The sequence below is a fragment of the Nocardia sp. NRRL S-836 genome (assembly GCF_001279525.1).
GTDB lineage: Bacteria > Actinomycetota > Actinomycetes > Mycobacteriales > Pseudonocardiaceae > Lentzea.
This window is the reverse complement of sequence record NZ_LGDY01000147.1, coordinates 1-55,535: the sequence shown is the minus strand read 5'-3', so window position 1 is coordinate 55,535 and position 55,535 is coordinate 1. Positions and strand designations below refer to the sequence as shown.

Below are 55,535 nucleotides of genomic sequence, written 5' to 3'. Positions count from 1 at the left end.
GCCGCCCTCGTGGAACTGGTGCGAGGCGTCGACCGGGTTGTACGGCGTCAGCCACGTGCCCGCGACGGTCCGCGGCCGGAAGTGACCGGTCGAGGTGTCCCACAGGTTGCGGTACCACTGGCCGCGGTCGGCGAACAGCCGCGCGTCGGCGCGGTGGCCCAGGCCCTTCGCCATCAACGCCAGCGACGCGTCGGCCGCCGAGTACTCCAGCGTGGCCGAGGCCGGGTGCACGCAGTCGTTGTCGCCGCCCTTGTGCGCGCAGTCCTTGCCCAGCTCCAGGCCGGACGGGATGTAACCGCGGTCGTTGTAGTGCTCGACGCCCGACCGCCCGTTGTACGGGGAGTCCGCCGGGGGCAGGGTCAGCGCGTTCTTGCGCAGCAGCTGGTAGGTCTCCTCCTCGAAGCCCTTCAGCAGCCCCTTGTCCCACGCCTCCACCAGGAACGGCGTCACCGGGTCGCCGGTCATGATGTTGGTCTCCGACGACGCCAGCGCCCAGCGCGGCAGCCAGCCGCCGTCACGGCCACTGGCCACAACGGACAGTGCGACGTCACGGGCCACCTTGGGTTCCAGCATCTGCAGCAGCTGGTTCTGCGGCCGGTAGGTGTCCCACAGCGAGAAGTTCTGGTACGGCGTGTACCCGGAGGCCGTTCTGACCTTGCCGTCGAACCCGGTGTACCTGCCGTCGACGTCGCCGGCGAGGTTCGGGTGCAGCACCGCGTGGTACAGCGCCGTGTAGAACGCGACCTGCCGCTCCCGTGTGCCGCCGGAGATCCGCACGGCGTCGAGCTGCTTCTTCCACACCGCCTTCGCGGCGGCCACCGTGGCGTCGAAGTCGAACGCGGGCGCCTCGGCGGCGAGGTTCTTCCGCGCGCCCTCCAGCCCGGTGTACGACAGGCCGACCTTCAGGACCACGTCCCGGTCGGCCGTGGCGTCGAACGTGACCCACGCGCCGTTGCCACCCGTGCCCGCCGCGTCCCGCACGTTCGGCGTGGGAACGCTCCCCCGCCACGCGCCGTAGGACGCGAACGGCCGGTCGAACGTCGCCGTGAAGTACACGGTGTGCTCGTCCTTGCCCGCGCAGAACCGCCCGTTGCGCACCCGGCCCTCGATGGTCCGGTCGCCGACGACGTGGATCTCCGAGTCGAGCACGGTCTGGTTCGACCTGCCGGTGTTGAACAGGACGTTCGCGGCACCGGAGGCGGGGAAGGTGTAGCGCTGCCAGCCGGTCCGCTGCGTGGCCGTGACCTCGGCGTTCACCCCGTAGCGCGACAGCCCGACCCGGTAGAGACCCGGCTGCGCGACTTCATCCGAATGGCTGAACTCCGACTTGTAGGCGTTGATGTCAACGTTGTCAACGGACCCGACCGTTGGCATGACCGGCAACTCGCCCATGACGCCGCAGCCGACGCCCGACAGGTGCGTCTGGGAGAAGCCGTAGATCGACGTGGCCTTGTAGTCGTAGCCGCCCTGTCCTCCCGTGTCCGGGCTGACCTGCACCATTCCGAAGGGCACCGACGCTCCGGGGAACGTGTTGCCGAAGTTCTGCGTCCCCACGAATGGGTTCACCAATGACGACGGGTCCTCGTCGACCTGCGCCGCTTGCGCAGGAACTGTCAGACCCAGTAACAGCCCGGCTACAACCAGTGTCCGCATGGAAGGCAGTATTGCCTGATCGACGCCGCCCCGACACCCCTCGGACACATCGGGGTGGCGCGGCGAGCAGCCGTGCCGCTCGCCGCGCGTCGCGGCCCGTCGGTGGTCAGCAGCGCTTGCTGGAGTAGCCGGTGTACGTGTCGTACTGGTAGACGTAGATCATCCCGTAGGCGGCCGTGCAGGTGTTCAGGGTGTTCGCGGGCTTGCCCCACAGCTCCTTGAGGCCGTTCGGGGTGCTGTTGCCGCCCTTGTAGTCGTTCGGCGTCGTGTCGCCGGAGCTGCTGTAGGTCGCGATCGCGGTCTGGATGTTCCAGTTCTTGCCCGAGTTGCGGAAGCTCTCCCACACGTAGACGTAGGAGTAGTTGGAGCCGCACCCGGCGAACTGCTTCACCGAGGCGATGGTGTTTCCCTGGAACTTGATGTACCCGGTCGCCCCGATCTGCCCGGCGCCGGCGCACCCCGGCGGCGCCTCGGCGTTGGCCACACCGGGGAACACGAAGCCCAGCAGCACCATGGCGACGGCGATGATCCCTCTCTTCATGCGGGCGATCATCGCCATCGGCGCTGACAACTCCCTGACACCGGAGTAAGCAGGTGTCATGCCGGTACAGCTCAACCACACCATCGTCCACGTCACCGACCAGGAACGCTCCGCGCGCTTCCTCACCGACCTGCTCGGCCTGCCCGACGCGGTCCGCTTCGGGCCGTTCCTCGTCGTGGAGGTCGCCAACGGGGTCTCGCTCGACTACCTGACCGTTCCCGGGCCGATCACCGGGCAGCACTACGCGTTCCTCGTCTCCGAGGAGGAGTTCGACGAGATCTTCACGCGGATCCAGGAGCGCGGCCTCGACCACTGGGCCGACCCGCACCACTCGCAGCCCGGCCGGATCAACCGCAACGACGGCGGGCGCGGGGTCTACTGGGACGACCCGGACGGCCACGCGCTGGAGATCATCACCCGTCCCTACGGCTCCGGCGCATAGGCCAACCGGTTCACCTCGACGAGAGGTATAGACCACCTCTTGTGCTCGGAGTGGTTGCCTGCCACCGTGAGAGCGGTAACACAGTGGGCGCGCAGATGCTCCGAGGAGTTGGTCGCATGTTCTCATCCCGCGCCGCCGCCCTGATCGTCGCGCTGCTCGGCGTCTTCACGCTCGTGCAGCCGGCGACGGCGGCGCCGTTCATCGTCAGCGAGGCGCAGTTCAACCGAATGTTCCCGTCCCGCAACGGTTTCTACACCTACAGCGGCCTGAGGAACGCGATGGGCGCGTTCGGCTCGTTCGCGAACCAGGGCAGTGACACCGTGAAGAAGCAGGAGCTCGCGGCGTTCCTCGCGAACGTGTCGCACGAAACCGGCGGCCTGGTGTACGTCCGCGAGATCAACCAGAGCGGTGACTACTGCGACGAGACCAAACCCTACGGCTGCCCGGCGGGCACCAGGGCGTACTACGGCCGCGGCCCGATCCAGCTGTCGTGGAACTTCAACTACAAGGCCGCCGGCGACTACCTGGGCATCAACCTGCTGAGCAACCCGGACCAGGTCGCCACGAACGCCACCACGTCGTGGAAGACCGCGATCTGGTACTGGATGACGCAGAGCGGCCCCGGCACGATGACGCCGCACAACGCCATGGTCAACTCGCGCGGCTTCGGCCAGACGATCCGCAGCATCAACGGCTCACTGGAGTGCGACGGCCGCAACCCCGCACAGGTCCAGAGCCGCGTCTCGAAGTACCAGCAGTTCACCGGGATCATCGGCGTCGCACAGGGCTCGAACCTGTACTGCTGACACCGGACAGAATAGGTCTAGACCCTTGACTGGTCTGGACCATTAATGCCAGTCTCGGCATCGTTCACATCCTCGACCCCTCGGACGCGCACAGACTCCAGGAGTGGGTGACCTTGCTGAAAAAACGCATCTTGGCGTCTCTCGCCGCGGGTGTGGTGGCGGCTGCTCTGGCCGTCATCACCCCCGCCGCATCCGCACAGGCAGAAGTGTCCGCGCAGGCCTGCACCTTCACGGACTGGGTTCAGGGCCAGTGGTACACCACCGGCTCGATCGTGAGATTCGAAGGCAACTACTACGTCGCGGAGCACGACAACCCGGGCTACAGCCCCACGGTGTCGACCTGGTACTGGGAACCGACCAGCTGTGACGGCGGTGGCGGAGGTGGCGGCGGCGGTACCTGCGCCGGTGCCACCGACTGGGTCGCCGGACGGCAGTACTACACCGGCAACATCGTGCGGTACAACGGTTCCTACTACATCGCCGAGCACGACAACCCCGGCTACGACCCGACGGTCTCCACCTGGTTCTGGGAACCGCACAACTGCGGCGGAGGCGGCGGGGGCGGTGGTGGCGGCTTCGTCGTCACCGAGGCCCAGTTCAACCAGATGTTCCCCGGCCGCAACAGCTTCTACTCCTACCAGGGCTTCGTCGAAGCCGCGCGCACGATCCCGGCGTTCGCCACGACGGGCAGCGACACGGTGAAGAAGCAGGAAGCCGCGGCGTTCCTCGCGAACGCGTCGCACGAGACCGGTGGCCTCGTGTACATCGAAGAGATCAACAAGAACAACGACCTCTGCGATGAGAGCCAGTCGTACGGCTGCCCCGCGGGCACCTACGCCTACTACGGCCGCGGCCCGATCCAGCTGTCGTGGAACTTCAACTACAAGGCCGCGGGCGACTACCTGGGCCTCGACCTGCTGCGCAACCCGTGGCAGGTGGCGCAGAACTCCACGACCGCGTGGCGGACGGCGATCTGGTACTGGATGACGCAGCGCGGGCCGGGCAGCATGACCCCGCACGACGCGATGGTCAACAGCGCCGGCTTCGGCCAGACGATCCGCAGCATCAACGGGTCACTGGAGTGCGACGGCCGCAACCCCGCACAGGTCCAGAGCCGCGTCTCGAAGTACCAGCAGATCACCGGGATCATCGGCGTGACCCCCGGCGGCAACCTCTACTGCTAGCGACTGTTCACGTCCTACGACGAAGCGGCGCGCACGACCGATGAGGTCGTGCGCGCCGCTTCGTCGCATCACCCTGGCGCGGCCGCCGGGAGCTAGCCCGCGAGCTGCTCCTTCACCTGCGCCAGCGACGGGTTCGTGAGCGCCTTGCCGTTCGGGAAGTGGACGGTCGGCACCGTGCGGTTGCCGCCGTTCACGCTCATCACGAACTCGGCGGCGCCGGGCGTCTCCTCGATGTTGATCTCCGCGTACTCGATGCCCTCGCGGTCGAGCGAGCTCTTCAGGATGCGGCAGTAACCGCACCACGAGGTGGAGTAGACGGTCAGCTGGTCGGGAGCCATCAGGCACTCCTCGTCGAGTCGGTGGGCGTCACCAGTGTGAACGCCGCGCGCCGGGTGCGTGATGCCGGGGTGAGGCGCAGCTCACTGCACCACCCGGCCGCACGGGGGCCCCGTCGCTCGAACAGAGCAGCGGTGGGGATCGTCAGACAATCGTCAGGTCAATTCAGCTCCCGGTCGGAGAGCATGGTCCGCGCACCTCTCGAAATTCCGGCAGTGCAATTAGCCGTACTTTTCGAGCCGGATCGCCGAACAATTCAGCCAACCGGGTCCCCGATGTCCTCCGCTGCCGGTACCGCACTCCCAGGAAAGAAAGGCTGGCCATGCTGAAAACGCTGGCGGCTGCCGCTGTCGCGGTGTCCGCGGTTCTCACCGCGCCCACGGCACACGCGGTTCCCGATGTCCCCGACTTCGTCACGATCGACGTGGTCACCGTGAACGGTTCCGGCTGTCCCGCCGGCACCGCCGCCGTCGCGTCGGCCGACGACCGCACGGCGTTCACGGTGACCTACAGCCAGTACCTCGCCCAGGCCGGCCAGGGCTCCGCGCCGACCGACTTCCGGAAGAACTGCCAGCTCAACCTGCGTGTGACGTACCCGCAGGGCTTCACGTTCGGCATCGCCCAGGCGGACTACCGCGGGTTCGCGAGCCTGCAGGCCGGTGCCACCGGGACGGAGAAGGGGAGCTACTACTTCCAGGGCATGTCGCAGACCGCGAGCCGCACCCACACGTTCTCCGGCCCGAAGAGCGACAACTGGCAGGCCACCGACCGGGCCCAGGTCGCGGAAATCGTCTACGCGCCCTGCGGTGAGGTCCGGCACCTGAACATCAACACCGAGCTGCGCGTGAACGCGGGATCGTCGTCGAAGGCCAACAGCTTCATGACGATGGATTCGACCGACAGCAGCGTCAGCACGAAGTACCAGTTCTCCTGGAAGCGCTGCTGACCTCTGTTCCCAATGCCGCCGCCGGTCTTTGTCGAACCCAGTCGGAAAGGTGCCTCATGCTCAACACAGTGGCCGCGGCCGTGCTCGCGATGTCGACGATCATCATCCCGCCCGGAGGCGCACCCGGCACCACGCCCCCGCCGGACCACATCACCATCGACGTCGTGACCATCAACGGCTCTGGCTGCCGGGCCGGCACGGCCGCCGTCGCCGTGTCCCCCGACAACAAGGCCTTCACCGTCACCTACAGCGAGTTCATGGCGCAGGTCGGGCCACAGGCCCTGCCGACCGACTTCCGCAAGAACTGCCAGCTCAACCTGCGCGTCAACGTGCCGTCCGGCTTCACCTACGGCATCGCGTCCACCGACTACCGGGGCTTCGCCCACCTGGAGCGCGGCGCCACCGCCCTGGAGCGGGCCAACTACTACTTCCAGGGCATGTCGCAGACGGAGTTCAAACAGCACAACTACAAGGGCCCGCTCAGCGACGACTGGCAGGCCACCGACACGACCGACGTGGCGGCGATCGTCTACCACCCCTGCGGCGAGAAGCGGAACTTCAACATCAACACGGAGCTGCGGGTCGGCGCGGGCACGTCCGACCCGAAGAAGACGACCAGCTTCATCTCGATGGACTCCACCGACGGGTCGATCGAGACGACCTACCACTTCGCGTGGAAACTCTGCCCCACGAAGCCGTAACACCCGGTCAGGGGGCTCCGGGTCGCGACAGCGCGGCCCGGGGTTCCCGTCAGATCAGGAAGCGGTACGCCGTCGAGCCCGGCTCCACGTGCTGAATCCGCAGCGGGGACTCCTTCATCCGCCCCCACAGCAGGTCGTAGTCCTCGCGGCGGCCCAGCTCGATGCACACCAGCGCGGCACCGGTCTCCCGGTTGTCCCGCTTCACGTACTCGAACTGCACGATGTCGTCGTCCTTGCCGAGCACGTCGTCGAGGAACCGCCGCAGCGCGCCCGGCTCCTGCGGGAACTCGACCAGGAACCAGTGCTTGAGGCCCCGGTGGATCATCGACCGCTCGACGATCTCGGCGTAGCGCGACACGTCGTTGTTGCCGCCCGACAGCAGGCACACGACCGTCGAGTCCGGCGCCACCGAGATCTCCTCCAGCAGCGCGGCCGAGGCCAGCGCACCGGCGGGCTCGGCGATGATGCCGTCGACCTGGTACAGCTCCAGCATCTCCGTGCACACCGCGCCCTCGGCCACGGTCAGCAGCTCGGCACCGGAGTCGCGCACCATCGGGAACGTCACCTCGCCCGCGCGCCGCACCGCCGCGCCGTCGACGAACGTGTCGACCTCGGGCAGCGTGACCGGGTGGCCCGCCTGCATCGCGGCGATCATGCTCGCCGCGCCCGCCGGCTCCACGCCGATGACGCGGGTGCGCGGGAAGCGCTCCCGGAACCAGGTGCCGACGCCGGAGAGCAGGCCACCGCCGCCGACCGGAACGACGACCACGTCCGGCGCGCCGCCCAGCTGCTGCACGATCTCCAGGCCCACCGTGCCCTGGCCGGCGACCGTGCGCGGGTCGTCGAACGCCGGCACGAGCGTGGCACCGGTGTGCTGCGCGTACTCCTTGGCCAGCGCCGCCGCGTCGTCGTAGGTGTCGCCGTCGACGACGAGCTGCACCATGCCCTGGCCCAGCGCCGAGATGCGGTCGCGCTTCTGGCGGGGCGTGGTGCGCGGCACGTGGACGCGGCCCTCGATGCCCAGGCGGCGGCAGGCGTAGGCCATGCCCTGGCCGTGGTTGCCCGCGGAGGCGCAGACGGCGCCACCGAAGGCGAACTCGGTCTGGCAGAGCAGGTTGAACGCGCCGCGCAGCTTGTACGAGCGGCCGACCTGCAGATCCTCGCGTTTGAACCAGACGCGCGCGCCGGTGCGTTCGGACAGCCGCTGGTTCACCTCCAGCGGAGTCGTGCGAGCGACTCCACCGAGGCGGGCTGCGGCCGCGGAAACCTCATCAGCGAAGGACATGACATTACATCTTCCGTGAACGACTCGGGTCTGGCACGCGTACTCCTGGAAGGACAGGGGAGGTGCCGGTTGTGTTTCGCCTTGTGGGCGTGTCAGCGCTGCTCATGATGCTCTCCGCGGTTCCCGCGCACGCCCATGGCGCGCCCACCGACCCCGCGAGCAGGGCTTTCGTCTGCTCACCCGGTCAGCAGACAGCATCATCCTCGCCCTGCCGGACCGCCATCGCAGCGGGGTTGCCGTCCACGGAGTGGGACAACGTCCGGCTGCCGAACGTGGCCGGGCGCGACCGGGCCCGCGTGCCCGACGGCAAGCTGTGCAGTGCCGGGCTGCCGAGGTACGCGGGCCTCGACCAGCCGCGCGCGGACTGGCCGGCGACCCGGCTGCGCGGCACGGCCTTCACCTACCGGGCGACGATCCCGCACCAGGGCTCGTTCCGCTTCTACGTCACCCGCGAGGGGTTCTCCCCCGACCGGCCGCTGCGGTGGGCCGACCTGGAGCAGTTCCTCAGCATGCCCTCTCCCCCGCTCGTCGGCGGCGCGTACGAGTTCGAGGTGCGGCTGCCGAAGCGGACCGGACGGCACGTCATCTACACCGTCTGGCAGAACACGGACACACCGGACACCTACTACTCGTGCACCGACGTCGAGCTCGTGGCCGCCGCCACGGCCGCATCGCCGCCGACCGGTGCGACGACGTCGGCGGCCAAGCCCGTTCCCGTTGCGTCGAGTGCCGGACCACCGCCCTCCGCCGCGACGAGGTTCGGCCTGTCCGCGGCGGTCGGGGCGATCGGCGGCCTCACCGTTCTCGGCGCGTTCCTGTTGTGGCGCAGAAGAATTCTGTGAACGTCCCGGTCCCCGATCGGTCTGGACCACCTTTACGATGATCTTCGGGCGCGCAACCCCGCGAGAGGAAGGTGTGTGCCCGCATGGCTCGAAAACTGCTGGCGTTGCTGGCGATGCTCGCCGCGACACTCGTCCCGGTCGCCGTCCCGGCACCGGCCCAGGCCGCCCCGTTCACGGTGCTGGCGTTCTACAACGGCACGTGGGACGCGGCGCACATCGCGTTCGTGAACGAGGCGAACCCGTGGCTGACCCGTGCCGGTCAGGAGAACGGCTTCACCTACGAGGCGACGCGCGACTGGAACCGCCTCAACACCCTCACCCCCGCCCAGGCGCAGGTCGTGGTCTTCCTCGACGACGCGCCCACGGGTGCCGCGGCCCGCACCGGCTTCCAGCGCTACATGGAGGCCGGCGGCGCGTTCTTCGGCTTCCACGTCAGCGCCTTCACCCAGAACGCGAGCGAGTGGTCGTGGTACCACAACACGTTCCTGGGCAAGGGGAACTTCGTGAGCAACACCTGGGAGCCCACCACCGCGGTGCTCAAGGTCGAGACCCGCAGCCACCCGTCGACCCTGCGCCTGCCGGAGCGCTTCACCTCCTCGGTCAGCGAGTGGTACAGCTGGTCGCGCGACCTGCGCACCAACCCCGACATCCAGGTGCTCGCGAGCGTCGACCCGTCGAGCTTCCCGCTCGGCACCGACCCGAACCAGCAGTGGCGCAGCGGCTACTACCCGATCATGTGGACGAACAAGAACTTCAAGATGATCTACGCCAACTTCGGTCACAACGCCATGGACTACGCGAACAACGTGCCGAGGTCGTCCACGTTCGCATCGGCCACCCAGAACACCTTCCTCGTCGACAGCCTCCGGTGGCTCGGCGGTGGCGGCACCCCGGTCCCGCAGCCGGACTGGAAGACCCTCGTCAACCGCGGCAACGGCAAGTGCGTCGACGCCCGTGCCGCCGGCCTGGACAACGGCACCGTCGTCCAGCAGTACACCTGCAACTCCACCACCGCCCAGAACTTCCGCGCGGTGGCCACCAGCGACGGCTACGCGCGGCTGGAGTACCGCAACAGCCCCGCGAAGGTCCTCGACGTGAGCGACGTGTCCACAGCGGACGGTGCGGGCATCCACCTGTGGGACTACGTCGGCGGCACCAACCAGCAGTGGCGCGTCACGACCGGATCGGACGGCTACTCGACGCTGACCGCACGGCACTCCGGCAAGTGCCTGAGCGCCCCTGCCGGGTCCACCGACGGCGTGCAGCTGGTGCAGGCCACCTGCACCGGGTCGGCGGCGCAGAGCTTCCGGATCGGATAGCCGCAGCGACCTCGTCCCGCTCGCGTGGTTCCGGGGCGGGACGGGGTCGTCGCACGGGGTGAGGTGCTCGCTCAGTCGGTGGTGGCCGGCTGCCGGATCGTCACCTTGACCCGCTGGCCCGGTCTCCGCTGCCCGGCGACCGGACTGGACTCCGCCAGGAACCCGTACATGTCGTTGAGCTGGTGCAACGCCGACACCGCGTCCCGCCACACCGGGCACGGCCACGCGCGGTGCCGCCCGTACCAGGTGCGGCACGACTTGCAGCGGTGCTTCTCGCTCGGCTCGTGCATCCGCAGCAGGCCGCGCCACCACGGCAGGGCGTCGCGGAGCCGTTCGCGCAGTTCGAAGACCTCGTTCGGCGCGGCCGCCTGGGCGAGCTGGTTCATGGTCCGGTAGACGACGTCGATCACGGATCGGTGGAAGGACCCCTGCCGTTCGGCGAGCGCCATGTCGGGAGTTCCTCCCACCCCGTCGCAGTTGAGACCGGCTCGGTGGGAGTCTATGTTGACCAATGGCGGGCTTTCAACTGGTGAAAATCCAGTCACCCAGATAGCCCTTTCCGTGGGTGGAAACGCTCACCGCGCGCAACGGGGGGACTCGGCAATGGCGGGGGAACGGTCGCTGGCTGCCAGGCTCAACCACCTCTTCGCAGCTCACACCGCGCGTTCGGGGCAGGAGTACAGCAACGAGCAGGTCGCGGCGGCGATCGCGGAGACCGGCGTGACGATCTCGCAGAGCTACATCTGGCAGCTGCGCAAGGGCAAGAAGGACAACCCCACGTTCAAGCACCTGCAGGCACTGGCAGGATTCTTCGGCGTGCCGGTGAGCTACTTCTTCGACGACGAGGTCACCGACCGCGTCGACGAGCAGCTGAGGTCGCTCAAGGACGAGCAGACCAGGTTGAACGAGCTGACCGCCGGCAGCGACGCCCAGCTGATGGCGATGCGCGCCGGTGAGCTGTCGCCGGACCGGCGCAGGCTGGTCATGGAGCTGCTGGACGTCGTCTACCGACAGGAACAGGCCGAGCGCGGCGAAGGATGACTCGTGGCCGAACGAGAACTGCGCAAGCGGTGCCGCCGCCTGCTGAACGAGCTGGACATCCAGCCGCCGCTGGACGTCGAGGAGCTGTGCCGCCGCGTCGGCGACCAGCGGGGTAGACCCATCCGGCTGGTCGCGCACCCGATCCCGGTGCCGGGGCCGTTCGGCGTCTGGATCGCCACCGCGAAGGCCGACTACATCCTCTACCAGCAGGAGACGTCGAAGGCGCACCAGAACCACATCATCCTGCACGAGCTCGGGCACCTGCTGGCCGGGCACTCGAGCGACGAGCAGGACGACGGGCTGCTCGCGGGCCTGTACCCGGACCTCGAACCGGACGCGGTCCGCAGGGCACTGCGGCGCACCTCCTACGACACCGAGCACGAGCGCGAGGCGGAGACGGTCGCGACGATCATCCTCGAGTGGGCGTCGGTGCTGGACAAGGTCGCGCCGCGCAGCTCGGAGGGCCCGGCGCGCCGGATGGCCTCCTCGCTCGCCGACCGGATCGGGTGGTTGTAGTGCAGTACCTCAAGGAGACGCAGGGCATCGTCGCGTTCTCGGCGCTGGCGGTGGTGCTGTACCTGCTGGTGCGCCGCCCGCACGACCCGCGGCTGCGCTCGGTGACCGGACTGGTCGCCGGGTGGGCGCTCGGGTACCCGTTCGGGCGGGCCGCGGCGAACGGGCGGTGGTTCCTCGGGCTCGACCCGATGGTCTGCCAGCTCATCCAGCACTCGATGCTGCAGGTCGGCGTCTTCGGCCTGATCTGCTTCTTCATCTTCTCCGCACTGGACGACGAGCAGGCGCGCAAGCAGGCGTTGCTCCAGCTCGCGCCGCTCATGGCGAGCATCGCGGTCATGACGTGGTCGGTGCTCGCGATCCCGGACGACCTGCGGGTGGCGGCGGCACGGGTGCCGAACTCGCTGGGCGGCGGGCCGACCGGGGTCCTCGCGATCACCGTGTTCTACGCGCTGGGCAACGGTTACCTGCTCTACGGGTTCGCGACGATGTTCGTGTGGGCACGCCGCTACGCCCGCGGTGCCGAACCGCGGCTGCGCAGGGGCCTGCTGCTCACCTCGACCGGGCTCGCGCTGCTGGTGCCGGCCGACGCGATCTTCGTGTCGTCGAACGTCTCGCGCTACTTCGGCGAGCCGCTCCCCCGCTGGCTGCTGACCACGGCCGTGTGGTTCCTGCTGCCCGGTGTGCTGCTGTGCGTGGTCGGCGTCGTCTACCCGGTCGCGGCGATGCGGTTCGCGGCGACCGGGCTGTGGCTGCGGCACCTGCGCGCCTACCACCGGCTCGGTCCGCTGTGGACGCTGCTGAACGAGTCGTTCCCCGAGGACGCGCTGCACCGGGTGCCGTCCAGGCGTGACGCGTTCTCGCTGCGGGGCGTGCACCGGCGCTATTACCGGCGGGTGATCGAGTGCCGTGACGGGCTGGTGCGGATCAGCCCGTACGTCGCGGAGACGCCGGACGAGCTGCCGCTGGCCGAACGGCTGCGGGCGGGGCTGCGGACGCGCAAGAGCGGCGCGGTGACGACGCGCAGGCCGGTCGCGCTGGCCGTCCCCGCCGACGACGGGATGGACGCGGACGTCAGGGAGCTCGAACAACTCGCCCTCGCGCTGCGCTGAGCCTATGGTCCGGGTGTGGACCTGCCCGTGCTGCCGCCGGTGAAGCCGATGCTCGCGAAGTCCGTGCCCGACCTGCCGCGCGGGGACGGGCTGCACTACGAGCCGAAGTGGGACGGCTTCCGCTGCATCGTGTTCCGCGACGGCGACGAGATCGAGCTCGGCTCGCGCAACGACAAGCCGCTGACCCGCTACTTCCCCGAGGTCGTGGAGCTGCTGCGCGACGCGCTGCCGCCGCGGTGCGTGGTCGACGGCGAGATCGTGCTGGTCACGCCGGACGGGCTGAGCTTCGACACGCTCCAGCTGCGCCTGCACCCCGCCGCGTCACGGGTCCGCAAGCTCGCCGTGGAGACGCCGGCCAGCTTCGTGGCGTTCGACCTGCTGGCCCTGGACGACCGGGACGTGACCGGGCTGCCGCTGGCCGAACGCCGCGCGCTGCTCGAACAAGCCGTTCGCGAGGTGCCCGGCGCCTACCTGACACCGTCCACAACGGATCCCGAGGTGGCCAGGGACTGGTTCACCCGCTTCGAGGGCGCCGGGTTCGACGGCGTGGTGGTCAAGGCGCTCGACGGCGTCTACGAGCCCGACAAGCGCGTGATGTGGAAGGTGAAGCACGAGCGCACGGCGGACTGCGTGGTCGCGGGCTACCGGCTGCACAAGGACGGCGAGAGCGTCGGCTCGCTGGTGCTCGGCCTCTACCAGGACGGCGAGCTGCGCAACGTGGGCGTCGCCAGCAGCTTCACCGCGGCCCGCCGCAGGGAGCTGGTCGAGGAGCTCGCGCCGCTGCTGAACCCGGCCGAGCACCCGTGGAGCGAGTGGGCGACCTATGAGGGACCGGGCATGAACAGCCGCTGGAACCCGGACAAGCAGCTGCAGGTCGTGCTGCTGGAGCCGGTGCGGGTGGCCGAGGTGCGGTACGAGCACGTGCAGGGCGGGCGGTTCCGGCACACGGCGCGGCTGGTGCGGTTCCGGCCGGACAAGCAGCCGTCGGAGTGCACGTACGAGCAGCTGGAGGAGGTGCCGCCGGCCGAGCTGGCCGCCCTGTTCGGGGAGGCCGAGCAGCGCAGGCGCACAATCGAGCCGTGAAGGTGATCAGGCGGGACGGCACGCACGAGATCGAGATCCAGCGGTCGCGGTTCCTGTGCCACGTCGCCCGCGTCGCCTCCGACCAGGAAGCGTCCGAGTTCTTCGCCCGCGTGCGCAAGGAGCACTGGCAGGCCACGCACAACTGCACGGCGTTCCGGACCCTCGACACCCAGCGGTCCTCCGACGACGGTGAACCCGCCGGCACCGCCGGGGTGCCGATGCTGGAGGTGCTGACGCGGCGGGACCTCGTGGACATCGCCGTCGTGGTCACCCGCTACTACGGCGGGATCAAGCTGGGCGCCGGTGGCCTGGTCCGCGCGTACGGGCGGGCCGTGTCGGAGGCCGTCGACGCGGTGGGCACGTTGACCCGCGAACGGCACGAGACCGTGGTCCTGGCCGCCGACCACGACCAGGCGGGCAAGCTGGAGAACGCGTTGCGCGCGGCCGGGTACCACGTCGCGGACGCCGAGTACGGCCGTGACGTCACGTTCACCGTTCTCACGAAGGACCCGGACGGCTTCGACGTCTGGCTCGCCGCGCAGACCGGCGGTGCGGTCACCGCGATCAGGGGCGAACCCGTGAACGTCGACGTGCCCGACCGGTAGGCCCGGCCGGGCACGTCGTTCATACGTCGGGACGGCTACGTGCAGGAAAGCGCGTCGGGATCAGCGCCCGCCTTGGGCACCCACCGCACGTTCGCGAACGACGCCTGGAACGCACCGTCGGTGTAGACCAGGAACGGCGTGTTGACGTTCTCCAGGTCCAGCCCCCTGTCGGAGAAGCAGGAGACCGGGATCTTGACGGTCGCCTTCTGCCCGATGGGGAGACCGCGGAACGCCTGCGTGGCGTCGAACTCCGCCAGGCACGGGTACACGCAGTGCGTGCTGATGACCGTGCGGTTGGCCGGGGCCTGGTGCACGATCACGTCGAACTGCACGGCCGCGTTGGCGTTGCCGTAGCCGCGCAGGTCAGCGACCGCCGGGCTCTGCAGGTACACCTGCGCGGGGCCGGTGCCGGTCCACGTGGTCTTGAGCGCGTCCTGCTGGACGTTGACGTCGGACTGCACGACGTTGATCTCGGCGTGCGCGGCCTGGCCGTCGGGACCGATCTCGGTGCCGCCCCAGTTCTCCGCCGAGCCGATCATGCTCTTGTACGGCGCGATGTCGGCGCGGTTGAAGACCTCCAGGTCCTCGGTCGCCGTGCCGCCGCCGCCACCGGAGCACAGGGCGCCGGGGCTCGACTCGTCGAGCTTGCCGACGTTGCCGGTCTGCCAGTCGCGCAGGCCGTAGCCGAGCTTGAACAGCGGCGTCTGGGCCGGCTCGCCCGGCTGCGGCGGGCAGGCCGCGCTCGGCCACGAGTAGGACAGCGTGCCGCTGAACCCGTTGTGGCGACCCCGGATCAGCAGGTCCGCGATGCCCTGGCCCTCGGTGCCGGGCAGCCACGCGGCCACGAACGCGTCGGAGCGGTTGATCTCCTTGTTCATGTACAGCGCACGGCCGCCGACGTAGACGGTGATGACCGGCTTGCCCTTGCCGGACACCTTGTCCAGCACGGCGAGGTCCTGCGGGTGCAGGCGCGCGGCCTCGAACGAGCGCTTGCCGAGGTCGCCGACGCCCTCCGCGTACGGGGTCTCGCCGATGACGGCGATGACGGCGTCGAACTGGCTCGGGTCCACGTTGTCCGCGGTCTCGGCGAAGGTCACGTTGGCCGCGCCCAGGGTGTCCTGGATGCCCTTGAGGATGCTGGTGGCGTTGGGGAAGTCGGCGTTGGTGTTGCCGGTGCCCTGCCAGGACAGCGTCCAGCCGCCGGTCTGGTTGCCGATGTTGTCCGCGCTCTTGCCGACGACGAGGACCTTGCTGCGCTTGGAGATCGGCAGCACGCGCTTGTCGTTCTTCAACAGCACCGCGGACTCGCGCACGGCCTCGCGGGCGAGCTCCTTGTGCAGCAGCGCCTTCTGCTCACCCGCGTGCTCGCGCTGCGAGGGCTTGGGGGCGTCGAACGTGCCGGCGCGCAGCTTGACGCGCAGGATGCGGGTGACGGCGTCGTCGATGCGCGCCATCGGGATCTGGCCGGACTCGACCTGGGCGATCGTGTTGGTGATGAACGCCTTCCAGTCGTTGGGCACCATGATGACGTCCATGCCGGCGTTGATCGCCTGCGGGCAGCTGGCGTTCGTGCAGCCGGTGACCTGGCCGATGCCGTTCCAGTCGGAGACGAGCAGGCCGTCGAAGCCCATCTTCTCCTTGAGGATGCCGGTCTGCACGTACTTGCTGCCGTGCACCTTGCCCTCGTTGATGACGTCGTTCGTCCAGCTGTTGAACGAGATCATCACCGTCTGCGCACCCGCGGCCAAGGCACCGTAGTAGCCCTGCCCGTGCACGTTAATCATCTTCTGCTCGGTCGACGGGTTGACGCCCTGGTCCTTGCCGCCGGCCGTGCCGCCGTCACCGATGAAGTGCTTGGCGGTGGCGATCACGCCGTCCTCGCCGATGCGCTTCTTCGCGTTGTCCTGCAAGCCCTTGATGGCCTCGAAGCCGTACGCGCGGGTGATCCGCGGGTCCTCGGAGAAGCCCTCGTAGGTGCGCCCCCACCGGTCGTCCTCGACGACCGCGAGCGTCGGCGAGAAGGCCCAGTCCTGACCCGTCGCGCGGATCTGCTCGGCCGTGGCCTCGTTGATGTCGCGGATGAGGCACGGGTCGTGCGCGGCGCCGAGACCGATGTTGTGCGGGAAGACCGTCGCGCCGTAGACGTTGTTGTTGCCGTGCACCGCGTCGATGCCCCAAATGACGGGGATCTTGGTGCGCGACTGCTTCGACGCCTCCCAGTAGGCGTCGGCCAGCTTCAGCCAGTCCTGCGGCGTGGCCTTCTTGTTCGCGCCGGGCCAGCTGCCGCCACCGTTGAGCACGGAGCCGAACCCGTACGTCCTGACGTCGTCCGCCGTGATCGCGGCGATCTCCGGCTGCGTCATCTGGCCGACCTTCTCGGCCAGCGTCATGTCCCTGAGGATCGCCTTGATCCTCGCCTCGTCCTTGCGGTCACCCTTGAGCTGGCTCTCGACCTTCGGCCAGTCCTTCAACGTGGGCAGGGACTTCTCGATGCGGGCACACCCGTGCTCCGTGCGGGGCTGCCCGATGACCGGTTGGTTCGGTCCGTGCTGCGCTTCCGGCGCCGCGGCCGCCGATGTCGCGCCGGCTGCGAGCGTCAGCCCCAGCACTGCGGCGAGAGTGCTTCTCCAATGCATGCCGCCGATCCTCAACTTTGTGTTACGTCTGCGTCAATGGGAACGCTCTCACGAGTTTGTTCCGGAACCAGGTTCGTCCGTTTGCGTGTCGCCTGGGGCGGGGTCCCGTTGGGTGCGGGGCTGGGTCCGGTGGTCTGTCGCCTGGGGGCGGGTTGGGTCCGTTTTTGTGTCGCCTTGGCACCGGGGTTGAGTTGCGTCCGTGGGCGATCACCTTGACACCATGGCCGGGCAGGCAACGCGGCGATCACCTTGACACCGGGGTTGGTCAGGCAGGGACGACGTTCGGGGTTCATCGCCGCTTCGCGACGATCGGGGGCGATGAGTCGGCCTTCAAAAGCCGGGCATAAGGAGCCCGGCCGATCCCTACCAGGATATCGCCCCGCCCTCAAAGTCAAGCCCCAATCGCAGGTCGAGGGCCTTGATACCGCTACCGATCGAGGGAAGGTAGATACGCCTCGCTTCGCTCGACGGGTGTGGAAAGCCTGAGGTCAGGGAGGGTCGTCTCGCTGCGCTCGACGGGGGTGATCGTGATCTTGTCTGTCTCGTGGTCCAGGCAGCCGAAAGGCCCCCCGGTTCGTGGGAACCAGGGGGCCCTGAGTGCCCGAGGTGAGCCAGCCGTGAGGTGACTCAGTCGGTTGGGCTCAGCCGAGCGGTGAGGCTCAGCCGGGCAGTGGGCTCAGGCGGTCAGTGCGCGGACGCGGCGCAGCACCTCGTCCTTGCCCAGGGTGCGGGCGACGGCGTGGAGGTCCGGGCTGCGGGTCGAACCGGTCAGGCTGACGCGGATCAGCTGGGCCGCCTCCTTGATGGAGCCGGGGTAGGCGTCCGGGTTCTTCTTGTACTCCTTGGGGTTCGGCGCGAAGCCGTGCTTGCCCGCGAGCTCGCGGATCTGGGCGAACCACTCCTGGCCGTCTTCGAGGTCGGCGTAGTTGTCGGCGAAGTCGGCGGCGAACGCGGAGATCAGCTCGGGCAGGAGGCCGCCGAGGCGCTCGTCCGAGCGGTCGGTCACCAGGTCGAAGAGGGAGGGGAAGAAGAAGCCGTAGGCGGTGCGGAAGTCGGACCACTTGCGGAGGTCCTTGCGCGGGTTCGCGACCTCGGGGCCGCGTTCGACCTGCAGGGCCGCGAGTGCCTCCTCGCGGGCGGAGGACAGGACCTCGACCAGTTCGGGGTCGTAGGTGGCGGCCCAGGTGGAGATGCGGTCGACGATCTCCTCGCCGGAGAGCGTGGCGACGTAGTCGGCGGCGATGTCCTCCAGCTTCACCAGGTCGACCAGGGGGCCCGCCACGCCGCACTCGGCCAGGGACAGGGGGGACTCCAGGGCCTCCGGCAGCGGGGTCTCGGCCAGGCGGGCGTTCACCAGGCCGCGCAGGTAGTACCGGACGGCCTCGGGCGGGAAGCCGGCCTCGATGAAGTACTCGACGGAGGCTTCCGGGTCCTTGCGCTTGGAGAGCTTGCGGCGGGAGCCGCCCTGCTGCTTCATCAGCGGCGCGATGTGGGCGTACTCGACGCGCTCGAAGCCCAGTGCGTCGAACAGCTGCAGGTGGGTGGGGACCGAGGAGATCCACTCCTCGCCGCGGATCACCAGGTTCACTCGCATCAGGTGGTCGTCGACGGCGTGGGCGAAGTGGTAGGTGGGGAGGCGGGGCGACTGGTCGGACGCCTTCAGGATGACGACGTCGTTGCGGTTGGCCTCGTGCTCCAGCTCGCCGCGGATCGCGTCGGTGAAACGGGTGCGCTCCCCCGCCTTGCCCGGCGAGCGGAAGCGGACGACGTACGGGCGGCCCTCGTCCAGTGCGGCCTGGACGTCCTCCGCGGTCTTGTCGCGCCAGAGGGCCCAGCGGCCGTAGTAGCCGGTGGGGAGCTTCGTCGCCTGCTGGCGGGCGGTGATGTCGGCCAGCTCTTCCTTCGTGGCGAAGCAGAGGTACGCCTTGTCCTCGCGCAGCAGCTCGCGCACGTAGGTCAGGTAGATCCGCTCGCGCTGCGACTGGTGGTACGGGCCGTAGGCGCCCGTCTCGTCCGCCTCGTCGGGCTGGATGCCGAAGTAGGCGAAGGCGCGGTTGAACTGGTCGACGGCACCGGGGACCTCACGGGCCTGGTCGGTGTCCTCGACGCGCACGATGTAGGCGCCGCCGGAGTGGGAGGCGATGTCGCGGTCGATCATGCCGACGTAGAGGCCGCCGATGTGCAGGAAACCGGTCGGCGACGGGCCCAGCCGGGTGACCTTGGCGCCTTCCGCCAGCCCGCGGGGCGGGTACTGCTCCTCCCAGAAGGACGGCTCGGGCAGGTCCGAGGGGAACAGGGCGTCGACGACGGCACGGTCGAGCATCGCTGAGGGTCTCCAAAACCGGGGAAAGAAAGTCGTCCCAGGTTATCAATGCCGACGACCGGGGAACGCCACTGGGCATGAAGGCAGTCACTTGGCACGGCAAACGCGACGTCCGGGTCGACAGCGTGCCCGACCCGGCGCTCAAGGAACCAGAGGACGTCATCATCAAGGTCACGTCCAGCGGCATCTGCGGGTCGGACCTGCACCTGTACGAGGTGCTGGGGCCGTTCCTCACCGAGGGCGACATCCTCGGGCACGAGCCGATGGGCATCGTCGAGGAGGTCGGCGCGCAGGTCACCGAGCTCAAGCCCGGCGACCGGGTGGTGATCCCGTTCAACGTCTCGTGCAACAGCTGCTTCATGTGCGACCAGGGCCTGCAGTCGCAGTGCGAGACGACCCAGGTGCGCGAGTACGGGTCGGGCGCGGCCCTGTTCGGCTACACGAAGCTCTACGGCCAGGTGCCCGGCGGGCAGGCCGAGTACCTGCGGGTGCCGTTCGGCAACAGCCTGCCGATCAAGGTGCCGGAGGGGCCGTCGGACGACCGGTTCGTGTACCTGTCGGACGTCCTGCCCACCGCCTGGCAGGCCGTCGAGTACGCGGGTGTGCGGGAGGGCGACACGGTCGCGGTGCTCGGGCTCGGGCCGATCGGCGACATGGCGTGCCGGGTCGCGATGCACCGGGGTGTGCGTGCGATCGGCATCGACCTGGTGCCGGAGCGCCTGGCGCGCGCCAAGGCGAGGGGTGTCGAGACGATCGACCTGCGCGGTGCGGGCAAGCGGATCGCCGAGGTGGTCAGGGACCTCACCGGTGGCCGCGGGCCGGACGCGGTGATCGACGCGGTCGGCATGGAGGCGCACGGTGCCCCCGTCGCGAAGGTCGCGCAGCAGTTCACCGGTTTGCTCCCGGACGTCGTGGCGCAGAAGTTCATGCGCGAGGCGGGCCTGGACCGGCTCAAGGCGCTGCACACGGCCATCGAGATCGTGCGGCGTGGTGGCACGATCTCCATCTCCGGTGTGTACGGCGGCATGGCCGACCCGATGCCGATGCTCACGATGTTCGACAAGCAGGTCCAGCTGCGCATGGGCCAGGCGAACGTGTGGCGCTGGGTGCCGGAGATCCTGCCGTTGCTGACCGACGGCGACCCGCTGGGCGTGGACGACTTCGCCACGCACCGGCTGCCGTTGCAGGAGGCCCCGAAGGCCTACGAGACGTTCCAGAAGAAGGCCGACGGCATGGTCAAAGTGCTGCTCAAACCTTGATCGGCCTATGCTCACCGGCCATGGCGAAGTACCTGGACGTCCACCCGGAGAACCCGCAGAAGCGCGCGATCGACCAGGCCGTGCGGATCCTGCAGGAGGACGGCCTCATCGCGTACCCGACCGACTCGTGCTACGCGCTGGGCTGCCGGCTGGGCAACAAGGACGGCATCGACCGGATCCGCTCGATCCGCAAGCTCGACGACAAGCACCACTTCACGCTGATGTGCGAGAACTTCGCGCAGCTCGGGCAGTTCGTGCAGGTCGACAACGCGGTGTTCCGCGCGGTCAAGGCGGCGACGCCGGGCGGCTACACGTTCATCCTGCCCGCCACGAAGGAGGTGCCGCGCCGGATGATGCACGCGAAGAAGAAGACCGTCGGCGCGCGCATCCCGGACCACGTGGTGACGCAGGCGCTGTTGCAGGCGATGGGCGAGCCGCTGCTCACGTCCACGCTGCTGCTGCCCGACGAGGCCGAGCCGCTGGTGCAGGGCTGGGAGATCAAGGAACGGCTCGACCACGTGCTGGACGCGGTGATCGACTCCGGCGAGTGCGGCACCACGCCCACCACGGTCGTCGACTTCTCCGACGGTGAGGCCGAGATCCTCCGCTACGGCGCGGGCGACCCGGCCCGCTTCGAGTGACCTGCCACGCGGGGAGCTTTCGTCCGCTTGGAGCGGACGAAAGGGCCCCGCGTGCGGTCCTAGGAGACGACCAGGGCGTAGTCGGCGTCGGTCGCGGTGGTCTCGCGGTGGCCGTCGACGTTGACCGCGGTCGCGATCACCTCGACGGTCCAGGTGCCCGCGGCGGGTGCCTGGACGAGGACGTTCTCCACGGTGTCGACGGTGTTCGCGCTGCCGCCGGGCGTGGACCAGTTGCCGGCCAGCAGGCCGTTGTTGCCGTAGTAGACGGTGCCGTCGGGCGCGGTGACCTTCAGGGTCAGGTCGTTCACGGTCGCCTTGGCCGCGGTCGGCGAGCCGGCCGGGTCGGTGTAGGCGAGCGTGGCGCGCAGCGGCGTCTGGCCGGTGGAGGTCACCGCGTACTTGCGCGACTGGCCGGTCGTGACCAGGTCGGTCTCGTTGACCAGGACGGGCAGCTTCCAGCCGCCGGCCTTCGCGCGGTCGTAGAGGTTGCGCACCGACACGGTGCCCCAGCCCTGGTGGGTGCGGGTCTGGTCGTGCGCGGTGCCGGAGAACGGGTGCTGGTCGGCGGTGTTGACCAGCAACGCCTTGGCGGTCGCCGCGTGCGGGCGCGCGGTGAACACGTCACGGCCCTTGCCGGGGCCGCCGTCGAACACGCCGTCGGCCCACATCTGGAACAGCAGGCCGGCGTTGCCGCAGGTGATCGGCGTGGCGCCGGACGTGCCGCCGAACGACGCGGTGTACGAGGTGTCCGAGGTGGACGACGTGGTGTCGATGCGGTCGTAGAAGTTCGACAGCTCCGGCTTGATGCGGCCGTCGGCGGCCGGTCCGATGGACGCCCCGCTGTTCCACCTGTCGTCCGCGCGCGAGGCGGTGTTGTAGTGGTAGTGGCCGCCGACCGAGAGCACGTTCTTCGCCCACGCCTGCGGACGGGAGCTGCGGGTGCCTGCGTTGCTCTGCGACTGGCAGATCAGGATGTCGTGGTCGAACACGATCCGGTCCATCTGCTGCGAGACCGACGTGTAGGCCGTGGTGAGCGAGTCGCCCCAGCTGTTGCTCTGGAACACCGCCCGGTACTGGCCCGCCGGGTCGACCAGCTGCGCGGTGTGCGCGTAGCGGTCGCCGGTGTTGTAGACGGCGAAGATGCCCTGGCCCTCCGGCAGCACACCGCGCTGCGGCGCCGACACACCGGAGGCGAAGATCTGCCCGTAGGTGGACGTGCCGTGCGAGTTGTTCGTGGAGTTGGCGGTGTGCAGCACCGGCGGCTTGGCGCGGAACTCCTGGTGCGTGGCGCGCAGGCCGCCGTCCATCACCTCGCCGCGCACGCCCTGGCCGCGGTAGCCGCCGACCGACTCGACGTAGTTGGCACCGGACGACTCGCGCGAGATCGCCATGTCGGTCTCCGGCGCGGACACCGGGTCGACGGCGAGCACGGCGGGCAGCTTCGCGACCTTGGCGGCCTGGCCCGCGTCCAGGACGGCGAGGATGTGCTCGCGGCTGGCCGAGATCGTGTCGACCCGCGCGCCGAGCGCCTTCAGCGCGTCGGCCACAGCCGCCTGGTCGTCGGCGTTCTGCTCGACCAGGGTGATCAGGTACGCGGCGGCGCCGGACAGCGCCATGACCTTGGGCTGGGCCTCGAACGGGTGCACGCCTCGCACGTAGTTCAACCGCGACACGCGCGCGGTGTCCTTCATCCGTGCGACGTAGGTGCCGTTCTCCACGAACGCGCCGAGCCGGACGCCGAGGCCTTTGAGCTGGTGGCGTTGCGCGTCGGACAACGTGTCGCGGAACTGGAGCAGATATGCGCCCTCGACCGGTGCGGCCACCGCCGGGGTCGCGCCGCTGATCAGCGCGAACGCCGATACGGCTGACAGAATTGTGCGCAGCACGAAAGAAACCTCCACATCGGCAGGGATGCCCGGACAGGAGGTGCAGTCCGGGCCCGTGACCAGCACGTTACCGTGATCGGAAGGTCGGGACATCAGTCGTTCGGCGGGCGGTGGCGGTGGGCGTACGGTGGAGTACCACTGCATTGACCGCCGATATTCACATTCACCCGGATGGGTGCGTCCGTGGTAACGCCGGAGCAGGTGTGCCCGACATGCCCGGCGTACTGAAATCCCAGGCGGAGGATGGATGTCTGTCTCACCCGAGCAGCTGATGGAAGAATTGCGCACGTTGTGCCGCGGGCGCGGTGTGCAGACTCCCGGAATCGACCTGCACGTCGGTCCGGCGCTGCGCCAGGTGTGCGGCATCGCGGAAACAGATGGCGCGGAAGCCGTGCGCACGAAACTGCGCGACTGGGTCACGAACGCCACCCGCGGTTTCCCGGTGGAGGTCCGCAACGCCGTTCTGGCGCCGCTCGGCATGCACGAGGACGCGCAGTACCGGTTCCTCAACGAACGCATCGAATGGCTCGCCCGCCAGCAGGACCGCGGCGCGCGCACGGTGCGCAGGCGGATGGAGTCCGGACTGCAGCGCCTCGTGGAGGTGGCGCTGCAGCCGGCCCCGACGACGGTGCACCTGGCACCGTCCGAACTGTGGCACGTCAAGGAGTTCGACGCGCTGCTGAAGCTCGACGGCCCGACGCCCTCGTGCACGGAGCGCCGGACCGTCGTGGCCGACACCGACGGCGTGAACGAGATCGCGTGGTCCATCACGATCCCCTCCCCGACCCCCGAGGGCGCACCGGGCGACCTGGACATCGAGGTGTTGCACGGCGTCGAGCTCATCGGCCACGCACGGCCGTCCCCGCGGCGGTTCCTCATGAAGCTGCGTTTGCCCCGACCCCTCAACACAGGGCAAACGCACCAGTTCGCGCTGGAGGTGAGGGTGCCGCGGGGACAGTTGATGCGTCCGACCTACGTGTTCTGGCCGGAGCGCATGTGCGAGTCGTTCCGGCTCCGGGTGCGGTTCGACCGGAACGACCTGCCCGACTCGGTGTGGCGCGTCGAAGAGGCGTTGGCGCGCGACACCGACGACCTGACGCCGTGGCCAGGAAAACTGCCCGTGGACGAGATCGGTGAGATCGACGTGGAGTTCTCACACCCTCGTCAGGGCCGTGGTTACGGCGTGCAGTGGGCGCCACGGCCGCGGGCCTAGACCAGCGCGGCCAGCAGAACGGACAGGAGCTGAACGAAGAAATGCGGTTCCACGGTTTCCACCTCCCTGTTTCGGCAAGGGAGAACCGCAGATCGAAGACGGGTCAGATCACCGAGACAGCGAGGACACTTCCGACCGCGAATCCGACCAACAGGCAGATCGCGGCCACCTTCACCATGGTGGCGAGTGAGCAGAGGACTCTCATCGAGAATTCACCTTCTCATTCTGACTGACTTCGGTCTGACGTTCTCGTGTGAAACAAGAATGCGACCGAGCCAATCGAATGAGAACGGGTTTCCTGTTTCCTGCCGAATCAGGAAACAGGGAACCCTAGCCTGCGGTGGCGCGCCGCAGCGCCATCACGAGCACCGCGTGCGAGCTGCCCGCGTGCGGGAGCATGCCCTGCTGGACCAGCTCCACCACGTGGCGGAACGGGATCGTGCGCACCCGCAGGTCCGACTCCCCCGGCTCCAGCGCGGCCTCGCCCTGGGTGAGCCCGGTGGCGAGGAAGATGTGGTCGACGTGGTTGCTCAGGCTGTCAGCGCCGTGGATCTGGCCCAGCTGCTCCCAGTTCGCGGCCCGCAGGCCGGTCTCCTCGGCGAGCTCGCGCACGGCCGCCTCGGCGGGGCCCGCGTCCGCCGCGTCCACGGCACCGCCGGGTAGTCGCCACTGCGTGCCGTTGTGGGTGTAGATCCACTGTCTGGTCAGCACGACCTGGTCGTCGTCGCGGATCGCCAGGACCGTCACCGACGCGGGCGCCACCACGTGCGTGTAGACGCCGTGTCCGCCATCCGGTCTCACGACGTCGTCGCTTCGGACCTCGAACCACCGCGAGCTGTGCACCACGTTGGTGGCCAAACGCTGCCAGACCATCACCACACCAGCCGAAGAGGAGTCGGAACACGTCGTAGCCATGACTCACATGGAACCATCGTCAACCGTTCCAGATACGCCCAGTTGATCGTCAAAGAATGGTCAATTCGTGGACATTCGCTACGGCGAGGTTTGACGGCCGACACACTGGCGGGGAGGGGGTGAGCCAGGTGTCGCCCACGTTCGCACAGGAGGTGCGCCGGCTGCGCACCGAGCGCGGACTGTCGCTGACCAGACTCGCCGAACAGGTCCGCTACAGCAAGGGGTACCTCAGCAAGATCGAGAACGGCCAGGTCCGCCCGACCGCCAAGATGGCGCGGGTGTTCGAGGACGTCCTGCGGGCGGACGGCCGGTTGATGGCGCTCGCCGACGCACCGGCACGTCCGATCCAGAGCGACGACACGGTGCTGATGACGTTCGACGTCATGTTCGGCAACTTCCGGATGCTCGGCCACCGCTCCGCCCCCAGCGCCGTGCTGCCCTCGCTGCGGCCGCAGGTGGACACGCTGAGCACGATGGCGCGCTCCGCCGACGACCCCGTGCTCAGCCAGGGCCTGTGGCTGCTCGCCGCGCGGTACGCCGAGTACGCGGGCTGGATGGAGCAGGAGAACGGCGACGAGGCGGCGGCGGCCGAGTTCACCCGCCGCGCGGTGCAGTACGCGGCCAAGGGCGGTGACCGGGAGCTGGAAGCCTTCGCACAGGTGCGGTCCGCGGAGTTCGCCCTGTACCGCGGAGACGCGCGCGCCACGGTGGAACGCGCGCGCAAGGCCGGCCGCTCGCGGTCGCCGTCGGTGCAGGCCGCGGCGGCGCTGCGGGAGGCGCAGGGCTACGCGCTCGCCGGTGCCGGCAAGCTGTGCGAGGAGGCACTGGAGCGCGCGTTGCTGCTGCAGCAACGGGCCGGCGACGTGCGGTACGGCTCGACGAGCCTGGACGACCAGGTCGCCATCACGACGGCGTGGTCGTTCCACGACCTGGGCCGCCACGCCGAGGCCGCGGCGATCCTCGACCTGCAGCTGCCGCTGATCGCCCCGGCGGCGTTGCGCGCCCGCACCCGGTTCGGGCTGCGCCGGGCGCTGGCCCACGCCGCGGCGGGCGACCTGGAGCACGCGTGCGAGCTCGTGGCGGGCCTGCTGGACGACGTGCGGCAGGTGCAGTCGGCGACCGTGCACATCGACCTGACGGCGTTCAGCAACCTGCTCACCCGCTCACGGCCCGCGGTGGGCCGTGAGCTGGCGGGTGAGATCAGCGAGATCCTCTTCGCGGGCTAGGGCCCGTCCTCAAAGCCGGTTGCTCTGAAGTGTTTTGATCTTGTGTCGTGGTGCGCAGGCATGAGCTGACTGATGAGCAGTGGCGTGTGGTTGAGCCGTTGTTGCCGGTGTCGGGTGCGATGGGTCGTCCTCGGGTGGATGACCGGCGTGTGATCAACGGGATGTTGTTCAAGGCCAAGACCGGGGTGTCGTGGCGTGATCTGCCGGAGCGGTACGGGCCGTGGAAGACGGTGTACAACCGGTTCTGGCGCTGGTCACGCAACGGCACTCTGACCATGTTGGTGTCGAAGGTGCGGGTGATCGCGGAGGCGATCGACGAACTCGATCGTGAGGTCTCGGTCGACTCCAGCATCGTGCGTGCCCATCAGCACGCGGCTGGTGCCCGCCGCCGCACGCCTGCGCACACAGGGGGCGAGCGGGTCGTGTGGCGGGCAGACCGAACCAGATGATCATGCTATCGGCCGGTCCCGCGGCGGCCTCTCGACCAAGATCCACCTCGCCTGTGATGGACATGGCCGACCGCTCACGGCCGTCCTGACCGGCGGGAACACCAACGACTGCACCATGTTCGACACTGTGCTGGCGGGCGTGTGGTTCCCGCCCGCACGGCCGGGCCGGCTCGCGACGCGGCCGGCGCGGGTGATCGCGGACAAGGGCTACTCCAGCAAGTCCATCCGCGCTCACCTGCGCCGCCGCGGCATCCGGGCCACCATCCCCGAACGCCGCGACCAACGCGCCAATCGCACCCGCCGGGGCCAGGCGGGTGGCCGGCCACCCGCATTTGATCCGGTGATCTACAAGCGCCGCAACGTCTCGAACGCTGCTTCAACCGGCTCAAGCAGTTCCGCGCGATCGCCACCCGCTACGACAAGACCGCCCTGTCCTACCAAGCCATGATCGACCTGGCCACCCTCACCCTCTGGCTTTGAGGACAGGCTCTAGGGCCTCGGATCAGGTCCGCTTGCGGCTCGCGATCCTGTCGGAGAGCTGCCGCACCCCGGCGGGGTCCGCGTCCCTGGCAAGGGCGACGTAGTGGTCCATGACGGCCGGCCGGTAGCGCACGGGCAACGTCTGTCCCGGGGCGAGCCGGGTGAGCTCGGTGAACGTGAGGTCCTCGTCCGCGACACCGCGGAACGAGACGCCGTCGGCGGTCTCCACGTCGAACATCAGGATCACGCGCGGATTGCTGTTGACCTCCCGCCAGTCGACGAGAACGCCGAGAGCGAGCGCCCCCGTGCGCAGTTCCGCGTTGCGCTTCCTCGCGTCACCGCTCAGGAGCGGGTTCGGGGCGACGCCGGGGAAGGCGGGCCCGACGCCGAGCGACTCCCGGCTCAGGTCGGGCCTGAGCTGAGCCATCAGATCGTCGAGCTTCTTCTTCTTCTTGAAACCGAACACTCCGACTCCTCCCCCGCGCCGGAGCCGGAGTCCCGGCCCAGCGCTCCGTCCTCGCCGTGATCGTACGGGCGGCCGCTCCCGAATCCGGACGAATCGGCGCGTCCCGACGGGGTCGCCGTCCGCAGCCGGGCCTCGGCCCGGCAAGACCGCCGTCCTGTCCGACAGCCGCGGACAGGACGGCGGTGCTCGCGGACGCGGCTACCCGACGGCGCGGTTCTCGCGTTCCAGGGCGTCGGCCATCTCGGTCCACGCCTCCGCGCAGCCGCGGGCCAGGTCCGCGACCAGCTCCCGGCAGTGCGACGGCATCCCGTCCACGACCGCGACCCACTCCCCCGGCGACACGGCGTGCGCTTCGAGCCAGCGCAGCACCAGCCGGCCGTGCTCGCTGAACCGCAGCGACGGGTCGCGGCGCAGGATCGGCAGGGTCGTGCCCGGTACCCGCACCTCGGTGCGCGCCTGCGGCAGCGCGGCCTCGGACCGTTCGGCGGCCCGCATGCGTTCCGGCACCGGGTCCAGGCCCTGGCTGAGCCGCCGCCGCACGTCCCGCACGGTGCCCGGTGACACCCCGGCGGCGCGGGCGACGTCACGCAACGACGCGGTGGGCCGGTCCTGGATCAGCTGCCCGGCGAGGCGGCGGCCGGCCGCGCTGTTGACCGGCCTGACCTTGCCGTCACGGCCGATCCGGCTCGCCGCCTGGCCACCGACGGCTCTGCGCAGCACGCCGACGGACTTGGCCGCGAGGCCGGTGGCGGCCGCGATCGAGCGGTCGGACCAGCGCGGGTGCGACCGCAGCACCCGCCGGGCCGCGGCCTCCCGGTCGGCCGTCGACAGCGTGGCCAGGTTCAGCTCGACGGACAGGACGAACGCGTCCTCGGCCGTCCCGTCGACGTACTCGACGTCCACCGCGCGGCAGCCGCGCAGTGCGGCCGCCCGGACGCGGTGCGCGCCGTCGACGATCCTCATGGTGGGCCGGTGCACGACGACCGGCGGGATCGGCGCGTCCGAGGACGCGAGAGAATGGACGAACTCCTCGCTGCAGCCACCAAGGCGCGGAGAATCCGCGGGCTGCAGCACGTTGATGTCAACGCGCATGGCAGAACAAGCCCCCCAGGCTCAGTGCCTCCGAACCCCCAGGTGCCGGAGACGACCAGCGAAGGGTAGTGAAGGTGTCAGCGCCCGCGCCACTCGATCGCGGGACAGACGTCCATCACCATGCGCAGCCCGGCGTCCTTGGTGCGGCGAAACGCCTCGTGGTCGACCACGCCGAGCTGGAACCACACGGCTTTCGCGCCGATCTCGACGGCCTCGTCGGCGAACTGGCCGGCGTCCTCCGAACGGCGGAACACGTCCACGACGTCGACCTCGAACGGAATGTCCTCAAGCGTGGCGTAGCCCTGCTCGCCGTGCACGGTCTCGGCCGACGGGTGCACGGGCACGATGCGCTTGCCGCGTTGCTGCAGGAAGCGGGCGACGCCGTGGGCGGCGCGGGAGGGGTTGTCGGACAGGCCGACGATCGCCCAGACCTGGGAGTTCTCAAGAATCCACTCGACGTCGTCACGCATGCTCCCCAGCCTAGTCTCGCCGTCATGATGTGACGCCGGTCACAAAGGGGGCGTGGCTGTCGAAAGCCGGCCATACCCGATCGACGCGTCGGTAGAAACGCACGGACACCCGAGTTCACGAGGAGATCGACATGCGCTTCATGGTCATCGTCAAGGCGTCCGAGGAGTCGGAGAAGGGCGTCATGCCCACGGCCGAGGAGCTCGCGCAGATGGGTGCCTTCAACGAGGAGCTGGTGAAGGCGGGCGTGATGCTGGCGGGCGAGGGCCTGTACGACAGCGCGAAGGGCGTACGCGTCCACTTCGACGAGAAGGGCACGACGACCGTGGTCGACGGTCCGTTCGCCGAGACCAAGGAGCTGATCGCCGGCTACTGGATCTGGGAGCTGCCCTCGCTCACCGACGCCGTGGAGTGGCTGAAGAAGGCGCCGTTCAAGAACGGCTCGGTCGAGATCAGGCAGGTCCACGGCGCCGAGGCGTTCGACGAGGTCATGACGCCCGAGCTCAGGGAGCAGGAGGACCGGCTGCGCGCGCAGCTCTCCACCCAGAACCAGTAGCGGACCGGGCCGAGGTCGGACGGTGCCCTGGGGGCCGTCCGGCCCGTCGCACCGGCCGGGCGGCGGTCAGCGGCGGCGGGACTTCGCGCCCTTCCTGGCAGGCGTGCCCTTCTTGGCCGGCTTCTGCTGCCGGCGCTGCGGGGACGCCTGGCGGGGCTGCGCGGCCGGCTCGGCGGCGGGCCCGCGCGTGCTGTTGACCGTGCGGCCGCGGACGACGCCGATCAGGTGCTCGACCAGCTCGGGGTTCTCGTCCTCGATCAGCCACGACAGCGCCACGCGCGACTGCGGTGCGTCGTGCACCGGCACGTACTTCACGTCCCTGCGGTGGTGCAGGCGGGCCAGCGACTGCGGCACGACCAGCAGCCCGGCCCCGGCGGCGACGAGCTCGACCGCGGCCGCGGTGGTCTCCGGGCGCTCGACCGGCGCCTGACCCGGCCGCTCCTCCCATTCGAGGGTGTCGTCGGCGGGCTGCCACAGCACGTGGTCGCGCAGGTCGGCGAGGGACAGCTCCTCCGCGGCGGCGAACTCGTGGTCCTTCGGGAAGACGACGACGCTGGTCTCGGTGTAGAGCGGGATGGCGTGCAGGCTCTCGCGGTCGACCGGCAGCCGCAGCAGCACGGCGTCGGCCTGCTTGGTGCGCGCCGTTTCCGCCGCCTCGGCGGCGGTCACCCCGACGAGGTGCAGCGGGGTCTCCGGCAGGCGTTCCTGCCAGACCCGCGCCCACTTGCCCGGCGTCACACCTGGGACGTACGCGAGCGTGAAAGAGCCGGTCACGTGCTGAGACTAGCCTGGTCACCGGCTCGGCCGGGCAGCACGGTTACTCTTTGTGCCATGAAGTCGCAGCAGACGATGAAGCCCGCCACCGCCGCCAAGAAGCTGGGCGTGTACCTCGAGGCGACCCCCGAGGAGTTCCGGGCCGGCGTCGTCTCCCGCGACGAGCTCGACGCGATGCAGGCCGACCCGCCGCAGTGGCTGCGTGACCTGCGCCGCAACGGCCCCCACCCCAAGCAGCTGATCGCGCAGAAGCTGGGCATCTCGACGTCGGCGCTCGTGCGGGCCGGCATCACCGAGGCGCTGACCACCGAGCAGATCAACGCGATCAAGGAGGAGAACCCGGACTGGCTGGTGCGCGAGCGCGCCACCTACGCCGAGTTCAAGGCCGAGGAAGCCCGCCTCGCGGAGAAGGCCCGCCTCGAAGCGGAGGCGGAGGCCTAACCCAGCACGACCGGGAGCTTCCGCGACCCCAGCTCGGCGCGCTGCGCTGCGGTGGGGTCGCGCCGTCCCGTGCCCACGAGCAGCACGTCCTCGTCCGGCCACGCCGCCGGGAACGACCCGGCGACCTGCTCCAGCACCGCCCGGCACCGCGCCACCGCCGCCGCGGAAGGCCCCGGGTGGTGCGGCAGGTGCCGGACGAGGTCGAGGTGGTGCAGCGTCCACTCCCAGACGTACGCGTCGAGGTAGTCACCGGCGGTGAGCACCATGTCCTGCGTGCTCACCCGCGTCGCGCGGTCGGCCAGCCGGCCCGCGCGCAGGGCCGCCTGGCCCACGTCGTCGAGGTGGAACCTCAGCATCCACGGCTCGCCGTACGCGGCGGCCAGCCGCACGGTCAGCGCGGACAGCGGATCGTCGGCGGCGGGCGCGTCGGAGACCTTCCAGTAGGTCACGCTGTCGTGCGTGGCGGCCTCGGCAGTGGGCGTCACCAGGGTGATCAGCACGTCCTGGGCGTCGATCACGAGGTGGCACACCAGGTCCCGCACCGACCAGCCCGCGCATCCCGACGGTGCCGGGAGGTCGTCGTCGGACAGCGCGCCGACCGTCGCGAGCAGATCCGCCAGTGACCGCGCGTAGAGGTCCACGGCCGCAACCTAGCAGCGGCCGCCGTCAGCGCTGAAGAAACGGCGCGGAGCGGTTAGGTTGTGGGGCATGGGCAAGTCCCCGGCTGTGGAGCTCGAGGTGGCGGACCGCGTCGTGCGGATCTCCAACCCCGACCGCGTCTACTTCCCCGCGCGCGGGGAGACGAAACTGGACCTCGCGCGGTACTACCTGGCGGTCGGCGACGGCATCGTCCGCGCGCTGCGGGAACGCCCGTGCATGCTGCACCGCTTCCCGGAGGGCGTCACCGGCGAGAAGGTGCACCAGAAACGGCTCCCGAACGGCGCGCCGCCGTGGGTGCGGACCGTGCGCGTGCACTTCCCGCGCTACAACCGCCACGCCGACGAGCTGTGCGTCACCCACCTCGCCGACGTGATCTGGGCCGTGCAGATGTCCACTGTGGAGTTCCACCCGTGGAACTCGCGCGCCGCGGACACCGAGAAGCCCGACGAGTGGCGCATCGACCTCGATCCGGGCCCCACGTGCCCGTTCGACCGGGTGCGCAGGGTCGCCCTGGTCGTGCGGGAGGTGCTCGCCGAGCTGGGCGCGGTCGGGTTCCCGAAGACGTCCGGGTCGAAGGGCCTGCACGTCTACGTGCGCATCGAGCCGGAGCACGGCTTCCAGGACGTGCGCAAGGCCGCTCTGGCGTTCGCGCACGAGGTCCGGCGCCGCGCCCCCGACGACGTCGAGACCACCTGGTGGCGCAAGGACCGCGACCCGTCGCTGGTGTTCGTGGACTACAACCAGAACACCCGCGACCGCACGATCGCGAGCGCCTACTCGGTGCGCGGCTACCCCGAGGCCACGGTGTCGACGCCGATCCGCTGGGACGAGATCCCCGACGCCGACCCGCACGACTTCACCATCGCCACCGTGCCGGCCCGGTTCGCCGAGCTGGGCGACCTGCACGCCGGCATCGACGACGCGGTGTGGTCCATCGAACCCCTGCTCGAATGGGCAGCCCGCGACGAGCTCGAGGTCCCCGATGAGCAGTGAGCAGATCAAGTTCTCGAGCCTCGACCAGCCGTTGTTCGGCGGCACCGTCAAGGCCGACCTCGTGGACTACCTGGACTTCGCCGCCGACCGGTTCGTGCCGGTGCTCGCGGGCCGCCCGCTGTCGGTGTGGCGGGTGCTGCGCGGCCAGGACCCGTTCATGCAGAAGAACGTCCCCAAGTACACGCCGTCGTTCGTGAAGACCGTCGAGGTCTGGGCGGAGGCGTCGCACCGGCGGATCCGGTACGCGCTGTGCGACGACAAGCAGACGCTCATGTGGTTCGCGAACCAGCGCGCCGTCGAGTACCACGTGCCGTTGTCCCTGGACGAGCACCAGACCCACATGGTCCTCGACATCGACCCGCCGGAGGACGCCGGTTTCGACGTCGTCGTCGCGTCGGCGTTCCTGATCCGCGAGGCGCTGGCCAAGGCCGGTCTGGCGGGAGCGGTGAAGACCAGTGGCGCCAAGGGGGTGCACGTCTTCGTGCCGCTGACCCGGCACGACCCCGACGACGTCGCCGCCGCCACCAGGGCGCTGGCCGCCCGCGCCGAGAAGCTCGACCCGGCACTGGCCACCACCGCCTACATCCGCGCCGAACGCGGCGGCAAGGTGTTCCTCGACTCGACCCGCGCCTGGGGTGCCACGGTCGTCGCCGCCTACAGCCCCCGCCTGCGCGAGGGCCTGCCGATCTCGTTCCCGGTGCCCTGGGACTCGCTCGCCGACGTCACGCCGTCGGACTTCACGGTGCGCACCCGGTTCGACGGCGACCCGTGGACCGAGCTGATGCCCGCGCCGCAACAGCTTCCCGCGGACCTGATCGCCGAGGGCCACGACATCCCGGTCGCGCGCGTGGTCGCGATGCACGAGGGCAAGCGCCGCAAACGTGCCGGCAACTAGGAGGGGTCCGATCCCCGGAACGCTCCCCACCACAGCCCCAGCGCCGCCGCCACCACGGTCGCGGTGACCCACCCGGTGAACCCGCTGCCGTCCAGGTAGGCCCAGAACACCCCGACGAACGGCGCCGGTGCCAGGAACACCGCGTCCACCCGCAGCTGCGCCGGCAGCCCGGTGGGCGCCACGGTCTCCGGGTCGGGCCGGGTGGGGTTGTCGACGCGCCGTCCGCGCGGATGCCTGGTGACGACCCGCCCGGACGGGTACACCGGCACCCCCTCGACGACGGCGACGCGTCCGCGCATCTCCACCGGGGCCGGCGAGGGCAGGGTGACCAGCACCGGGTCGTAGTAGACGGGCACCCACCGCTCGACCGGGCCGTCGAACTCCAGCCACGACCGCACCATCAGCCCCGACTGCACCCGGATCCGGCGCACGGACGCGGTGACCGGCGCACCCCGGCGCCGGGCCAGCAGCACCCGCACCGCTCCGGCGGCCACCACCAGCAACGCCACCGCGGCCGGGAACGTCACGCCGCCCAGTGCCCGGTCGGTCTCGACCAGCAGGTCAGAGCCCGGCAGCACGGCCCGCGACGGGTCGGCGGGGTCGAACGCCACCTGCGCCTTGCGCCCGACGAGCCGGTCGCCGCCCGAGTAGGCCACCCGGGCCGAGCCCGACGGCCAGCGCACGTCGACGTACCCGTCCGAATAGGACACCACGTCCGCGATCTCGCGGGACGTGAGGGCGGCCAGCCGGTCGCGTTTGTCCGAATAGGACAGCCACGAGAACAGGGCGACCACCGCACAGACGAACAACACCACACCGGTGGCGGCAAGACCATGACGCAGAGCACGGACGCGCACAGAGAACTCCCACGGACAAAGCGAACGGCCCGGCGGAGACCCGCCGGGCCGTTCGAGTCAACTACAGGTCACTTCTGGACGAAGCCCATGTGGATGTAGTCGTACGGACGGTTCGCGTACGCGACCGCACCGAAGTTCGCCACGGTGTCGCGGACCGCGACAGCACCCGGCGACTGGTAGAGCGGCAGCTGGTGGCCCGCTTCCCAGATCTTCTTGTCGATCTCGTTCGCGATCTCGTTGCGCTTGGTGTCGTCGAGCTCACCGTTGGCCTGGTCGAGCAGCTTGTTGATCTCCTCGGAACCGATGTGGCCGTAGTTCTGGTTGGTGCTGCTCGGGTCGAGGAAGTAGATGCCCTTGCTGTCCGAGATCGGCGAGGCCGAGGACAGCCAGCGGAAGCCGGTCATGTCGAAGTTGCCGACGTTCACGAACTGCTTGAAGTAGTCGGCGGTCGGCACGGCCTGGATGTCGACCTTGGCGCCGACGTCCTTCAGCTGCGTCTGGACCAGCTTGGAGATGTTGTCCGAGACCGGGTTCGGGGTCGGGACGATGTACCGGATGACGAGCTCCTTGCCGTCCTTCTTCCGGGTCTCACCCTCGAGCTTCCAGCCCAGGTCGTCCAGCTGCTTCTTCGCGGCTTCCTTGTCGAACGCGGCGACGGCCGAGTTGTCCTTGTAGGCCGAGGAGCCGAGCAGGAAGAAGTGGTTGCCCACGATCTGCGGCTCGCCCTTGAGCATCTGGCCCAGCAGCGCCTTGGCGATCGTCTTGGTGTCGATGGCCTTCATCAGCGCGACGCGGAGCTTCGGGTCCTTGAGGATCGAGGTGTCCGCACCGTTGAACGTGATGTGCGAGTAGTCCGGCGAGACGGCCTGGCGGATCACGGCGCCCGGCGTGCTCTTGGCGCGCTGGAAGTTGTCGACGTTCGAGCCGATGTCGTAGTAGTCGATCTGGCCGTTGGCGAACGCGTCCGCGAGCGCGGTGCGGTCGACCTGGCGGAAGGTGATCGAGTCGAGCTTGGGCTTCTCGCCCCACCAGTTGGCGTCACGCACGACGGTGACGATCTTGGCGGTGCGGTCGACCGAGCCGAGCTTGAACGGACCGGCGGTGATCTTCGGCAGCTCGGCCCAGCCCTTGTTGAACTCCTCGGGGGAGTCGAACATGGACTTCGGGTAGAGGGGCGAGAAGATGCCCTTCCACTCGGCGAACTTCTTCTTGAACGTCACCTTGACGTCCTGGTCGGTCGCGCCCTTCTCGACCTTCTCGATGTCCTCGTAGCCGGTGGTCGTGGACACCTCGTAGGCCTTGTTGGTGCCGTTGAGGGCCTTCCACATGGACTCGAAGTCCTGCCACGTGATCGCGGTGCCGTCCGACCACTTCGCCTTCGAGTTGATCTTGAACTCGAGGACCTGCGGGTCGGAGGACGCGAGCTTCACGTCGTCCAGGTAGTCCTTGTTCGGCTCGATCGTCGCGTCGGCCTTCTGCTTGAACAGGTTGGGCATGAACGTGCGCAGCATGACGTCCGTGTCGGCGTTGGTGCCGTCGAGCTGCCAGTTGTTCCAGTTGTCCGCCAGCGAGGTGATCGGCCAGTTGAAGTTGCCGCCGTCCTTCACCTTGGACGCGTCCTGCGGATTGATGTCCGCCTGACCGATCGCCTGGTCCGTTCCCTTGAGCCCGGTGTCGTTCTTAGCGGGCCCCCCACACGCCGTAAGCGTGAGGGCGACCGCGACCAGTGCGGCCGCTCCCACCTTGGTACGTCGACTCACTGTCGTGAACCTCCCTCGTGCCCGGACACCAGTTGCCGGGGACACTGTTCCTTCGTGCACGCAGGTCGCCTGAGCCATCAGAGGACCTGTCGAATCTGGGCGAAGTGGCAGGCGGCCTCGTGGTCGGGGGCCTGCACCTCGCGCGGCGGTTCCAGCTCGATGCACGTGCGCTGCTTCTCGGGAGGCAGCGAGGCGTGCAGGAAGCACCGGGTGCGGAACCGGCAGCCGGACGGCGGGTTCGCCGGGCTGGGCAGGTCGCCGGTGAGGATGATGCGTTCGCGCTGGCGTTCCTTGACGGGGTCCGGGATCGGGATGGCGGACAGCAGCGCCTGCGTGTACGGGTGCCGCGGTGCGTCGAACACCGAGTCCACCTCGCCGATCTCGACGATCTTCCCCAGGTACATCACGGCCACCCGGTCCGCGATGTGGCGCACCACCGACAGGTCGTGGGCCACGAACAGGTAGGCCAGGCCGAGCTTGGACTTCAGCTCCTCCAGCAGGTTGATGACACCGGCCTGGATGGAGACGTCGAGCGCGGAGACCGGCTCGTCGAGGACGACGAGCTTGGGCTCCAGCGCGAGTGCGCGCGCGATGCCGATGCGCTGCCGCTGCCCGCCGGAGAACTCACCGGGGTAGCGCGACACGACCTCCGGGCGCAGCCCGACCAGTGCCATGAGCTCCGGCACGCGGCGGGCGATGTCGGCCTTGCCGTAGCCGTGCACCTGCATAGGCTCGGCGATGATGTCGAAGATCGGCAGGCGCGGGTCCAGCGAGGCCATCGGGTCCTGGAACACGACGGACATGTCCCTGCGGATCTCGAAGCGGCGCTTGGCGTCCAACGAGGACACGTCGCGGCCGAGGACGGAGATGCCGCCGCTCATGGGCTTCTCCAGCCCGAGGATCTCCATCAGCGTCGTGGTCTTGCCGCAGCCCGACTCGCCCACGAGGCCCAGGGTCTCGCCCTCGCGGACGTCGAACGAGATGCCGGCGACCGCGTGGACGGTGCCGACGCGGCGCTTGAACACCACGCCCTTGGTGACCGCGTACTCCTTGACGAGCTGGTCGAGGCCCAGCACGACCTCGCGCTGCTCGCGCGGCACCCTGGCGATCTCGGGCTCCTCGACGACCTCGGCGCCGAAGATCTCCGCCGCGGCCTCGGCACCCTCGGTGTCGGTCGCCGCGATCTCGCCGGTGCGGATGCACGCGGCCTGGTGCTCGGGCGAGCCGTCCACGTCGATCAGCGGCGGTTCCGCGGTGTGGCAGGCGTCGACGACCATCGGGCAGCGCGGCGCGAACGGGCAGCCGGGCGGCAGGTCCGTCAGCGCGGGCGGCTGGCCCACGATCGGCACCAGCGGCTGCTTCTCGCCGACGTCCAGGCGCGGGATGGAGCCGAGCAGGCCGAGCGTGTACGGCATGCGCGGCCGCTGGTAGATCTCGTCCACCAGGCCGGTCTCGACGGCGCGGCCCGCGTACATGACCATCAGCCGGTCCGCGAACCCGGCGACGACGCCGAGGTCGTGGGTGATGAGCACGATGCCCGCGCCGGTGACCTCCTGCGCGGTCTTGAGCAGCTGCAGCACCTGCGCCTGCACCGTCACGTCGAGCGCGGTGGTCGGCTCGTCGGCGATGATCAGGTCGGGGTCGTTGGCGATCGCCATCGCGATCACCGCGCGCTGCCGCATGCCGCCGGAGAACTCGTGCGGGAACGCCTTGGCGCGCTCGGCCGCGTTGGGGATGCCGACGAGGTCGAGCAGCTCGACCGCGCGCTTGGCGGCGGCCTGCCTGGACACCGCGCCCCTGCGGTGCACCAGGATCGCCTCGGCGATCTGGTCGCCGACGGTGTAGACCGGCGTCAGCGCCGACAGCGGGTCCTGGAACACCATCGAGACGCGCCGGCCGCGGATCTTCGACAGCTCGGTGTCGGTGCGGCCGATGAGCTCGCGGCCCTGGAACCTGATCGAACCGGTGACGCGGGCGGACGACGGCAGCAGCCCCATGACGGCGAGCGACGACACGGACTTGCCGGAACCGGACTCGCCGACGATGCCGAGCACCTCACCGGGCGAGACCTGGTAGCTGAGCCCCCGCACGGCCTGCACGCGGCCGGCCTCGCTGGGGAAGGACACGTGAAGGTCCTCGACCTGCAGCACCGGCCCGACCGCCGCCGGGTCGGCCGGCGAGTCGAACTGGATCTCCGAAGTGGTCATCGGGAAGCCTTCTCCTTGCTGTCCTTCGCCTCGCGCTTGCGCACGCGCGTGGAGGTCGGGTCGAGCGCGTCGCGCAGACCGTCACCGACCCAGTTGACCGCCAGCACGAACACGACGAGGAAGCCCGCCGGGAACAGGAACAGCCACGGGAAGGTGGTCGCCGACGACGACGCCGAGCCGATCAGGGTGCCCAGCGACACGTCGGGCGACTGCACGCCGAACCCGAAGTAGCTCAGGCCCGTCTCGGCGAGCACGGCCGACCCGACGTTGATGGTCGCGTCGATGATGAGCAGTGACGCCATGTTCGGCACGATGTGCTTGGCGATGATCCGCCGGGCCGGCTGGCCCATGAACTTGGCCGCCTTCACGAACTCGCGTTCCTTCAGCGTCAGCGTCATGCCGCGCACGATGCGCGCGGTGATCATCCACTGGAACGCCGCCAGCATGAACACCAGCAGCCACCACGACTTGCCCCGGAACATCGGGCTCAGGATCGCGATGACCAGGAACGACGGCAGCACCAGCAGCAGGTCGACCAGCCACATGAGCGAGCGGTCGGCGACGCCCATGAAGTACCCGGCGGTCGCGCCGATGACGGCCGCCAGGGTCGTGGAGATCAGCGCCACCAGCATGCCGATGATCAGCGACTTCTGCAGGCCGCGCATGACCTGCGCGAACATGTCGGTGCCGATGTTGTCGGTGCCGAAGATGTGGTCGTTGTAGGGCGGCTGCAGGAACGCGGCGTAGTCGCGGTCGGTGTAGCTCCACTGCGAGAACATCGGGCTGATGAACGCCATCAGGTACAGCAACACGATGATGGCGAGCCCGATCAGCGCCAGCTTGTTGCGCTTGAAGCGCACGAACACCAGCCGGCCACGCGTCATCGCCTTGCCGGGGTCGGGCGCGGCGTCGACGGGGCTGCCCGAGGCGGCACCGGAGGTTCCCGCGGAGTCGCCCTCGTTGAGGATCACGGTCACGTCGTCGTCCTCTTCTAGTTGACCCGGATGCGGGGATCGAGCGCGGCGTACAGCACGTCGGCCAGCCAGCCGGAGAACAGCACGCACACCGCCACGAACAGCGTCACCGTCGCGGTGACGTTCGTGTCCTGCTTCGAGATCCCCTCGATCAACCAGTGACCCATGCCGAACCAGTTGAAGATCGTCTCGGTGAACGTACCGCCGACCACGAGCAGGCCGAAGCCGAACGCGAACAGCGTCGCCATCGGGATGAGGGCGGTCCGCAGGCCGTGCTTGAACAGCGCCCGGCGGCGGGTGAGGCCCTTGGCCTGCGCGGTGCGCAGGAAGTCGCTGCCGAGCACGTCGAGCATCGACGAGCGCTGGTAGCGGCTGTAGTAGGCGATCTGGCCGAGCGCGATCGTCAGCGTCGGCAGGATCAGGTGCTGCACGCGGTCCCAGAAGTGCTCGAGCCAGGTGCCCTCGAAGTTCGGCGTCGTCTCACCGACGAACAGCAGGACGTTGCTGCCGACCGCCTCGTTGAGGTCCTGCGCGCCGATCTTGAGCAGGTTGCCCAGCACGAACACCGGCGTCGACAGCAGTATGAAGCTGAACAGGGTCGCGAAGTAGTCGCTGAACCTGTACTGCCGGATCGCGCTCACCACACCGAGCAGCACACCGAACAGGATGCCGATGGTGATGCCGAGCAGGAACAGCCGCAGGCTCACACCCACGCGGCGGCCGAGCTCCTCGGTGATCGGGCGGTCGCTGACCGTCTGGCCGAAGTCACCCCGCACGACTCCGCTCATCCACGTCACGAACCGCTGCGGGATGGGCTGGTCGAGGTGGAGGTCTTTTTTCTTGGCCTCGATCGTGGCAGCCGGCGGCGGTGGGTTGCGTTGCTGCAACACCCCGATCGGGTCGAAAGTGGCGGAGGCCAACGTGAACGCGAGGAACGTCGCCACGAGGGCGAGCACCACGTAGTTGACCAACCGCCGCAACAGAAATCCGGCCACCCGTGTTCAGTCCTCTCCCCGGTGGTTGCGACGTCGGCGCACTGGATTGCAGTGGACGAGTTGCACGAGATTAACCGCCGTTCCGGCGGACCGCCGCCCACCCCCACCATTCGCGGGGGCCGCGCTGACCGGGCCATAGTCACCCACGAGCGGAGGAAAGGACGGCCGAACAGCCACATCAACAGTTGACTCTCGGCAATTGAGTGTCCAAGCGTGACCATTGTGCGGCCAGATCGCTGTATTCAGCGCGGTGTTCTGCCGCGCTGCGGATGGACATGCCGCATACGGGTGAATGCATTGACCGGAAGATGTGGGACAAGCAGCGCAATGCTATCCGAAACCGGGCGTCACGCTGCGGAGCGAATCAGGTGTGCGCCGTGACTGTATCGATCAGGCGCAGCTCGTGCCCCCGTCCAGCGCACCGGCGGCTCCGCCACTCCGCCCGCGAGCTGTTCCTCCCTGAGGCGCAGCCGCGCCACCTCGACGGTCGTGAACCTGGGACGCTCCCGGCGCACCTGCGAGCTGCCTCACACCTGTGCCTCGCTCTGGCCTGTGGCCCCGCAGGGTTCACCCACAGGCGCCCCACAGCCCCATTTTGCGTACGCGGGGGTCAGGAGAGGCGCCAGAGGCGGCCGCCGGCGATCACGAACACCTGGCCGCCGGCGGTGGCGGCGGCGGTGACCGCGCCGGTGGGGCCCGCGGCGGGTCGTTCGGTCTTCCCGGACACGAGCTTCACGCCGCCGTGGTCGATGAACAGCGTCGGGGTGCCGTTGACCGGCACCGGTGGCGCGAGGTCGGTGCGGTCGCCGACCGGGATGTCGGGGGTCTCGACCTTCTTCCAGTCGGGTCCCGTCCACCAGGCGAGCTTGCCGCCGCTGCGGCCGACGACGTGGCAGGTGCCGTCCCAGCAGTTCGCGGCGAGCGCGGCGTCGCCGTCCGGCAGGGTCGCGGTGGTCCACGTCTTGCCGTCGAACCGCCAGACCGCGGCGCCGGTGCTGCCGCCGCCGACCTGCCAGCCGACGACCAGCGCGCCGCCGTCGCCGGTCGGGGTGGCCGCGATCGGGAACTTCAGCAGCTCCTGCGAGCTCTCCAGCGCCGTGCCCGCGCTGGGTTCACGGGTCCACGTGTCGGCGCCGTAGGTCCAGGTGGCGATGTCGAGGCCGGCCTTCTCGCTCTGCCAGCTGCCCACGATCCGCGGCCCGGTCGCCGTGCCGACCACGGTGAGCAGCTCGCCCGCGCCGTAGCCGCCGAACGTGCTGAAGCCCTGCGTCTTCTCCACCACCTGGCGGCTGTCGCCGGTCCACGCGCTCCAGCGCACGTTGCCGTGCGCGCCGCCGCGTTCGCCGCCGACGCCGTGGATGGTCTGACCGTCGGAGGTCAGGCCGTACCAGTGGGCCTCCTTGCCGTACGGCGTGGCCGGGGTGAGCCGGATGGCGCTCTGGGTGCCGTCCTCGGCCCGCAGGACCAGCTCGGGGTGGTCGCTCGGGCGGGTGCCGACGAGCAGCGCGTCCCCGTGCGGTGCCAGGGCTTCCGGGGTCGCGGTGAGGTCGACGGCGGTGAGCTCCACGCCGTCGCCCCGCGCGTCGGCGCATCCGGCGAGCACCAGCAAAACCACGAGCATCAGCCTGCGCATGCGCGTCAGTATGACCACATGCGGCCCGAACCCGGTCAAGTTCTGCACTTCTCCGAGGACCCGGCGATCACGCGGTTCGTGCCGCACCGGGCGGCGACCGCGCGGCAGCCGGGTGAGTACGTGTGGGCGGTGGACGCCGCCCGGTCGCCGGACTACTGGTTTCCCCGGCAGTGCCCGCGGGTGCTGGCCTGGGTGGATCCGGAGTCGGCGGAGGCCGATCGGGAGCGGATCATCGGGCCCGGCTGCGGTTCCCGCGTGCACGCCGTCGAGTACGGGTGGCTGGAGCGGATGCGGGAGGTGCGGCTGTACGCCTACCGGTTCGACGCCGGGCCGTTCCGCCCTTTCACCGAGGAGGGCGACGGCCCCGGGCACGCGGTGGTGGCGACGGTTCCGGTGGAGCCGCTCGGGCCGCCGGAACGGGTCGGCGACCTGTTCGCGGTGCACGAGCGGGCCGGGATCTCGTTGCGGGTGCTGCCGACGCTCTGGCCGTTCTGGGCGGCGGTGCGCGCGAGCACGCTCGGGTGGAGCGGCATCCGGTTGGCCAACGCCCGGCCGGTGGAATGATCTGCGCCCATGCGGGTGCTGCTGGTGGAGGACGACGAGCCGATCGCGGAGTCGCTGACCCGCGGGCTGTCGCGGTACGGGTTCGAGGTGCGGTGGGTGCAGACCGGCGCGGAGGCGCTGGCGAGCGTCGCGGACGCCGCGCTGGTGCTCGTCGACCTGGGGCTGCCGGACATGGACGGCCTCGACGTGTGCCGGGAGCTGCGGGCCCGCGGTGACGTGCCGATCATCGTGATCAGCGCGCGGTCCGACGAGGTCGACCGCGTCGTCGGGCTGGAGATCGGCGCGGACGACTACGTGACCAAGCCGTTCGGCGTGCGGGAGGTCGTGGCACGGATCCGCGCGGTGCTGCGGCGTTCGCAACCACCGGCCGCGCCGGAGCAGCACGGGCGGCTGCGGATCGACCGCCGCGGGCGGCGGGTGCACCTCGACGACACCGAGCTCGTGCTGACGCCCAAGGAGTTCGACCTGCTGGCGTACCTGGCGGAGGAGCCGGGCGCGGTGTTCACCCGCGAGCAGATCATGGAGTCGGTGTGGGACGAGAACTGGTTCGGTCCCACCAAGACGCTGGACGTGCACGTGGGGGTGCTGCGCCGCAAGCTCGGTGACGCGGCGGCGGTGGAGACCGTGCGCGGGGTCGGGTTCCGGCTGGTGCTCACGTGATCCGGCAGCTGGTCTGGAGCTACGTGCTGCTGGTCGCGGTGGCGATCGCGGCGTTCACCGTGCCGGTGGCGTTCACGTTGAACCAGCAGCTCTACGCCGACGCGGAGAACACCGCCCGGCGCGAAGCGGACACGGCGGCGTTGCTGCTGGCCTCCGGTGACACCCGGTCGTTGAGCGCGCTGGTCGACGCCTACGAGCGGCAGACGCCGGGGCAGATCGACGTGCTCGGGCCGGAGCCGGCGGCGAAGGTGTGGGACGCCGAGGGGCTGAAGCTCACGGTGCCGGCGCGCACGCCGGACGGGACCGTGGTCGGCGCGATCCGGCTGTCCTATCCGGACGATCGGATCACGCAACGGCTGTGGCAGATCTGGGGGTTCCGCGCGGCACTGGCGGTGTTCGTGCTGATCGCGGCGGCGTTGCTGGGCGTGTGGCTGGCGCGGCGGGTCACCCGGCCGTTGCGCGACCTCAACGCGATGGCGGGCCGGTTGCGCGACGGTGACCTGTCGGCGCGGGCGGAGGAGACCGGGCCACCGGAGACGCGGACGCTGGCGCGCACGCTGAACACCGCGACTGAGACGATCGGCACGCTGGTCGGCGCGCAGCGGGCGTTCATCGGCGACGCGTCGCACCAGCTGCGCACCCCGCTGACGGCGTTGCGGCTGTCGCTGGACAACGTGGCCGACGGCGTCGACGACCCGGTCGTGCGCGAGGACGTCGAGATGGCGACGGCCGAGGTGGTGCGGATGTCGCGGCTGGTCAACGGCCTGCTGGCGCTGGCACGCGCCGAGGCCGACGTCGCGCACCCCGAGCCCGTGCGGGTGCTCGACGTCGTCGCCGAGCGGTTCACCGCCTGGCGCGCGGCGGCCGACGAACGCTCGATCGCGCTCGTCTCGGAGGGTGCCGACCTCCGGGTGCTCGCCACGCCGGGACACCTCGAACAGGTGCTGGACAACGTGCTGTCCAACGCGCTGGAGGTGTCCCCTGACGGCGCGACGATCCTGGTCCGCACCACCCGCCCCGGTCAGCTGGACGTGATCGACGCGGGCCCCGGCCTGTCCGAGGCCGACCGGGTGCGCGCGTTCGACCGCTTCTGGCGGGGTCAGGGCCTGACCGGCCGCGGCGGGTCCGGGCTGGGCCTCGCGATCGTGAAGCAGCTCGTCACTGACGACGGCGGCACGGTGTCGCTGGAGGCCGCGTCCGGCGGCGGGCTGTGCGTGCGGATCAGGCTGGCTCCGGCATCGCCGACGAGTGGTGGTTCACGATGAGCCAGCGCCCGTCGACCTTCTCGTAGACGAACGTGTAGCGGGCGTCCACAGTGGCCGGTTGGCCGTTCCTGGTGAGCGCGAACCGGTACGTGCCCGCGTCGATCGCGTCGTCGGCGTCGAGCACCGCCACGTGCGAGTCGAGCACCTGCCCGCTCGGCCGGTTCTGCAGGAAGTGCTCGAAGTAGTCGACGATCTCGGCACGCGTGCTGCGCACCCGGTTGGAGACGGTGGGCAGCAGTACCGCGTTCGGAGCGTAACGATCGGCCACCTTCTGGGCGTCCCCCGTCGCGAGTGCCGCGTTCCAGTCGGCGAAGAGCGCCCTGATCTGCTCGGTGCTCGGCCGCTGCTCCTCGGACGTCGTCGCCGCACTGGTGGCGCAGCCGGTCACCAGGAGGGCGCCGGCCAGTGCGGCGGTGGTCCCTGCGAGGTGCTTGCGCAATCTGATCACCCTGTTCCCGATCGAGTGGCTGTTGACCTCCACTTTCGGGCTAGCCAGGGAAGTGCCCGGCCAGCGGCCGCACAGCGTTCGGACAAGGTTTCGGAAAGCCTGGTAAACGTGGACGCATGGGACTTCTCAGCGGAATGATGGGCAACGCTTCCAAGCTCGACCCCAGGGCGGCCGCGCAGGAGTTCGGCCGCCTGCTGGCCCAGGGCGAACAGGTGCACGCGGCCTACCAGCTGCTGCGCGACGCGTTCGTGTTCACCGACCGCCGCCTGATCCTGGTCGACAAGCAGGGCATGACCGGCAAGAAGGTCGAGTACCACTCGATCCCGTACCGCGCGGTCACGCAGTTCAGCGTGGAGACCGCCGGCCACTTCGACCTCGACGCCGAGCTGAAGATCTGGATCTCCAGCAGCGACACCCCGATCTCCAAGCAGTTCGGGAAGGGCGTCGACGTGTACGAGGTGCAGGCCCTGCTGGCCTCCTTCGTGGCCCGCTAGCCGCGCCGCAGGCGTGAGACCGTTGTCCAGCACGGGGTTTGCGACGGTCAGCGCCGCGGCGAGCGTCTGAAAACTGTGGTGCGCAACGAAAATCCCCGCCGGACGTCCGGCGGGGATCGGTCCTCCTGAGGCCTAGCGGGCCTGGAGCATGGGGCGGAACCGGTCGCGGTACGCCCACGCCAGGCCGATCTCGGCGGCCACCACCAGGACGGCCATCACCAGGCCGCTGGGCTCCAGGAACACGTGGAACAGGAAGATGTTCACCACCATCGGGGCCAGCAGCGCCAGCGCCAGCGGCACGAACCGGCCGGCGATGAGCAACAGGCCGGCGAGCAGCTGCACGCCCGACGCCAGCTGCAACATGTACCCGGTGGCGGACAACGCGGCGCTGAAGGCGACACCCGCCGGCGCCATGGTGCTCGGGTCCGGGGCGGGCATGAACATCAGGAACCCGTTCAGCCCGGTCGTCGCGAACAGCAAGCCGGTCACCACGCGCGTCACGATCGTGGCCCAGCGAGCGACAGCGGACGTGCGGGTCGAGGTCGGGGCGGCGGTGGCGGTCGTGGCGGTCATGTCGTGTTCCTCCTGGGAGCTCGTGTCCTTCCACTGATGCGTCGAACGGCCCCCGGCCCGGATCGACACGCACCGGAGAAAATCTTCGGAAGTTTTCGGAGACGCCCGTGCGTCACCCGGTTCGCCCATATCCACGGCCGGGGACGCCCCTCTCTTGTTCGCGAGGGCGGGAGGCGAGGACGTGCGGTTGACGGTGGTGGCGGCAGCTCCCGGCTACGGCAAGACCGAGGCGGTCCGGCGCAGGTCACGCCAGGCGCGCTGGTGCGCGGGCGAGTCAGCGGCCGACTTCGTGCGCACGCGCAGGTGGGCGCCGCAGGTCGTGCTGGACGAACCGGCCGTCTCCCCCGGCGAGCTGCGCGAGTGGCTGCGGCGCACGCCGTGCGAGCAGGTCACGCTGATCACCCGGCGGCCGTTCGAATGGGAGGGCGCCGAGCAGATCGGCCCGGTCGAGCTGGCGCTGCCCGCGGCCGCCGTCGGTGACGAGGTCTACCGCGCGACGCTGGGGTGGCCCGCGCTGGCACGGCGGTGGCCCGACCACGAGCAGTACGTGGTCTCCACCATCCTGCCAACGTTGTCACCCCCGGCGCGGCACCTCGTGGCGACGTTCGCGCGGCTCGGCCCGGTGCGGCGCGGGCTGTGCGTCGAGCTCGGCGTCGACCCGGCCGCCATCGTGGAGCTGACCAGGCTCGGTGTGCTGGTCGGTGATCGCCTCGTGCCCGCGGTCGCCGAGACGGTGCGGGCGGCGGGCCCCACTCCGGTCGACCACCAGCGGGCGGCGACCTGGTACGTCCGCAACGGGTTCCCCGCGGCCGCCGCACGCCTGCTCGACCGGCTGGGCCAGCACCGGCGGCTCGCGGCGCTGCTCACCGACCGCGGCGCCGAGGTCCTGGTCGCCGAGCCGGGGCTGTTCAGCAAGCACCCGCTGCTGCGCGAGAAGGCCAAGGCGCTGTCGGCCGTGCACGTCGAACGGGCGGAGGAGCTGTTCGCGCGGGCCCGCTACCCGGAGGCGCTCGAACACGCCGACCTGGCCGTGCAACTGGACGAACAGGACGCGGCGCTACGGGTGCGCGGGCGGGTGTTGCGCAGGCTGGGCCGGCTCGACGACGCGCTGGCGTGCGTGCGTGACGCGGCGGACGAACCGGTCAGGTCACCGGCAGACCGGACTGGCCGGACCGAGCGGTTCTGACCTCGACGACCGGGCTGAGCGTTGGAGGGCCTGGCCATCGCGACCAGCGGTGGCTCACACCGGCCGTCCTCGAAGCCGCGGAGGTCGTCGGCCTCGCGACAGAGATCCCAGGTGGACGGACGAGGTCGCTCAGGGTGACCCCGGTGTCACGGAACAGGTTCAAGTTGTAGGCGCGGCAAGGCTTTGCGAGGATTCTCGCCTGTCTTCGACGAAGGAGTGATCCCGGTGGCCACTCGTCTGAACCCGTACCTGCGCTTCGACGGCTCCGCCCGTGAGGCGATGGAGTTCTACCACTCGGTCTTCGGCGGCGAGCTGAGGATGAACACCTTCGGCGAGTTCGGCCTGCAGGACACGCCGCAGGCGGAGCAGATCATGCACGCCCAGCTGGAGACCGACGCCGGCTACACGATCATGGCCTCCGACACGCCGCCCGGGATGGGCTACCACCCCGGCGACACCATCACGGTGTCGTTGTCCGGCGACGACGAGGTGCTCAGGGAGTACTTCACGAAGCTCGCCGAGGGCGGCAAGGTCGGGACGCCGCTGGAGAAGCAGATGTGGGGCGACGAGTACGGCGACCTCACCGACCGGTTCGGCGTCCGGTGGCTGGTCAACCTCGTCGGCCAGGGCTGACGTCGCGCCGCGCTGGTGGCCGCGTCCGCCGTGCTGACGCATCATGTGGACCATGAGCGAGCGTCTGCGCGGTGTGGTCGGCCACCTCGCGATCCGGCCCTGCGACCGGGTGCTGGAGATCGGCTGCGGCCAGGGCGTGGCCGCCGGGATGGTGTGCGAGCTGCTGTCCACGGGCACGCTCACGGCCGTCGACCGGTCGGTGAAGATGGTCGAGGCCGCCACCCGCCGCAACGCGCGGTTCGTCGCGTCCGGCAAGGCGGAGTTCCTGATCGCCTCGCTGGAGGACATGTGCCTGGGCGACCGCCGGTTCGACCTGGTGTTCGCGGTCAGGGTCGGGCTCTTCCACCGCGAACCTGACCGTGCGCACGCGCTGGTGCGGCCGTGGCTCGCGCCCGGTGCCCGCGTGCTGTCGTTCTACGACGAACCACGGGTGCCGTCGGTGCCGAGCTGACCACCGGCGTCGAGGGTCTGGCGGAGGATCTCGGCTGCCCTGGCCTCCCAGTCGGCCTGGGCGACCGTGCCGCCCAGGACGGCGACGGCCACGAGCGTGACGGTGCCCTCCACGTCGGCGGTCAGCGTCGGCACGTCCGGGCTGGTGGTGAAGGCGGTGCCCTGGGGCGCCCGGTCCCGGCGGCTGCCGGTCCAGCCCGCGACCGGGACGAGCGCGGACGGCAGGTCGGTGGCCCAGCCGGTGAGCTCGGCGCGGGTGCCGGGCGGTGCGCCGATCACGCGGTGGATGCGCAGCTCCTGGTCGTCCCAGACGGCGGTCACGCTCTCGATCCGCAGGCCGGGGACCATCGGCTGGTGCGCGTCGAACACCGGCCGGTGCCACGAGGCGGCCCAGTTGTCCCGCGCGCCGAGCGGGTGGATGCGGCGGCGGACGCTGCGGTCGCCGTTGACGACGAGGCTGATGTGGTTGTCGGCGACGTTCTTCCGCGCGGTCGGGCCGGTCGTGGTGGAGTAGGCGAAGCGGCTGTAGAGCGGGTCGTCGTCGGTCGCGTGCTCGCCCTCGAACGGGCGGACGTGGTCGCTGCCGTGGTTGTGCAGCCTGGTCACGCCGTTGTGGCGCTGGATGAGGAGACCCGGCCCGTTCAGTGCCAGTGTGTGGTTCCCGATGTCGGTGGGTTCGTCGGGTGCGGTCCACAGTGGATGGTCAGGTCCGGCGAGCAGGCAGACGAACGCCTTGCTGGCCCAGTACGGGGAGGCGGGGCCGGAGTAGTCCTGCAGCGTGGCCTCGTGCGGGCCGTGCCAGCCGAGGCTGAGCAGGCCGCCGGTCAGGGCGCCGCGGTCGAGGAAGTAGCGCAGGGTGGTGCCGATCAGGTGCCGGGACCGGCCGGGGCTCAGCGGCGTCTCGCCGGTGACCGCGCCGAGTGCGATCGCCGAGGCGGCGGCGAAGCGGTAGGTCAGTGACCGTCCGAAGTAGACCGGTGCGCCGTCGGCGCCGAACAGCAGGGAGAAGCTCGTCAGGTGCTCCGCGAGGTGGGTGGTGACCGGTTTCCCGTCGAGGAGCGCGTCCAGGGCCGGGTAGAGGTGCAGTGCCCAGCCGTTGTAGTGGTCGAACGCGCGGCCGTCGCCGTCGGAGTACCAGCCGTCACCGACGTACCAGCCCCGGAGCAGTTCCACCGCGCGTTGCCTGGCCCGGCGGGTCTCGGCGTCTCCCCTGCCCGCGGCTTCGAGGAACGCCGCGACCGTGTAGGGGAAGAAGTACCAGTTGTTGGCGGCGGGAACGTGCCGCAGCGCCTCCCTGAGCCAGGCTTCCGCGCGGTCCTGCTGGGCTTCGGTGAGCTTGTTCCACAGCCACGGTTTGGTGAGCCGCAGGCCGAGTGCGACCGACGCCGACTCGACCATGGGCTGGCTGACGTCGGTGATCGCGGGCCACTGCCCCGCAGTCCCGGCGACGAGCCCGGCGGCATAGCGTTCCAGCAGGTTGTGCGGGTCCTCACCGTGAGCGGTGCGGAAGGCGGCGGCGAGGAACGTCCGCGCGTAGCCCTCCAGGCCATCGGACCGCACGCCGCTGCGTGACGGGCGGCCGGGCAGGTCGAGGAAGGCCTGGTCGGGTGACGCGTGCCGCCAGGCGGCGGCCAGCAGGTCGTCGGCGACCTTGACCCATTGCTCGCGGGTGAGGCTCACGCGATGCGCTCCCGTCGTTCCGCTGGTACCGGGGTGTCGAACGGTTCACCGTTGGCCCATCTGCGGACCTCGGCGACGGCGTGCCGGGCGAGCCGGTGCCACTCGTTGCCCTGCGACCCGGCGAGGTGCGGGGTGATGAGCACGTTGTCGTTGCGCCACAGCGGGTGGTCCGGTGGCAGGACCTCCGGGTCGGTCACGTCGAGCACCGCGCGGATGCGTCCCGCCTCCTCGGCGAGGGCGTCCTGGTCGACCACCGCGCCTCTCGCGGTGTTGATCAGGACGGCGTCGTCGCGCAGGAGCCCGAGCAGCTCGCGGCTCACGAGGCCCGTGGTCTCGGGCAGCAACGGGGTGTGCACGCTGACGACGTCGCTGCGCCGGAACAGGTCGGTGAGCGAGACCGGTTCCGCACCGTCCACTTCGGTCACGAACGGGTCGTGCACGAGGACGTGGAGGTCGTGGGGCCGCAGCAACTCGACGACCCGGCGGCCGATCGTGGACGCGGACAGGATGCCGACGGTGGTGCCGAAGTTGCCGACGGTGTCCGGGACGTCGTAGAGCTCCATCCGCCTGGTCGCGCGGTAGTCGCGGGCCCGTTCGAGCACGCGTTTGCCGGTGAGCAGGATCATCGCGACGGTGTACTCGGCGACCGGGACGGCGTTGGCCCGTGCGGCGCTGGAGACGGCGATGCCGCGTTCCCAGCAGGCATCCGTGACGAAGCCCTTGACGGATCCGGCCGTGTGCACGATCGCCTTGAGTCCGGGCAGGCGCCGCAACGCCTCCTCGGTGATCGGCGGGCAGCCCCAGCCGGTGACGAGCAGGTCGACGTCCGGGAGGTCGGCGAGGTCCTGGACGACCGGGCCGAAGTCGCAGAGGGCGGTGAGCTGGTGCAGCACGGGCGCGAGGACGGCGTTCTCGGCTTCCCGCGACATCGCGCCCGCGGCCCTCACTTGACGGCTCCTGCGGTCAGGCCGGCGCGCCAGAACCGTTGCAGCAGCAGGAACGCGACGATCAGCGGCAGCACGGCGAGCAGTGACCCCATGATCACCACCGGGTAGTACTCGGGGCTGACGGTGGCGGAGCTGTTCCACTGGTAGAGGCCGAGGCTGACCGGGTAGAGCTTCTGGTCGGACAGCATGACCATGGGCAGGAAGAAGTTGTTCCAGATCGCGGTGAGCTGGAACAGGAAGATCGTGACGGCACCGGGGCCGAGCATGCGCAGCGCGACCTTGAAGTAGGTGCCGAGGTCACCGGCGCCGTCGATGCGGGCGGCCTCCAGCACCTCGTCGGGGACGTAGCCCTGGCTGAAGATGCGGCCGAGGTAGACGCCGAAGGGGTTGAACAGCACCGGGATGAACACCGCCCAGAACGTGTTGACCAGCCCGGCCTCGGACGCCATCAGGTACAGCGGCAGCGCGAGCACGGTCTGCGGGACCATGACGGCGGCGAGGACCAGGCCGAAGAGCTTCTCCCTGTGCCGGAAGGCGTACTTGTCGAACGCGTAGCCGGCGGCGGTGGAGACGAACGCGCTGACCGCCGCGCCGAGCACCGCGTACAGGACGCTGTTGAGGTACCAGCGGCCGTAGAGGCCCTTGTCCATCGCGAAGAGCTCTTTGACGTTGTCGGCGAAGGAGAAGTCCTTGAGCGAGAGCAGGTCGCTCTGGAACAGCGCGTCGACGTTCTTCGTGGAGGCGAGGACCAGCCACAGCACCGGCAGCAGGGTGTAGAGGACCGAGACGCCGACGACGACGTTGACCGTGGCGCGGCCGAGGAGGGTCATCAGGCGGCCTTCCTGTTCGTCCAGCGGGTGACGCCGTAGGACAGCGCGACCGTGAAGGCCAGCAGGATCACGGACGCGGCCGCGGCGAGGCCGTAGTTGTTGCGGGTGAAGGCGGCGTCGTAGATGTACATGCTGGGCGAGAACCGGGCGCTGATCATCGGGGTGGACTGGCTGAGCAGCACCGGTTCGGTGAACAGCTGCAACGCCCAGATGAGCGTGAACATCGAGACGGTCACGATCGCGGCCTTGACCAGCGGGGTCTTGATCCGGATCGCCTGCTTGACCGGCCCGGCGCCGTCGACGACCGAAGCTTCGAGCACTTCCCGCGGCACCGCTTGGAGTGCGGCGTAGAAGATCACCATGTTGTAGCCGAGGTTCGACCACAGCGCGATGTTCACGATCGACGGCAGCACCGTGTGGATGCCCAGGAAATCGATCCGGACGTCGGCCTGGGCGAACAGGTCGATGATCGGGCTGAGGCCGGGGGTGTAGAGGTAGAGCCAGATCAGGGCGGCGATGATGCCGGGGACCGCGTGCGGCAGGTAGAGGCTCATCTGCGCCCAGCCGCGCAGCTTCGCGACGCCGGAGTCGAGCAGCAGCGCGAGGGTCAGCGCGCCGGCGACCATGACCGGGAGGTAGATCAGGCAGTACAGGACGACGGTGACCAGGCCGCCCCGGAACGTGGGGTCGCTCAGCACCGCGGCGTAGCTGCGCAGGCCGACGAACACGGTGCTCTCCGGGCCGAAGCCGAGGCCGGGCTGGTCCTGGGCGAAGAAGCTGAGCCAGATCGCGGTGCCGGTCGGGACGAGGAAGACGATGACCAGCAACAGGAAGAACGGTGCCATGAGCGTCGCGCACGCCAATTTGCTCTTCACCGCTCGACCTCCTCTGTGGACAGTCCGAGGGCCTTGAGGTCGGGCATGGTGCCGCTCTGGGCGGCCCTGACCGCGTCGATCAGGGTGCCCTCGCCCGCACCGGCCTTCGCGAAGCCGTCCTGCATGACCTTCTGGGTGGCGGTCATCCGCGGTCCCCACACCCAGCCGTCGAGGATCTTGTCGGCCTCCTGCTGGAAGAGCCGGTAGATGTCCTGGCCGCCGTAGTACTCGCGCGGGAACGCCTTGGCACCGGTCTCGACCAGGCCGGGTGCGGCCGGGTACTGGCTGCTGGTGCCGCTCTTGAGGCGGGCGGTGAGCGCGTCGGGGTGGGTGGTCTGCCACTCGATGAACTCCATGGCGGCCTCGGGTTGCCGCGAGTCCCTGGTGACCGCGAACGTGGAGCCGCCGTGGGTGCCGACGTGCGGCTGGTCCCAGACCGGCATGGGGGCGATGCGCCACTTGCCCTTCTGGCCGGGGCGGGCCCGCATCTGGGCGCCCGCGTCCCACGCGCCGCTGAGCCGGGTGAGGACGAGGTCCTGCCCGATCTGGGCGTCGTGCTGCTTGCTGTCGGCGGCGTTGCGGAAGACCAGGTCCTCGTCGATCAGCCGCTGCCAGTAGCCGGCGACCTCGCGCGTCGGGCCGTCGGCGAGGGAGACCCGCCAGGTGCCGTTGCCGGTGTCGAACCACCTCCCGCCGGCCTGCCAGGCGAAGCAGGCGAACTGCGTGCCGCCGTCGGTGGGGAACAGCCCGAGCCGCCGGTTCGGGAACCTGGTCCTGACCTGCCGGGCGAGGCCGGCGTACTCGTCCCAGTCCCGCGGAACCTGGAAACCGCTTTCCGCGAACAGGTCGGCGCGGTAGTGCAGGACCATCGGCTCGACGTCGAGGGGGACGCTGAAGATCCGGTCGTCGAACGTCGTGAGCTTGAGCGCCTGGGGCAGCAGCTTCTGCCTGACGCGGTCGGTGACGAGGTCGGTGATGTCCCTGGCCACGCCGTCGATGGCGTAGCCGGGAACCTGCGGGTACTCGATGGTCGCGACATCCGGTGCGTTGCCCGCGCGGGCGGCGTTGCTGAGCTTCGCGTAGCCGCCCTGACCGCCGGAGGGGATCTGCTGGAAGACCACCCTGATGCGGTTCTGCGAGGAGTTGAACGCGTCGACGACCTGCTGACTACCGCGCAGTGCCGACCAGAACGTGATCTCTACCGGGCCTCCGGCACCGCGGCGCTGCGGAGTGGAACAGGCCGCCAGTGGTGCCGTGAGGCCCGCCGCGAGGAGCGTGCGACGACTCAGGCGCATACGACGCATCCTGATCGCCTGATCGCTTTTGCGTCAAGAAACGGTCAAACGCTCAGTCGATGACCGGACCTTCAACTCGGGCAGCAACTCGACCCGTTCCGCCGGCCCGCCATCGTTGCGGAGCTTGCGCAACAGCATCTCCGCAGCCGCTTTGCCGACCTCGGTCTTCGGCGGCGCGACAGCGGTGAGCGGGATGCTCCCGAGCGCCGCGACCACGTCGTCGTACGCCACCACCGAACACCCGCCCGGCACGTCGATCCCGGCGTCGGTGAGCTGCTGCACCAGGATCAACGCGTCCACGTCCCCGTGCAGGACCGCCGCCGTGAACCCCTTGGCCCTGAGCACGCCGGCGAGCCCGGACTCCGGGTCGCTGCCCATGATGGCCACGTCCTCGAGCCCGTCCCGTGCAATCTCGGCAAACGCTTTCCGCAACGCCCGCGCCGTCGGGCTGTCGTCCCGCGCCGCCAGCAGAACCCGCCGGTGCCCGAGGCTCTTGAGGTGCTCGACAGCGAGCTTCATGCCGTACCAGTGGTCCGAGCACACCGAGCTCATCGCCCTGAGCGCCCCACCCGGCCGTCGTTCCATCAGCACGGTCGGCACTCCGGTCTCCGCGAGCCACGAGTCGGCGAGCTCCTCCTCCCGCGTCCGCCACCTCGGCGCGATCAGCAACCCCTGCACCGGCTCCTGCAACGCCCGCTCGACGATCGGCCGTTCCGCACCGCGGACCTGCGGCGCGATGTGCAGCACCACCCGCATCCCCGCGTCTTCGAGGACCTTGCGGGCACCGTTCATCGTCTCGTACAGGTACGTGTGCCGATCGGGCACGACCAACGCCACGGCACCGTTGACCGCCTTGTTGACCACCGGCTGCTCCACCGGCACCAACGGCCGCACCACCCCGTGCCCCCGCCGCAGCCGCCCGCTCTGCGCGAGCTCCTCGACGTCCCGCCGGACGGTGACGACCGAAACGTCCAACTCGCTCGCCAGGTCGCTCACCCGCACCGCGCCGCGCGAGGCGACCACAGCCAGGATCCGCTGCCTGCGGACTTCGCCGCCTTCACGCATGCCCCTGCCCCTTCACTCCACTCGCCGTCGCGCTCCAGGTGACCGATCGCTTGTTTGATCGCTTACCTGATCGTTTGACCGCTTCCCCGCGAGCGTAACCCGCGGCACCACCACCGCACCCACCACCGCGCCGACCGCCGTGACCCCGGCCGCAACGAACGCCGCACCCCGCACGGACACGGCCTCCGCCACCAGCGTCCCCGCCACCACACCGACCAACGTCGAAAGCGCCTCCACGGCAAAGAAAACCGCCCCGATCCGCCCCAGGAACCCGTTGGGCACGACCCGCTGCAGAACCGTCTGCGGCACCACCAGCACAACCGACCCGCACACCCCGATCCCCACCGCCGCCACAACCGCAC

Annotated in this window: 56 protein-coding genes and 1 pseudogene (1 of these 57 running past the window's edge); 28 read left to right on the top strand and 29 right to left on the bottom strand. The window is 69.8% G+C overall.

What is annotated here, in order from left to right:
• Together ADL03_RS40190 and ADL03_RS40185 are read right to left on the bottom strand one after the other, a co-directional pair.
• Nucleotides 1-1,653, bottom strand: the 5' portion of a protein-coding gene (locus ADL03_RS40190; RefSeq protein WP_053738892.1) for a GH92 family glycosyl hydrolase. Its footprint begins 1,542 nt before the window's first position; only the first 1,653 of its 3,195 coding nucleotides appear in the window; the start codon lies at nt 1,651-1,653; its stop codon lies beyond the left edge, outside the window.
• 106 nt (nt 1,654-1,759) lie between these two features.
• Nucleotides 1,760-2,194 carry a hypothetical protein gene (locus ADL03_RS40185; protein ID WP_157529698.1) on the bottom strand — a complete coding sequence of 145 codons (435 nt, stop codon included), beginning with the start codon at nt 2,192-2,194 and terminating at the stop codon, nt 1,760-1,762.
• A gap of 58 nt (nt 2,195-2,252) precedes the next feature.
• Here ADL03_RS40185 and ADL03_RS40180 point away from each other — a divergent pair, with 58 nt between their 5' ends.
• The 3 genes from ADL03_RS40180 (at nt 2,253) to ADL03_RS40170 (ending at nt 4,626) form a co-directional block, all read left to right on the top strand.
• On the top strand, nt 2,253-2,636 hold the full coding sequence (locus ADL03_RS40180) for a VOC family protein (protein ID WP_053738890.1): 384 nt from the start codon (nt 2,253-2,255) through the stop codon (nt 2,634-2,636).
• 116 nt (nt 2,637-2,752) lie between these two features.
• Entirely contained in the window at nt 2,753-3,442 is a 690-nt protein-coding gene (locus ADL03_RS40175) for a chitinase (RefSeq protein WP_053738889.1), read from the top strand.
• A 107-nt stretch (nt 3,443-3,549) separates the two neighbouring features.
• The gene (locus ADL03_RS40170) at nt 3,550-4,626 is read left to right on the top strand and encodes a glycoside hydrolase family 19 protein (protein WP_197289085.1); all 1,077 of its coding nucleotides are present in this window, start codon (nt 3,550-3,552) and stop codon (nt 4,624-4,626) included.
• Between the two features lie 92 nt (nt 4,627-4,718).
• On the opposite strand, the gene ADL03_RS40165 is transcribed toward ADL03_RS40170, so the two are convergent.
• The gene (locus ADL03_RS40165) at nt 4,719-4,964 is read right to left on the bottom strand and encodes a mycoredoxin (protein WP_053738888.1); all 246 of its coding nucleotides are present in this window, start codon (nt 4,962-4,964) and stop codon (nt 4,719-4,721) included.
• A 320-nt stretch (nt 4,965-5,284) separates the two neighbouring features.
• On the opposite strand from ADL03_RS40165, the gene ADL03_RS40160 reads away from it, so the two are divergent.
• On the top strand, nt 5,285-5,908 hold the full coding sequence (locus tag ADL03_RS40160; RefSeq protein WP_053738887.1) for a DUF4360 domain-containing protein: 624 nt from the start codon (nt 5,285-5,287) through the stop codon (nt 5,906-5,908).
• A 56-nt stretch (nt 5,909-5,964) separates the two neighbouring features.
• On the top strand, nt 5,965-6,609 hold the full coding sequence (locus tag ADL03_RS40155; protein ID WP_053738886.1) for a DUF4360 domain-containing protein: 645 nt from the start codon (nt 5,965-5,967) through the stop codon (nt 6,607-6,609).
• Between the two features lie 49 nt (nt 6,610-6,658).
• Here the strand turns inward: ADL03_RS40155 and ilvA are convergent, their stop codons facing one another.
• Nucleotides 6,659-7,894 carry a threonine ammonia-lyase IlvA gene (ilvA, locus tag ADL03_RS40150; protein ID WP_053738885.1) on the bottom strand — a complete coding sequence of 412 codons (1,236 nt, stop codon included), beginning with the start codon at nt 7,892-7,894 and terminating at the stop codon, nt 6,659-6,661.
• Nucleotides 7,895-7,983: 89 nt separating this feature from the next.
• On the opposite strand from ilvA, the gene ADL03_RS40145 reads away from it, so the two are divergent.
• Together ADL03_RS40145 and ADL03_RS40140 are read left to right on the top strand one after the other, a co-directional pair.
• Entirely contained in the window at nt 7,984-8,736 is a 753-nt protein-coding gene (locus ADL03_RS40145; RefSeq protein ID WP_197289084.1) for a lytic polysaccharide monooxygenase, read from the top strand.
• Between the two features lie 83 nt (nt 8,737-8,819).
• A complete protein-coding gene (locus ADL03_RS40140; protein WP_053738883.1) occupies nt 8,820-10,055 on the top strand; it encodes an RICIN domain-containing protein in 1,236 nt (411 codons plus the stop codon).
• A gap of 71 nt (nt 10,056-10,126) precedes the next feature.
• Here the strand turns inward: ADL03_RS40140 and ADL03_RS40135 are convergent, their stop codons facing one another.
• Nucleotides 10,127-10,504: a hypothetical protein gene (locus tag ADL03_RS40135; protein ID WP_053738882.1), complete on the bottom strand. Its 378-nt coding sequence runs from the start codon at nt 10,502-10,504 to the stop codon at nt 10,127-10,129.
• A gap of 154 nt (nt 10,505-10,658) precedes the next feature.
• Here ADL03_RS40135 and ADL03_RS40130 point away from each other — a divergent pair, with 154 nt between their 5' ends.
• From ADL03_RS40130 to ADL03_RS40110, 5 genes are read left to right on the top strand one after another with little or no spacing between them, the layout of a single operon-like run.
• The gene (locus ADL03_RS40130; RefSeq protein WP_053738881.1) at nt 10,659-11,096 is read left to right on the top strand and encodes a helix-turn-helix domain-containing protein; all 438 of its coding nucleotides are present in this window, start codon (nt 10,659-10,661) and stop codon (nt 11,094-11,096) included.
• Between the two features lie 3 nt (nt 11,097-11,099).
• Nucleotides 11,100-11,612, top strand: a complete 513-nt coding sequence (locus ADL03_RS40125; protein WP_053738880.1) for an ImmA/IrrE family metallo-endopeptidase — start codon at nt 11,100-11,102, stop codon at nt 11,610-11,612.
• Nucleotides 11,612-12,721, top strand: a complete 1,110-nt coding sequence (locus ADL03_RS40120; protein WP_053738879.1) for an MAB_1171c family putative transporter — start codon at nt 11,612-11,614, stop codon at nt 12,719-12,721. Before ADL03_RS40125 ends, ADL03_RS40120 begins: the two co-directional genes overlap by 1 nt.
• 15 nt (nt 12,722-12,736) lie before the next feature.
• On the top strand, nt 12,737-13,804 hold the full coding sequence (locus ADL03_RS40115) for an ATP-dependent DNA ligase (protein ID WP_157529697.1): 1,068 nt from the start codon (nt 12,737-12,739) through the stop codon (nt 13,802-13,804).
• Nucleotides 13,801-14,409, top strand: coding sequence for a YigZ family protein (locus tag ADL03_RS40110; RefSeq protein WP_053738878.1), 609 nt, complete (start codon nt 13,801-13,803; stop codon nt 14,407-14,409). The genes ADL03_RS40115 and ADL03_RS40110 overlap by 4 nt, the downstream gene beginning before the upstream one ends.
• Nucleotides 14,410-14,444: 35 nt before the next feature.
• Here the strand turns inward: ADL03_RS40110 and ADL03_RS40105 are convergent, their stop codons facing one another.
• Together ADL03_RS40105 and ADL03_RS40100 are read right to left on the bottom strand one after the other, a co-directional pair.
• A complete protein-coding gene (locus tag ADL03_RS40105; protein ID WP_082373907.1) occupies nt 14,445-17,045 on the bottom strand; it encodes an exo 1,3/1,4-beta-D-glucan glucohydrolase in 2,601 nt (866 codons plus the stop codon).
• A gap of 676 nt (nt 17,046-17,721) precedes the next feature.
• Nucleotides 17,722-19,368 (bottom strand): glutamate--tRNA ligase, encoded by a 1,647-nt coding sequence (locus ADL03_RS40100; RefSeq protein ID WP_053738877.1) that lies wholly within the window; start codon nt 19,366-19,368, stop codon nt 17,722-17,724.
• 77 nt (nt 19,369-19,445) lie between these two features.
• Between ADL03_RS40100 and ADL03_RS40095 the strand changes: the two genes are divergently transcribed.
• The gene (locus tag ADL03_RS40095; protein ID WP_053738876.1) at nt 19,446-20,627 is read left to right on the top strand and encodes a zinc-dependent alcohol dehydrogenase; all 1,182 of its coding nucleotides are present in this window, start codon (nt 19,446-19,448) and stop codon (nt 20,625-20,627) included.
• 20 nt (nt 20,628-20,647) lie between these two features.
• On the top strand, nt 20,648-21,268 hold the full coding sequence (locus ADL03_RS40090) for an L-threonylcarbamoyladenylate synthase (RefSeq protein WP_053738875.1): 621 nt from the start codon (nt 20,648-20,650) through the stop codon (nt 21,266-21,268).
• A gap of 59 nt (nt 21,269-21,327) precedes the next feature.
• On the opposite strand, the gene ADL03_RS40085 is transcribed toward ADL03_RS40090, so the two are convergent.
• Complete coding sequence (locus ADL03_RS40085; protein ID WP_197289083.1) at nt 21,328-23,154, bottom strand: S8 family serine peptidase; 1,827 nt, start codon at nt 23,152-23,154, stop codon at nt 21,328-21,330.
• Between the two features lie 247 nt (nt 23,155-23,401).
• Between ADL03_RS40085 and ADL03_RS40080 the strand changes: the two genes are divergently transcribed.
• The gene (locus ADL03_RS40080) at nt 23,402-24,367 is read left to right on the top strand and encodes a hypothetical protein (protein WP_063798872.1); all 966 of its coding nucleotides are present in this window, start codon (nt 23,402-23,404) and stop codon (nt 24,365-24,367) included.
• Between the two features lie 330 nt (nt 24,368-24,697).
• Here the strand turns inward: ADL03_RS40080 and ADL03_RS40070 are convergent, their stop codons facing one another.
• Nucleotides 24,698-25,240, bottom strand: coding sequence for an NUDIX domain-containing protein (locus tag ADL03_RS40070; RefSeq protein WP_082373913.1), 543 nt, complete (start codon nt 25,238-25,240; stop codon nt 24,698-24,700).
• Nucleotides 25,241-25,410: 170 nt separating this feature from the next.
• Between ADL03_RS40070 and ADL03_RS40065 the strand changes: the two genes are divergently transcribed.
• Both ADL03_RS40065 and ADL03_RS46250 read left to right on the top strand, forming a co-directional pair.
• On the top strand, nt 25,411-26,508 hold the full coding sequence (locus ADL03_RS40065) for a helix-turn-helix transcriptional regulator (RefSeq protein WP_197289082.1): 1,098 nt from the start codon (nt 25,411-25,413) through the stop codon (nt 26,506-26,508).
• A gap of 47 nt (nt 26,509-26,555) precedes the next feature.
• Nucleotides 26,556-27,437, top strand: a pseudogene (locus ADL03_RS46250) (IS5 family transposase).
• 22 nt (nt 27,438-27,459) lie between these two features.
• Here ADL03_RS46250 and ADL03_RS40055 read toward each other — a convergent pair.
• From ADL03_RS40055 to ADL03_RS40045, 3 genes are all read right to left on the bottom strand, one after another.
• On the bottom strand, nt 27,460-27,903 hold the full coding sequence (locus ADL03_RS40055; RefSeq protein WP_197289081.1) for a hypothetical protein: 444 nt from the start codon (nt 27,901-27,903) through the stop codon (nt 27,460-27,462).
• A 198-nt stretch (nt 27,904-28,101) separates the two neighbouring features.
• On the bottom strand, nt 28,102-28,995 hold the full coding sequence (locus tag ADL03_RS40050) for a ParB N-terminal domain-containing protein (RefSeq protein ID WP_053738869.1): 894 nt from the start codon (nt 28,993-28,995) through the stop codon (nt 28,102-28,104).
• Between the two features lie 77 nt (nt 28,996-29,072).
• Nucleotides 29,073-29,465, bottom strand: a complete 393-nt coding sequence (locus tag ADL03_RS40045; protein WP_053738868.1) for a CoA-binding protein — start codon at nt 29,463-29,465, stop codon at nt 29,073-29,075.
• A 131-nt stretch (nt 29,466-29,596) separates the two neighbouring features.
• Here ADL03_RS40045 and ADL03_RS40040 point away from each other — a divergent pair, with 131 nt between their 5' ends.
• Nucleotides 29,597-30,019 (top strand): YciI family protein, encoded by a 423-nt coding sequence (locus ADL03_RS40040; protein ID WP_053738867.1) that lies wholly within the window; start codon nt 29,597-29,599, stop codon nt 30,017-30,019.
• 66 nt (nt 30,020-30,085) lie between these two features.
• Here the strand turns inward: ADL03_RS40040 and ADL03_RS40035 are convergent, their stop codons facing one another.
• Nucleotides 30,086-30,793 (bottom strand): LysR substrate-binding domain-containing protein, encoded by a 708-nt coding sequence (locus ADL03_RS40035; RefSeq protein WP_053738866.1) that lies wholly within the window; start codon nt 30,791-30,793, stop codon nt 30,086-30,088.
• A 57-nt stretch (nt 30,794-30,850) separates the two neighbouring features.
• Here ADL03_RS40035 and ADL03_RS40030 point away from each other — a divergent pair, with 57 nt between their 5' ends.
• Complete coding sequence (locus tag ADL03_RS40030) at nt 30,851-31,234, top strand: DUF5997 family protein (protein ID WP_063798871.1); 384 nt, start codon at nt 30,851-30,853, stop codon at nt 31,232-31,234.
• Here ADL03_RS40030 and ADL03_RS40025 read toward each other — a convergent pair.
• Nucleotides 31,231-31,875 carry a maleylpyruvate isomerase N-terminal domain-containing protein gene (locus ADL03_RS40025; protein ID WP_053738864.1) on the bottom strand — a complete coding sequence of 215 codons (645 nt, stop codon included), beginning with the start codon at nt 31,873-31,875 and terminating at the stop codon, nt 31,231-31,233. The two genes, ADL03_RS40030 and ADL03_RS40025, sit on opposite strands and share 4 nt — an antisense overlap.
• A 67-nt stretch (nt 31,876-31,942) precedes the next feature.
• Between ADL03_RS40025 and ligD the strand changes: the two genes are divergently transcribed.
• Both ligD and ADL03_RS40015 read left to right on the top strand, forming a co-directional pair.
• Nucleotides 31,943-32,887, top strand: a complete 945-nt coding sequence (ligD, locus tag ADL03_RS40020; protein ID WP_053738863.1) for a non-homologous end-joining DNA ligase — start codon at nt 31,943-31,945, stop codon at nt 32,885-32,887.
• Nucleotides 32,877-33,782, top strand: coding sequence for a DNA polymerase domain-containing protein (locus ADL03_RS40015; protein WP_053738862.1), 906 nt, complete (start codon nt 32,877-32,879; stop codon nt 33,780-33,782). Before ligD ends, ADL03_RS40015 begins: the two co-directional genes overlap by 11 nt.
• On the opposite strand, the gene ADL03_RS40010 is transcribed toward ADL03_RS40015, so the two are convergent.
• The 6 genes from ADL03_RS40010 to ADL03_RS39985 form a co-directional block, all read right to left on the bottom strand.
• Nucleotides 33,779-34,639, bottom strand: a complete 861-nt coding sequence (locus ADL03_RS40010; RefSeq protein WP_063798870.1) for a hypothetical protein — start codon at nt 34,637-34,639, stop codon at nt 33,779-33,781. The genes ADL03_RS40015 and ADL03_RS40010 overlap by 4 nt on opposite strands.
• A 68-nt stretch (nt 34,640-34,707) precedes the next feature.
• Nucleotides 34,708-36,399, bottom strand: a complete 1,692-nt coding sequence (locus ADL03_RS40005; protein WP_053738860.1) for an ABC transporter family substrate-binding protein — start codon at nt 36,397-36,399, stop codon at nt 34,708-34,710.
• Between the two features lie 77 nt (nt 36,400-36,476).
• Nucleotides 36,477-38,606, bottom strand: coding sequence for an ABC transporter ATP-binding protein (locus ADL03_RS40000; RefSeq protein ID WP_053738859.1), 2,130 nt, complete (start codon nt 38,604-38,606; stop codon nt 36,477-36,479).
• Nucleotides 38,603-39,583, bottom strand: a complete 981-nt coding sequence (locus ADL03_RS39995; protein ID WP_304438828.1) for an ABC transporter permease — start codon at nt 39,581-39,583, stop codon at nt 38,603-38,605. Before ADL03_RS39995 ends, ADL03_RS40000 begins: the two co-directional genes overlap by 4 nt.
• Before the next feature lie 14 nt (nt 39,584-39,597).
• Nucleotides 39,598-40,575 carry an ABC transporter permease gene (locus ADL03_RS39990; RefSeq protein WP_053738858.1) on the bottom strand — a complete coding sequence of 326 codons (978 nt, stop codon included), beginning with the start codon at nt 40,573-40,575 and terminating at the stop codon, nt 39,598-39,600.
• 610 nt (nt 40,576-41,185) lie between these two features.
• Nucleotides 41,186-42,208, bottom strand: a complete 1,023-nt coding sequence (locus ADL03_RS39985) for a hypothetical protein (protein WP_157529696.1) — start codon at nt 42,206-42,208, stop codon at nt 41,186-41,188.
• A gap of 18 nt (nt 42,209-42,226) precedes the next feature.
• Here ADL03_RS39985 and ADL03_RS39980 point away from each other — a divergent pair, with 18 nt between their 5' ends.
• Genes ADL03_RS39980 through ADL03_RS39970 form a run of 3 tightly spaced genes read left to right on the top strand, consistent with a single transcriptional unit; the run spans nt 42,227 to nt 44,697 of the window.
• Entirely contained in the window at nt 42,227-42,772 is a 546-nt protein-coding gene (locus ADL03_RS39980) for a DUF6886 family protein (protein ID WP_053738856.1), read from the top strand.
• A gap of 9 nt (nt 42,773-42,781) precedes the next feature.
• Nucleotides 42,782-43,432 (top strand): response regulator transcription factor, encoded by a 651-nt coding sequence (locus tag ADL03_RS39975; protein WP_053738855.1) that lies wholly within the window; start codon nt 42,782-42,784, stop codon nt 43,430-43,432.
• The gene (locus tag ADL03_RS39970; RefSeq protein ID WP_053738854.1) at nt 43,429-44,697 is read left to right on the top strand and encodes a HAMP domain-containing sensor histidine kinase; all 1,269 of its coding nucleotides are present in this window, start codon (nt 43,429-43,431) and stop codon (nt 44,695-44,697) included. The genes ADL03_RS39975 and ADL03_RS39970 overlap by 4 nt, the downstream gene beginning before the upstream one ends.
• Here ADL03_RS39970 and ADL03_RS39965 read toward each other — a convergent pair.
• Entirely contained in the window at nt 44,654-45,136 is a 483-nt protein-coding gene (locus ADL03_RS39965) for an SgcJ/EcaC family oxidoreductase (RefSeq protein ID WP_197289080.1), read from the bottom strand. The two genes, ADL03_RS39970 and ADL03_RS39965, sit on opposite strands and share 44 nt — an antisense overlap.
• A gap of 125 nt (nt 45,137-45,261) precedes the next feature.
• On the opposite strand from ADL03_RS39965, the gene ADL03_RS39960 reads away from it, so the two are divergent.
• Complete coding sequence (locus ADL03_RS39960; protein ID WP_053738853.1) at nt 45,262-45,639, top strand: PH domain-containing protein; 378 nt, start codon at nt 45,262-45,264, stop codon at nt 45,637-45,639.
• Between the two features lie 132 nt (nt 45,640-45,771).
• Here ADL03_RS39960 and ADL03_RS39955 read toward each other — a convergent pair whose 3' ends face one another.
• Nucleotides 45,772-46,212: a hypothetical protein gene (locus ADL03_RS39955; protein ID WP_197289079.1), complete on the bottom strand. Its 441-nt coding sequence runs from the start codon at nt 46,210-46,212 to the stop codon at nt 45,772-45,774.
• 181 nt (nt 46,213-46,393) lie between these two features.
• On the opposite strand from ADL03_RS39955, the gene ADL03_RS39950 reads away from it, so the two are divergent.
• From ADL03_RS39950 to ADL03_RS39940, 3 genes are all read left to right on the top strand, one after another.
• On the top strand, nt 46,394-47,398 hold the full coding sequence (locus ADL03_RS39950; protein WP_053738852.1) for a hypothetical protein: 1,005 nt from the start codon (nt 46,394-46,396) through the stop codon (nt 47,396-47,398).
• Between the two features lie 225 nt (nt 47,399-47,623).
• Nucleotides 47,624-48,031 (top strand): VOC family protein, encoded by a 408-nt coding sequence (locus ADL03_RS39945; protein ID WP_053738903.1) that lies wholly within the window; start codon nt 47,624-47,626, stop codon nt 48,029-48,031.
• 52 nt (nt 48,032-48,083) lie between these two features.
• The gene (locus ADL03_RS39940) at nt 48,084-48,482 is read left to right on the top strand and encodes a class I SAM-dependent methyltransferase (protein ID WP_197289078.1); all 399 of its coding nucleotides are present in this window, start codon (nt 48,084-48,086) and stop codon (nt 48,480-48,482) included.
• Here ADL03_RS39940 and ADL03_RS39935 read toward each other — a convergent pair.
• From ADL03_RS39935 to ADL03_RS39905, 7 genes are all read right to left on the bottom strand, one after another.
• Nucleotides 48,446-50,161 (bottom strand): DUF2264 domain-containing protein, encoded by a 1,716-nt coding sequence (locus ADL03_RS39935; RefSeq protein WP_053738850.1) that lies wholly within the window; start codon nt 50,159-50,161, stop codon nt 48,446-48,448. The two genes, ADL03_RS39940 and ADL03_RS39935, sit on opposite strands and share 37 nt — an antisense overlap.
• Nucleotides 50,158-51,108, bottom strand: a complete 951-nt coding sequence (locus tag ADL03_RS39930; protein ID WP_231642820.1) for a hydroxyacid dehydrogenase — start codon at nt 51,106-51,108, stop codon at nt 50,158-50,160. Before ADL03_RS39930 ends, ADL03_RS39935 begins: the two co-directional genes overlap by 4 nt.
• The gene (locus tag ADL03_RS39925) at nt 51,105-51,938 is read right to left on the bottom strand and encodes a carbohydrate ABC transporter permease (RefSeq protein WP_053738849.1); all 834 of its coding nucleotides are present in this window, start codon (nt 51,936-51,938) and stop codon (nt 51,105-51,107) included. Before ADL03_RS39925 ends, ADL03_RS39930 begins: the two co-directional genes overlap by 4 nt.
• Entirely contained in the window at nt 51,938-52,813 is an 876-nt protein-coding gene (locus tag ADL03_RS39920) for a carbohydrate ABC transporter permease (RefSeq protein ID WP_231642819.1), read from the bottom strand. Before ADL03_RS39920 ends, ADL03_RS39925 begins: the two co-directional genes overlap by 1 nt.
• Nucleotides 52,810-54,108: an ABC transporter substrate-binding protein gene (locus ADL03_RS39915; protein ID WP_053738848.1), complete on the bottom strand. Its 1,299-nt coding sequence runs from the start codon at nt 54,106-54,108 to the stop codon at nt 52,810-52,812. The genes ADL03_RS39920 and ADL03_RS39915 overlap by 4 nt, the downstream gene beginning before the upstream one ends.
• Nucleotides 54,109-54,141: 33 nt before the next feature.
• On the bottom strand, nt 54,142-55,173 hold the full coding sequence (locus ADL03_RS39910) for a substrate-binding domain-containing protein (protein ID WP_053738847.1): 1,032 nt from the start codon (nt 55,171-55,173) through the stop codon (nt 54,142-54,144).
• A gap of 12 nt (nt 55,174-55,185) precedes the next feature.
• Nucleotides 55,186-55,535, bottom strand: a 350-nt coding sequence (locus ADL03_RS39905) for a hypothetical protein (RefSeq protein WP_369809071.1), incomplete at its 5' end; no start/stop codon positions are given.

What these genes read in the sequence shown, in the direction of transcription:
- ADL03_RS40185 (WP_157529698.1), bottom strand. Translation starts at nt 2,194, where the DNA reads ATGAAGAGAGGGATCATCGCCGTCGCCATGGTGCTGCTGGGCTTCGTG.
- ADL03_RS40180 (WP_053738890.1), top strand. Translation starts at nt 2,253, where the DNA reads ATGCCGGTACAGCTCAACCACACCATCGTCCACGTCACCGACCAGGAA.
- ADL03_RS40175 (WP_053738889.1), top strand. Translation starts at nt 2,753, where the DNA reads ATGTTCTCATCCCGCGCCGCCGCCCTGATCGTCGCGCTGCTCGGCGTC.
- ADL03_RS40165 (WP_053738888.1), bottom strand. Translation starts at nt 4,964, where the DNA reads ATGGCTCCCGACCAGCTGACCGTCTACTCCACCTCGTGGTGCGGTTAC.
- ADL03_RS40160 (WP_053738887.1), top strand. Translation starts at nt 5,285, where the DNA reads ATGCTGAAAACGCTGGCGGCTGCCGCTGTCGCGGTGTCCGCGGTTCTC.
- ADL03_RS40155 (WP_053738886.1), top strand. Translation starts at nt 5,965, where the DNA reads ATGCTCAACACAGTGGCCGCGGCCGTGCTCGCGATGTCGACGATCATC.
- ilvA (WP_053738885.1), bottom strand. Translation starts at nt 7,894, where the DNA reads ATGTCCTTCGCTGATGAGGTTTCCGCGGCCGCAGCCCGCCTCGGTGGA.
- ADL03_RS40140 (WP_053738883.1), top strand. Translation starts at nt 8,820, where the DNA reads ATGGCTCGAAAACTGCTGGCGTTGCTGGCGATGCTCGCCGCGACACTC.
- ADL03_RS40135 (WP_053738882.1), bottom strand. Translation starts at nt 10,504, where the DNA reads ATGGCGCTCGCCGAACGGCAGGGGTCCTTCCACCGATCCGTGATCGAC.
- ADL03_RS40130 (WP_053738881.1), top strand. Translation starts at nt 10,659, where the DNA reads ATGGCGGGGGAACGGTCGCTGGCTGCCAGGCTCAACCACCTCTTCGCA.
- ADL03_RS40105 (WP_082373907.1), bottom strand. Translation starts at nt 17,045, where the DNA reads ATGCATTGGAGAAGCACTCTCGCCGCAGTGCTGGGGCTGACGCTCGCA.
- ADL03_RS40100 (WP_053738877.1), bottom strand. Translation starts at nt 19,368, where the DNA reads ATGCTCGACCGTGCCGTCGTCGACGCCCTGTTCCCCTCGGACCTGCCC.
- ADL03_RS40095 (WP_053738876.1), top strand. Translation starts at nt 19,446, where the DNA reads ATGAAGGCAGTCACTTGGCACGGCAAACGCGACGTCCGGGTCGACAGC.
- ADL03_RS40090 (WP_053738875.1), top strand. Translation starts at nt 20,648, where the DNA reads ATGGCGAAGTACCTGGACGTCCACCCGGAGAACCCGCAGAAGCGCGCG.
- ADL03_RS40080 (WP_063798872.1), top strand. Translation starts at nt 23,402, where the DNA reads ATGTCTGTCTCACCCGAGCAGCTGATGGAAGAATTGCGCACGTTGTGC.
- ADL03_RS40070 (WP_082373913.1), bottom strand. Translation starts at nt 25,240, where the DNA reads ATGGTCTGGCAGCGTTTGGCCACCAACGTGGTGCACAGCTCGCGGTGG.
- ADL03_RS40050 (WP_053738869.1), bottom strand. Translation starts at nt 28,995, where the DNA reads ATGCGCGTTGACATCAACGTGCTGCAGCCCGCGGATTCTCCGCGCCTT.
- ADL03_RS40045 (WP_053738868.1), bottom strand. Translation starts at nt 29,465, where the DNA reads ATGCGTGACGACGTCGAGTGGATTCTTGAGAACTCCCAGGTCTGGGCG.
- ADL03_RS40040 (WP_053738867.1), top strand. Translation starts at nt 29,597, where the DNA reads ATGCGCTTCATGGTCATCGTCAAGGCGTCCGAGGAGTCGGAGAAGGGC.
- ADL03_RS40030 (WP_063798871.1), top strand. Translation starts at nt 30,851, where the DNA reads ATGAAGTCGCAGCAGACGATGAAGCCCGCCACCGCCGCCAAGAAGCTG.
- ligD (WP_053738863.1), top strand. Translation starts at nt 31,943, where the DNA reads ATGGGCAAGTCCCCGGCTGTGGAGCTCGAGGTGGCGGACCGCGTCGTG.
- ADL03_RS40015 (WP_053738862.1), top strand. Translation starts at nt 32,877, where the DNA reads ATGAGCAGTGAGCAGATCAAGTTCTCGAGCCTCGACCAGCCGTTGTTC.
- ADL03_RS40000 (WP_053738859.1), bottom strand. Translation starts at nt 38,606, where the DNA reads ATGACCACTTCGGAGATCCAGTTCGACTCGCCGGCCGACCCGGCGGCG.
- ADL03_RS39985 (WP_157529696.1), bottom strand. Translation starts at nt 42,208, where the DNA reads ATGCGCAGGCTGATGCTCGTGGTTTTGCTGGTGCTCGCCGGATGCGCC.
- ADL03_RS39980 (WP_053738856.1), top strand. Translation starts at nt 42,227, where the DNA reads ATGCGGCCCGAACCCGGTCAAGTTCTGCACTTCTCCGAGGACCCGGCG.
- ADL03_RS39975 (WP_053738855.1), top strand. Translation starts at nt 42,782, where the DNA reads ATGCGGGTGCTGCTGGTGGAGGACGACGAGCCGATCGCGGAGTCGCTG.
- ADL03_RS39960 (WP_053738853.1), top strand. Translation starts at nt 45,262, where the DNA reads ATGGGACTTCTCAGCGGAATGATGGGCAACGCTTCCAAGCTCGACCCC.
- ADL03_RS39955 (WP_197289079.1), bottom strand. Translation starts at nt 46,212, where the DNA reads ATGACCGCCACGACCGCCACCGCCGCCCCGACCTCGACCCGCACGTCC.
- ADL03_RS39940 (WP_197289078.1), top strand. Translation starts at nt 48,084, where the DNA reads ATGAGCGAGCGTCTGCGCGGTGTGGTCGGCCACCTCGCGATCCGGCCC.
- ADL03_RS39925 (WP_053738849.1), bottom strand. Translation starts at nt 51,938, where the DNA reads ATGACCCTCCTCGGCCGCGCCACGGTCAACGTCGTCGTCGGCGTCTCG.
- ADL03_RS39915 (WP_053738848.1), bottom strand. Translation starts at nt 54,108, where the DNA reads ATGCGCCTGAGTCGTCGCACGCTCCTCGCGGCGGGCCTCACGGCACCA.
- ADL03_RS39910 (WP_053738847.1), bottom strand. Translation starts at nt 55,173, where the DNA reads ATGCGTGAAGGCGGCGAAGTCCGCAGGCAGCGGATCCTGGCTGTGGTC.